We start from the raw sequence: 55,579 nt of genomic DNA, 5'->3' as shown, positions 1-55,579 counted from the left end.
ACAGGCGACCGGCCAGAGAAGCGGCGCCACCCCCAGAGAGGAGTCTTTCATGCGGAAGTTCCAACTGCTCACCGCAACCGCCATCACCCTGATGGCCACCACCCCAGCCTTCGCGCAGGATGCGGCACAGGCCGATCCAGCCGACGTCACCGAAGAAGTCGTCGTCACCGCCACGGGCCGAGCCCAGGCGGCACAGGACGTGCCGATCGCGGTCAGCGTCGTCGGTGCGGAACAGCTTGAGAATGCCGGCGTCAGCGATATTCGCGGCCTGCGCCAGGTGACGCCCAGCCTTCAGGTGACGACGGGCCAGTCGGCGGCAACCGGCGTCGTGCTGCGTATCCGCGGCATCGGCACCGCGGGCGACAACCCCGGCTTCGAGCCGGCGGTGGGCGTGTTCATTGACGGCGTGTTCCGCGCCCGCGCGGGCGTCGCCCTGTCCGACCTCCCGCCGATCGATCGCGTCGAAGTGCTACGCGGTCCGCAGGGCACGCTGTTCGGCCGCAATACCTCGGCCGGTGCGCTCAGCATCACGACCCAGGGGCCCTCGTTCGACCTGGGCGGCTATATCGAGGGTTCGTACGGCAATTATAACGAGGTCGAGGTCAAGGCCGGCATCACCGGCGGCGTGACCGAGCAGCTCGCGCTGCGTGTCGACGGCGGCTATCACAAGCGTGACGGTTATATCACCGATCCCAACACCGGCCGCGACTTCAACAATGTCGACCGCTGGTTCGTCCGCGGCCAGGCGAAGTTCGAGACGACGAACGTCACCTTCCGCCTGATCGGCGACTATGCGCAGACGGATGAGGCATGCTGCGGCGCGCTCAATTCCGGATCGGGCTTCGAACTGCTTCCGTCGGGTCGAGACACGACCACCAGCGGCGGCGTCCTGGGTTTCATCACCAGCAACCTGATCGAGGCGCTGGCGGGCACGCCCGCGCTGGGCGGCGCGGTCGGCCGTGACGGCATCGTCCGTCCCTTCAACCGCGAGGGGCGGCAGATGGCGACATCGCCCAACCGCGACCTGACCGAAAAGGTCAAGGAATGGGGCATTTCGGGCCAGCTCGACTGGAATCTGGGCGACGTCACCCTCACCTCGATCACCGCCTATCGCGACTGGCGCGCGGTGCGTAGCCAGGACATCGACTTCTCCGGCGCCGACCGCGCCTATCGCGACGGCTATCGCACGGGCATCAAGGACTTCACCCAGGAACTGCGCCTCAAGGGCAGCGCGTTCGACGGCAAGCTCGACTGGCTCGTGGGCGGCTTCTACCTCAACGAGAAGCTGAACCTGACCGATGTGGTCCGATACGGCACCCAAGCCGACCAGTTCGTCGACGGTATCTTCAGCCAGCTGACCCGGAACGCGCTGCTGCCGAACGGCGCACAGCTGTTCGGAACGCTGGGTGCGGGCGTGCCACTGTTCGGACAGGTCGCGCTGGCGACGAACCCGACGCTGGCCGCCGCCGCCGCCGCGGGTGGCCCGGCCGTGCTCGCGACGTTCCTCCAGCCGATCCCACGCACGCCGGATGGCGCTGGCCAGGTGGCCGATCGCTACAAGGTGGACACCCAGGCGTTCGCGCTGTTCACGCACAACATCATCAACTTCACCGACAATCTGTCGCTGACGCTGGGTCTGCGCTACAACCGCGAGACCAAGAAGATCGACGCCAACCTCAACGCGTCGGTGCCGTCGTGCAGCTTCTGGCTCAATCCGAACTCGGCTCTGTTCCGGCAAGCGCTGATGTCGCAGGGGGCGAGCCCGAGCAATCCGCTCGGCCTGTTCGGCCTCGCCCATCTCTACACCTGTAACCCGACCATCAATTCGGAGTTCAACGGCGCGTACAACGGCAAGCGGACCGAGGACGAGTTCACTGGCACCGCGAAGCTCGCATTCAAGCTCTCCGACAACTATTTGCTCTATGGCGGTTATGATCGCGGCTATAAGTCGGGCGGCTACAACCTCGATCGCGGTTCGTTCGACTCACGGCTACTCGGCGGCAACGGCGCGCAGATCAGCGATCTGGAATTCGGCAACGAACTGGTCGACGCCTTTGAAATCGGCCTGAAGAGCAACCCGATCCGCGGTCTCCAGATCAACCTCGCGGGCTTCTATCAGGAGTTCAAGGGCTACCAGAACAACTCCTTCGAGGGCACGCGCTTCGTTACCCGCAACTTCGCCAAGGTGGTTTCGAAGGGCATCGAGCTTGAATCGGTGATCCGTCCGAGCTCGAACCTGACCTTCGCGCTCAACTACACGCTGCTCGACACCGAGGTGAAGGACCCACTCGCCGGTTCGGACAATGGCAAGCCCCTGACCAACTCGCCGCGCAACGTCATCACCGGCGCGGTGACCTGGACCCCGCAGATCAGCGACAATGTCGGCGCGCTGTTCCATGTCGACTGGCGCACCAACAGTGATGCGAACACGATCAACAACCCGATCGCGCGGCCCTACACCACCAATGACGGCTACAGCATCGTCAACGCGCGCGTCGGACTGAACTTCGGTGAAGGTGGCCGGTTCGGGATCGAGGCCTATGTCGAGAACCTGTTCGACACCTATTACAACATCACCTCGTTCCCTGTCCCCGAACAGGGCGCTAGCTTCGCGGTCTATCCCGCGCCGCCGCGCTTCTACGGCGTGAAGGCGCGCGTGAAGTTCTAAGGGTTCAAACGGGACCAGCCGGGGCATTCCGGCGGCAGGAGGGCGTGTCCGGGAAACCGGGCGCGCCCTTCCCCGTTTTACCCCATGTGGAGAGAATCGGACCGACTTGCCCCCTCAGGGAACGCCCTGTGGCGGATAAACGGTCCTCAGGCGCGCTCAGAGGGCGAGTTCTCCACAAACAAACGCCCGTTATGGTCTTGAAAGGCCATCAAGTACGTGCATCGCGTAAAGAACCACAGTACATCGTCTTCCAGCGACAACGGTGGGAACGCAGCCCACAAGCCGTCGGCGCTGGAGCATATCTGAGCCCGGGGGCTTGTCACCGGCTCACAGAGGAGAAGAAAATATGGCGGAAAAGAAGGCATCCGGCGGGGCCCGTGGCGGCATCGCGAAGCCCGTCACCCCCTCGGCCGACCTCGCCGCGATCGTCGGCGCCGGTCCGCTGCCGCGCAGCGAGATCGTCAGCAAGATGTGGGATCACATCAAGAAGAACAATCTCCAGAACCCCGCCAACAAGCGCGAGATCCTGGCCGACGACAAGCTGAAGAAGGTCTTCGGCGGTGACAAGGCGACGATGTTCGAACTGAACAAGCACATCGCCAAGCACGTCAGCTAATCCACGGCCGGTATTCTTGCCGGCCAGGACAGCGAAGGCCCCCGAGGTTCACGCCTCGGGGGCCTTTTTTCATGTCCGCGTTGTTCGCGGTTCCGCTCCCAAGAGGAGGAAGCGGAACCGGCCTGGATCACCAGTTGAAGCGCAGCGATGCCGTCACGGTGCGCCCAGCCCCGAAATAACAGCTGTTGTTGAAGGGACAGGCGCTGATGTGACGCGTGTCGAACAGGTTCGCAGCGTTCACCGCCAGGCTGAAGCCGCTCAGCGCGTCGCTCGCCTTGCCGAGGTCATAGCCCAGCATCGCATCGACCAGCGTGAACGAGTCCGTCGTGAAGCGCTCAAAAATCGCGACGCCGCCCACCACCTTATACTGGGTGGTACCGTCCGAGCCGCCAACATAGCGCACGCCGGCACCAAGCTTCAGCCCACCGAGCGGGCCCGTCACACCCGTGTTGCGGCCGAAATCATAGGAAACGAAGCCCGAAGCGAGCCATTCGGGCGTACCGAGCTGGCGCGTGCCGGTGGTGGTCGGGACCGCGCCGACGGTGGCGGTCGCCGGGGTCGCCTTGGTCCCCTGGGTGATGATCGCATCGGTGTAGCTGCCTGCCACGATCACGTCGAGGCCGGGGGCGACCTCGCCCCGCCCTTCCAGTTCGACGCCGCGCACCCGCACCTCGCCGATCTGGATCTGCGAGTTGGACGGCAGGCCGTTGGCGGGCGCGCCGGGATCCGCGACCGGCACCTTGCGCCGCCGCAGATCATAGACCGATGCGGTGAAGATCGCGTTGGTGCCCCTTGGCTGGAACTTCAGGCCCGCCTCATATTGGCGGCCGGTCACCGGCTCGAACGGCTCGGTCCGCAAGGGGTTGGTACCCGGCACATAGCGGGTCCCGGTCTGCGGCTCGAACGATTCCGAGAAGCTGAAATAGGGCGAAAGGCCGAACTCGAATTCATAGAGCGCGCCCAGCCGCGCGGTGAAGGCATTCTGCGACAGGAAGGTCGCGGCGCCGTTCCCGCCAGGCGCGACCCGCTTGTTCTGCGTCGTTTGATCATACCAGTCGAAGCGGCCGCTTGCGATCAACTGGAGCCGTCCGATCGCGATCTGGTCCTGCAGATAGACGCCGACCTGGTTCCGCTTGCCATAGGTGTTGACGTAGCCTGACGAGAGCGAGGTCAGGTCGAGGCTGGGCATCGCGCCGCCATACACAGGGTTGAACAGGTTGAGGTTCGGGATGCTGGTCAGCGGGTTCGTCGAGACGCCGGTATTGAACTGCTGGAAATTCTCGCCGGTGATGTTCTGATAGTCGATGCCGACCAGAACATTGTGCTGGAGCGGCCCGGTCGCGAACTTCGCGGCGAAATGATTGTCGAGCGTCAGCGTGTCGAAATCCTCGTCCGCCCCACCGCCGCCGCGGATGATCGTCGAGAAGTCGCTGTTGCGGTTGGCGCCTGCTCCCGTCGTCGTGAAGCCCGCGACATAGAGCTGGCGGTAGCTCAGCTGATTGTTCTGGAAGCGGAAGTTCGAACGGAAGCTCAGGCCGTCGTTGAATTCGTGGCGGAAGAAGGCGGCGATCGCCTTCTGCTTGTGGTCGTAGCGCTCATAGGCGGGATCGCCGGTGTTGATGTCGCGCGGCAGCTCCCCGAACGGGTTGGCCAACACCGATCCATAGGCGGGCACGCCCGAATAGCCGCCGCCCGAAGGCGAACGCTGATAGGTGGCGATCAGGGTGAGACTGGTCCGGTCGGTCGGCGCGAAGGTGACCATCGGGCTGACATGATAGCGCTCGCTGAACGTGCCGCGCGTCAGCCCGTCGCCCTTTTGCCAGCCGCCGACGACTCGGAACAACAGCCGCCCCTCGCCGTCGAGCGGCTGGTTAATATCGGCCACCGCGCGCAGCGTGTCGTAATTGCCCGCCTGGAGCTCGACCCGGCCGAACGCAGTCGCCTCGGGCATCTTGCTGACGAGGTTGACCAGCCCGCCGGGCGTGGAATTGCCGTAGAGGACCGATGCCGGCCCCTTGACGATGTCGATCCGCTCGACGCGGTTGAAGTCGATCTGGGGTGTCGAATAGGGGCCGGCGATGAGCCGCATCCCGTCCTGATAGACGCCCGGCGAGAACCCGCGCAGGATCAGTTGGTCATAGCGGGTGACCATGCCGCCGCGCTGGTTCGGAGAAACGCCCGCGACATAGCCCAGCGCCTGGTTGATCGACTGGGCGTTGCGCAGCGTCAGCTCCTCACCGTCGATCACGGTGATGCTCTGCGGCGTCTCCATCAGCGGGGTATCGGTCTTGGTGCCCGATCCGGTGCCCTTGGTGTTGACCCCCGTGATGACGACCGTGTCGCTCTGGCCGGCGTCGGCTTCGTCGCCCTCATGGGCGGCGGCGAGCATGGGCACCGCCAGCGCGCAGGCGATCAACGCGGGCCGTGAGAGGCTATTGAGCCACTTTCCCGAACAACGAACGACCTGCATCTTGCACCCCTGCTAATGATAACGATTCGCATGAGCCGTTAGAAGCAAGACGCGCATGTTGCAAGTGCGAAGGGGCGGGGCGCCTCCGGCACGATGATGTGTACCGGAGGCGATGTCCGATCAGGCGGCGTTAGGCTGACCGACTCTCACGATCGTCAGGTTACGTTCGCGGCCCTCGCGGTCGGGCCACAGAATCTGCTGCCCCTCGCGCAACCCGATCAACCCCGCCCCGATCGGGGTGAGGATCGAGATGCGGCCCGCCGCGATATCCGCATCCTGCGGCCAGGCGAGCGTCACGGTGCGGGTGATGCCGCTCGCCTCATCGCGATACTCGACCTCGGCCCCCATCGTCACCACGTCCGCGGGCATTGCCGTCGCGCGGTGCGTCCTCGCGCGCGTGGTCTCGCGCAGCAGCAGTTCGCTGACCTGCGGCATCGCGGTTTCGATGTTCATCGCCAGCTCCGAGAGCCGCTCGGCCTCGGTATCGATCATGTGGATTTGCGGCCGGGTCTTGGCCGCGCGCGTCGCGCTCATTGTCATTTCTCCTGAAGGCAAAACACGCCCTTCCAGATGGAAAGGCGATGCGGATCATCGATCCTTGGCCCCGAGCTCCTCGGGACATGCCGGTGGAGAGCCCGGGGCTAGATGCCCGCCAGGAGTTGTCCCGCATGGGTGCGGTATCGCCGCCGATGTTCGGAACAAGACATGCCACAGAGATGTGCGTCCGCAGCCATGAAGTCAAACCGTTCGGAGAAGGAAAATGGTGACCCCGGCGCGATTCGAACGCGCGGCCCTCAGATTAGGAATCTGATGCTCTATCCTGCTGAGCTACGGAGTCACTCAACGCTCCAATAGCCAGCTTTCGTCAGCACGGCCAACCCCTGTTTAAAGGAGCAGAAAGGGTTAATTGCACTGCTCGGGCGGAACCACAGGCAGTGGGAGCGGCGCGACGGCCACGCCCTCCTCGATCAGCGCCTTAGCCTCTTCAGCGCTGGCCTGGCCGTGAATCGGGGCGTGCGCCTCCTCCCCCAGGTGCATCGCGCGTGCCTTGTCGGCAAAAGCGACGCCGACCCATTTGGAGCCGTCGAGCATCTTCGCCTGCACTTCCGCCAGCGCAGCCATCAACACCTTGGGGTCGGGCTTGCCCGCCGGTGTATCGGCGCGGCGATTGCCCTTGGCGGCGACATTGGGTGCCATCACCGCCTTGTCGATCGAGTCGTTGCCGCACATCGGGCAGGCGATCAGCGCCCGCTCCCGCTGGCTTTCATAGTCGGCGCTCGAGCCGAACCATGCTTCGAACACATGGCCGCCACCGCATTTCAGGTCGAAGACGATCATTCGATCACCGCGACCGGCGGGATCGCGCGGCGATGGGCGAGCGCGGGAACACGCGAACGCACATCCACTACCCGCGCGGGATCGATCTCCACGAAACCCAGTCCAGCGCCCTCGCCCATATCGAGCAGCACGTCGCCCCAGGGATCGATGGCGAGGCTGTGGCCATAGGTGGCGCGGCCATCCGCATGCTCGCCGGTCTGCGCGGCGGCGATGACATGCACCCCCGCCTCGATCGCGCGCGCGCGCAGCAGCACATGCCAATGCGCCTGCCCCGTCGGGCGGGTGAAGGCGGCAGGCACGGCGAGCAGGGTCGCGCCCGCATTGGTCAACGCACGGAACAGATCGGGGAAGCGCAGATCGTAGCAGATGGCGAGGCCGAGCTTGCCCAGCGGCGTCCCGACCACCGCCGCGCCAGCGCCCGGCGCATAGGCATCGGACTCGCGCCAGCGCTCGCCGGTCGGCAAATCGACGTCGAACAAATGCAGCTTATCGTAACGCGCGCAGATTTCGCCGGCGCCATCGATCACGAAGCCGCGATTGACGAAGCGGCCGTCGCCCTCGCCCTTGAGCGCGAGCGATCCCAGATGCACCCAGACGCCATGCCTCGCCGCCGCTTCGCGCACCGCGGCGAGAACCCGATCCTCGCCCTCGGCGACGATGTTCGCCGCCGCCCGCTCGCGTTGGCGATCGAGCAACCCCGACATCTCCGGGGTGAACAGCATCGCCGCGCCGCCCGCTGCGGCTTGCACGATGCCATCGGTCAGGGTGTGGGCATTGGCGAGCGGGTCGATCCCGCTCGTCATCTGAAGGATCGCGGCCTTCATCGGCCGAGCAGTGCGTCCAGCCTGCCCTCACGCTCCAGCGCCGCCAGATCGTCCGATCCACCGATATGCGCGCCGTCGATGAAGATCTGCGGCACCGTGGTACGGCCATTGGCGCGCTGAATCATCTCGGCACGCTTCGGCCCGCCCATCGTCAGGTCGAATTCCTCATAGTCGGCGCCCTTGCTGTCGAGCAACGACTTGGCCCGCGCGCAATAGCCGCAGAACGCCTTGGTATAGATTTCGATCTTTGCCATCACTTTCCGAGGTGAGAGCGCAAGCCAAACTTGTCAATCTTCGGCGTCGGGATCGATCACGCGCGCCCAGCACAGCACCGTCACCCGTGCCGCCCCAGCCCGCTTGAGTATGCGGACACAAGCATCGGTGGTGGCGCCGCTGGTATGGACATCATCGACCAGCACCACCGCCCTGTCGTTGAGGGCCTCCCGCGCCGCCGGCGCCGCGGCGAAGGCGCCCGCCACCGCCTTCGCGCGCCCGCGTGCTCCAAGCCCCCGCAGCACCGGCGTCGCCTTCACCCGACGGAGCAGATCGAGCTCCACCGGTACGCCCGAACGCCGGGAAAGGGCACGCGCGATCAGCGCCGCCTGGTTGAACCCCCGTCCCCAGATGCGCCAGCGATGGAGCGGCACGGGGACCAGCAAGTCGGTGTCGGCGGGCATCAGCCGTGCCATCAGCCCCGCCGCGGTGGCGGCATAGGCGGTGCGGCGGCCATATTTGAGCTTGAGCGCCAGCGCGCGCGCCGCCGGGCCATAGACGACCGCCGCACGCATCCCGTCATGCCGGGGCGGGACGGAGAGACACTGGCCGCATTGTGCCAGCGGCCCGCGATCATAGTCGAACGGCAGGTTGCAGGTCGCGCACCAAGGAGGCGCGATCAGCGTCAACTGCCCCCAGCAGACCGCGCAGAAACGATGATCGGCATCGACCACTTCGCCACAACCCGGGCAACGCGGCGGAAGCGCCAGCGCGACGAGTTTCAAGACCGGCTCGGCTACCCCCATTCTGCCCCCTCGCTCCCGCTTGTCGCGCGCCAGCGAAAGCGGCACAAGCCGCCGCGTGACGACTCCTCCCGAGATCTTCGACCGCGCGCGCCGCCGCGACCGCCGCGACCGCGCCGCCCCCCGCTTCGCCGATGCCGCCTTCATCCGGGACTGGATGGTCGAGGGGATCGTTGAGCGCCTCGACGCGGTACGCCGGGACTTCACCGATGTGCTCGACCTTGGTTGCTTCGACGGCGGCTTTACGGCCCCGCCCGGTGCCCGGGTCACCCGCGTCGATGCCGGTGCGCGCTTCGCCGCGATGGCAGGCGGCATTCAGGGCGAGGAGGACCAGCCGCATTTCCCGGACGGCAGTTTCGATCTGGTCATCGCGGCCGGCAGCCTGGATACGGTCAACGACCTCCCCGGCGCACTCAGCCTGATCCGGCGCGCACTCCGTCCGGACGGCCTGTTCCTGGGCGCCCTCCTGGGCGGCGCCACGCTATCGACGCTGCGGCCTGTAATGCTTGAGGCGGAGGCCGATCGAGCCGCTGCCCGCGTTCACCCGCAGGTGGATGTCCGCGCCGCCGGCGATCTTCTGATGCGCGCTGGGTTCGCATTGCCGGTTGCGGACGTCGAGACGCTCAACGTTCGCTATGCCAGCCTGTTCGATCTGGTGCGCGACCTGCGCGGCATGGCGAGCACCAGCCTGCTCCCCTCTTCGCCGCCGCTAAGCCGTGCAACCGTCGCGCGCGCCACCGCTGGCTTCGCCGCACGCGCCGATGGGGAAGGCCGTACGACCGAGCGATTCGATACGATTTTCCTGACCGGCTGGGCACCCGACCCCTCGCAACCCCAGCCCGCACGCCGCGGCTCGGCGACAGCATCGCTCGCGGCGGCGCTCAAGCCAGGACCCAAACCCTAGATCAGGGCTTCCAGCAGGCCGATCAGCGGCTTGTCCGCGGGCGGCATCTCAAGCCGGTGCAGTTCGAGCGGACGCACCCATTTGAGCGCGGTCGCGTGATGTGCCTGGGGGACGCCGTTCCATTTGCGCAGCGCGTAGAGCAGCAACAGCAGATGACGGTCGCCCAGCGATTCGCTGGCAAAGGTCGCGGGCGCAAGGCACGCACGCTCCACGCCGATGCCCAATTCCTCCTCCAGTTCGCGGCACAGGGCTGCCTCGGGCAACTCGCCGGGATCGACCTTGCCGCCCGGAAACTCCCATAGTCCCGCCATCGGTTTACCTGGGGGACGCTGCTGCACCAGCACGCGGCCATCGCCGTCTACCAGCGCGGCGGCGACGACCATCAGCAGCGCTCGCTGCGACATCTCCGAATCGGAGTTTCCGGGAATCAGCATCGACATTTCATTAATCTTGTTTCCGTAGTTTTCAGTAATTCCAATCGGACAAGGCTGTACCGATGCAAGTGCTGACGACGCTCACTAGCCAATTGCTTCGATGCCGTCGCGCAGCGACCGCAGTCGAATACGGCCTGATTCTGGCGCTGATCGTACTTGCCATGATGGCCGCGCTCCTCGGGCTGGCCGATACCACCACCGGCATGTGGAGCAACGTCAGCGACGCGGTGCAACGCGCCCGCTGATTTATCCAGCCACTCGTCGCGTCTAAGCCCTTTGTTAACTTCCACCCCCTAATTTCCGTCCTTGCTGGACACGGGCTTTACCCGCGGACAGCCGGGTAACTGAAGCTTGTGAACAGGATGGAGACCGGTATGAAGACGATCCGTAAGATTTTTGGCAACAAGAAGGGCGCCACCGCAATCGAGTACGGCCTGATCGCCGCTCTGATCGCCGTCGCCGCGATTGCCGCGATGCAGGGCCTGGGCAACCAGCTCAAGACCACCTTCACCAACGTTTCGTCGAACATGAAGGCGTCGTAAGACCCTTCGTTCAAACGAAAAAGAATTGGGCGGCGGACCATCGGTTCGCCGCCCTTTTCTTTTGCGGTGGGACGCGAGTCCAGCCGTCCCGCTGCCGAACCAGGATCAGGTGCGGCCCATCGCCAGGAACTTGGCGCGGCGGCCCTGACGCAGCGTATGCGCGTCCTGTCCGGCCAGTTCGCCCAGCGCTGATTCGATTGCATCGCCCAGCGAATCGATCGCGGCATCGCGGTCGCGATGCGCGCCACCCAGCGGTTCGGGCACGATCGTGTCGATCACGCCCAATTCCTTGAGGTGCTGCGCTGTGATCTTCATCGCCTCGGCGGCGTCGGCGGCCTTGTCGGCGGTCCGCCACAGGATCGAGGCGCAACCTTCAGGTGAGATCACCGAATAAACGGCATGTTCCATCATCAGCACGCGGTTGCCCGCGGCCAGCGCCACCGCGCCGCCCGAGCCGCCCTCGCCCAGGATCGACGCGACCAAGGGCACGCCGGCGTTGAGGCACGCCTCGGTCGAGCGGGCGATCGCCTCGGCTTGCCCGCGCTCCTCGGCCTCCATGCCGGGGAAGGCGCCAGAGGTATCGACCAGGGTGATGACCGGGATACCGAACTTGTCGGCCAGTTCGACCAGGCGGATCGCCTTGCGATAGCCCTCGGGCTTGCCCATGCCGAAATTATGCTTGAGGCGGCTGGCGGTATCGTCGCCTTTCTCGTGCCCGATCACCATCACCCGGCGCCCGCGGAAACGGCCAAGGCCGCCCTGGATCGCGGCGTCGTCGGCAAAAGCGCGATCGCCGCCCAGCGGCATGAAATCGGTAATCAGCCGCGCGACATAATGCTTGAAGTGCGGCCGCTCCGGATGGCGAGCGACCAACGTCTTCTGCCACGGGGTCAAGCGTGCATAGGCATCGCGCAGGAACTTGTCCGACTTTGCCTGAAGCTTCGCGACTTCGCTGTCGATATCGACTTCGCCGCCGGCCGCTGCGTCACGCAGTTCGTCGATGCGGGCCTGAAGCTCCGCAATCGGCTTCTCGAATTCGAGGAAAGTAGCCATCGCGGCGCCCTATGCCCCCTCTTTGCTCGCGTCAACGCGCGGTTTGTCCGCCAAGGGGTGCCGCTCGTTGACGAGCTGCACCAGCCGGCTGCTGTCGACATGGGTATAGATTTCGGTCGTGGCGATATCGGCATGGCCCAGCATCGCCTGCAGCGCACGCAGGTCCGCGCCCCCTTCCAGCAGATGTGTTGCGAAGGCATGGCGCAGCACGTGCGGGCTGATCCGGTCGGGCGGGATGCCCGCCTCCCCTGCAATCGCACGAATCATCTGGTAGAGGCGCACGCGGCTGAGATGCGCCTTGCCCGAGGGAAAGAGCCAGGGCCGCTTGGCATCGACATGATCGCGCCACGCGGCGACCGCCGCACGCGCGCGATCGGACAGCGGCACCAGCCGCTCGCGCCCGCCCTTGCCCTTGAGGATCAGATAGGGCTTGTCGGGCTGCACCGCGTTACGCGGCAGCGACACCAACTCGGTCGCGCGCAGACCCGATCCGTAGAGCAGTTCGACCAATGCCAGCAGCCGCAGGTCGCGCGGATCGGGCGGATCGCGCTCGATTCGCGCCTGGATCGCGGCGAAGATCCGATCGACATCGGCGGCGGACAGCGTCTTGGGGAGGCCGCGCCCGCTCCCCGGACGCGGCAGCGCCGCGCCGGGATCGTCGGCGCGCAACCCCTCATCGGCAAGAAAGGCGAAGAAGCGCCGCAGCGTCGCCGATTTGCGCGCGACCGTGGCGCGCGACAGGTCCCGCCATTCATGCGCCAGCCGTTCGATCGCCGCGCGGTCGGCGTCGCCGAGCCCGCCGGCCAGCGCCACCGAGGCGAGCCGCAGGTCGGTGCCATAGGCGGCGATGGTGTTGGCGGAGGCCCCCGCCTCCGCCGCCATCATCTCGAGGAAGCGCTCGATCAGCGCGCGGTCATGGCCGGCGCCGCTCAAGTCCGCGTGATCGCCTCGACGGCGATCATCCGTGCATAGCCGCCCAGCCCGACGCGGGTCAGCGCGCGGGTGATATGGTAGAGCGCCTCGGGCGACACGCCCGCCCAAGCACGCGTCTGCATCCCCGTCGCGGCGAGCAGTACGACCGTGCCCGGTTCGCCGCGCTGCGCGGCCTCGTCGATGGCCCGGGTCCAGGCGTTCGCGCCCTGGAAGTTCACCCCGGCGCCCTGCATCAGCTGCGCGCCATCGCCGTCCGCGACCCGGCCCGTACCCGCCATCGCGGCGGCATAAAGCGCAGCACTTTCACCCCGATAGGCGCCCGCGTCACCCGCCGAAACCGGACGGCCCGAGGGATCGGCGAGCAGCAGCAGCGCCGCGCCCTCGCTCCCGCGCTCGACCACGCCGCGCCAGCGCATTGCGGCACGATCGAGACCCGCGCTCAGCATCGATGCGATCAGCCGGTCGGCATCATCGCGCAATGCCGCATCGGGATGGAGCCGCGCCGCCGCGCGCGCGGTCAGGATCAGGCGGCTGTAGCGCGCGCCTGCCCCCTGCGGTTCGTCCCAAAGCGCGCGCATCCGCTCGACCCGTTCCGCCGGCGTCGCCGCGGTGAAGGTCGCACGCAGGTCGCGGGCGACGGCGACCTCGGTCGTGGTCGCGTCCTCTTGTTCCTCGATCTCGCCATAGAGGTCGGTCAACGCCTGGCTGGAGAAGACCCCCTGCCCGGCCGCAGCCTCGGCCGCCGCGATCCGGTCACGCCAGCCCAGCATCGGCGCGGTCGCGCGCCAATAATTCACCTGCGGACCAACCGTGCCATAAAGTTCGGCGGGAATATCGGTCGCCGACGCGACCGCCAGCCCCCAACGCCAGGCACTCAGCTGATCGACCGCATCCCATTCGATGGTCACCGCACGACGGCCCGACACGCCCATGCCGACCATTTTTTCGGCGAGCAGCAGGTCGATCGAGTTGCTCATCCTGCGCCGCACGGAATCGATCAGCGGCCCGGCCTTGCTGGGATCGCCCTCAAGCCCGGCGCACATCGCCTCGGCGAAACGCCAGTTGCGGTCGGGCGCGGTACGCAGCGCCGGCACGACCATCGGGCACATGCCGCCCGGATCGGCGGTGGCGAGCATCGCCTGCATTCCGATCTGGAACAGCTTGGGCGTGTAATTCTGGATATCGACCGACTGCACCATCGCGCGCGCGGCATCGGCTTCGCCCATGCGGATCAACAGCCAGGCACGCTCGGCGGCGAAATCCGCGCCGTTGAGGCCCGCGGGCGTATCGACGCGCGACAGCAACGCGCGGCGCAGCGCGATCGAGAGCCAGCGCGAGGCGACCGGCGCATCAAGCCGCCGCATCAGCACCTGCAGGAAACCGCCATCGGCATTGCCAAAGGCGTTGGCGGGCAACCCGTCGCTCGCGGGCGACGAGGGGCCAACCTGCGCCAGCGAGCGCTTGGCGAAATCGGGAAGTTCGTAGCGGGCGACGACCGCATAATCGATCTCGCCGGGCACCCCGGTGGGGGTTGCGCCCGGCGTCGGCAACGGCAGCGGCGCGCCGGGCAGCGGGCTGGCGACGCCAGTCGGCGTCGCCGCCGGACGCGGCGTCCCCGGCTGTACGCTGGCTGGCGCGGGGGCCGGAGCGGGCGCTGGCGCCGGATCGTTGAATCCCGGCGGCAACAGCGATTCGGGGCGATCCTGGCTCAGCGCCGGGATCACCGCCCCCGCCGCCAGCACCACCGCCAGCGCGGTCAGTCCGGCGTTAGTTGGCGAGATTTTCAAGCGGCACGACCTTCTCCACGGCCACCGGCTGCTTTTCGGTGTCGCGCCCGGCGAGCAGGAAAAGGCCGCCGATCAACAGGATGGCAACCACGACAAGAATAATGAGCGAACGGGACATCGACCCCCTCAAACCGGAAATGAATACAGGCGCACGGGCCTTTTGCCCGAGCGCGGCCCTCGCTGTATAGCCCCCGCGACCATGCTGCAAACCCACCCCGCCGATCCTTATGTGCCGACACGTCCGATCGTCCTGATCGGGCTGATGGGCGTGGGCAAGACCACGATCGGCCGTCGCCTTGCGCAGCGGCTGCATCTTCCCTTTGTCGATGCCGATGTGGAGATCGAATCGGCGGCGGGCATGACCATCGCCGAAATCTTCGAACGGTTCGGCGAAGCGCATTTCCGCGACGGCGAGCGGCGTGTGATCGCGCGCCTGGTGGACGGAACGCCCAAGGTGATCGCCACCGGCGGCGGCGCGTTCCTGAATGCCGAGACCCGCGCGCTGATCCTTGACCAGTCGACCGCGATCTGGCTGGACGCGCCCCCGCATGTCCTGGCCGAACGCGTCGCCAAACGCGATCACCGACCCCTGCTTCGTGGAAAGGATCCGTTGAAGGTGCTCACCGAACTCGCCGCCGTCCGCAACCCGGTCTATGCGCTCGCGCCATTCCATGTGGTGAGCAAGTCCGCGCCGCACGACGCGACGGTGACCGCGATCCTCGCGGCGCTGACACGATGAAAATCGTCCCCGTCGCGCTCGGCACGCGCAGCTATGAGGTGCGGATCGAGAGCGGGCTGCTCGGCCGCGCCGCCGAACAGCTGGAGCCCTTTGCCCGCAAGCGCCCGTTCGTGATTATCACCGACGCCAATGTCGCGCCGCATGGCGAACGGCTCGCCGCCGCGCTCCTGGCCGCCGGGCGGGCGAGCGAGACGATCATCCTTCCCCCTGGCGAGGGTACCAAGAGCTGGAGCCAGCTCGAAGCGCTGCTCGACCGTCTGCTCGACCTTGGTATCGAGCGCGGCGACCATGTCATCGCGCTTGGCGGAGGCGTGATCGGCGATCTGGTCGGGTTTGCCAGCGCGATCCTGAAGCGCGGCTGCAACTTCGTGCAGATTCCGACGACCTTGCTGGCGCAGGTCGACAGCTCGGTCGGCGGCAAGACCGCGATCAACAGCCGGGCGGGCAAGAATCTGGTCGGCGCCTTCCACCAGCCCTCGCTCGTGCTGATCGACCCCGATCTGCTCGACACCCTCCCGCTGCGCGAACAGCGCGCCGGCTATGCCGAAGTGGTGAAATACGGCCTGATCGACGATGCCGACTTCTTCACCTGGTGCGAGGCCAATGGCGGCGCGTTGCTGGCCGGCGATTCGGACGCCCGCGCCTACGCCATCGCGCATTCGGTGAGCGCGAAGGCGCGGATCGTCGCCGACGACGAGCGCGAGACCACCGGCCGCCGCGCGCTGCTCAATCTTGGCCATACCTTCGGCCATGCGCTGGAGGCCGAGACGGGCTTCTCGGACAAGCTGCTCCACGGCGAGGGTGTCGCGGCGGGCATGGCGCTCGCCTTCGCCTTCTCGGCACGACAGGGCCTGTGCCCACAGTCCGATTCCGAACGGGTCGCCGCGCACCTCAAGGCGAGCGGTCTGCCGCACGATCTCGCCAGCGCGGGCATCGCCGCCAGCGGCGCGCGGCTGGTCGAGCATATGCTGCACGACAAGAAGATGGACGCGGGAACGCTCCCCTTCCTGCTCGCGCGCGGGATCGGGGCGACCTATCTCGACAAGCAGGTCAACCTGGGCGAGGTCGCCGCGTTCCTCGACGAACTGCCCCGCTAGAAACAGCTGGGGGCGAAAGGTCCCTGACCTTCCGCCCCCGCCCCCATTCCGCTCTGCGGAGCGCCTATGCTTCCAGCTGGCGCATCAGGTTGCGCACGGCGGTATCGATCTCGCTGTCGGTGCCGCGCAGTTCCTCGATGCGACGGACGGCATGGATCACGGTCGAGTGATCGCGATTGCCGAACTTGCGGCCGATCTCGGGCAGCGAACGCGTGGTCAGGCGCTTGGCGAGGTACATCGCGATCTGGCGCGGACGCGCGATCGCGACGGCGCGACGCTGCGACACCAGGTCGAGTTGCTTGACGTCGAAGTGCGACGATACCGCCTTCTGGATCTCGTCGATCGTGATGCGGCGCTGGCTGCCGCGCAACGCCTCGCCCAGCACGCTCTCGGCGAACTCGATCGTCACCGTCTCCTCGTTGAGCTGCGCATAGGCGACGAGGCGGTTGAGCGCGCCTTCGAGCTCACGGACGCTGCTGCTGATCCGCGCGGCGAGCAGGTCGAGCACCTCCGAAGGCACCTGCGCTCCGGGCATATCCTCGAGCTTGCGACCCAGGATCGCGCGGCGAAGGCCGAGCTCGGCGGGCTTGATGTCGGCGGCGAGACCCGCGCCCAGGCGCGACGCCAGTCGCGCCTCGATGCCCTCTAGCGCCAGCGGACTGCGATCGGCGGCGATCACCAGCCTTTTGCCCTCGCGCATGAACTCGTCGACGGTGTGGAAGAATTCCTCCTGCGTCGATTCCTTGCCGGCGATGAACTGAAGATCGTCGATCATCAGCAGATCGACGCCGCGCAGCCGCGCCTTGAACGAGAACGTATCCTTCTCGCGCACCGCGCGGACGAATTCGAACATGAAGCGCTCGGCCGGCATGTAGATCGCGCTCGCGTCCGGGCATGCCTCAAGGAAGGCCTGGCCGATCGCGTGCATCAGGTGCGTCTTGCCCTGGCCGGTCGCGCTGTGAAGGTAGAGTGGGCTGAAACGCGGCTTGCCCGGCTCGGCCAACGCCTTGGCTGCGTTGAACGCGACCCGGTTCGACGTATCGACAACGAAACGCTCAAAGGTGAACCGCGAATCAAATCGCGGGCGCTCAGCCGACAGAGCGGGACGCGGAGCGATCGGCGCCGCGACGACAGGCGTGGCGGCAGCGGCAACCGGCGATTCGGCTTCGGGCGCAAGCTCCCGCGAATCGCGGGCGAGCGTCTCGATCGAAACCGTGCGGATGTCGGGCAGCTGCGAGCGGAACTCCATCAGCAGCCGTTCGGCGTAATGGCCCTTCACCCAGTTGGTCATGAACGGCGACGGCAGACCCAGGCGCACGGTTTCCGGGTCGCCCCCCTCGATCAGGACGATCGGCTTCAGCCACTGGTCGAACAACCGCTGTCCCGCAGAAAGTCGCAGATTTCCGCGCACGCGTGTCCAGGCCTTGGCTTGATCCATTCCTAACACGCCCCTTTGGTTACACGCCCGCGCACGGGCACAAGACTTCAAACGCGGAAAGCCCCCTTTCCGCACGTCGATTTCGTTCAGGCAAAAGCTACCCCCAGCCGGAATCGCATCCGCCCCGAGTTACGCCCTTCGCTGATTCCGCCTGCGAGAAACGCCGCGGCGGAGGGTCGTTTTAGGAGCCATTTTTCGAGTCGATCAAGAGGGCCGCATGTAAAGAATCTGAAATAAGTAGGCTTGACTCGTCCCACGCCCGGAAATCCGCGATTCAAGCTCTAAGCGCCTGGAATCACGCCCTGAATTCACAACGTTACAATGGCGTGACGACGCGACTCGCGCGTTTCCGCCGATTCGTCGGCGCGCGATTTCCAACCTGCTGAATACACACGAAAAACCCCGCCGGATCACTCCGGCAGGGCTTCTAAATCGCTGAAATCGCGTGAGTTCAGGCGAGCGCGGCGAGGCGCTTCGTCAGACGCGAAAACTTACGCGACGCGGTGTTCTTGTGCAGAACGCCCTTGGCCACGCCACGCGCCAGTTCCGGCTGCATCGCCTTCAGCGCGGTTTCCGCTGCCGACTTGTCGCCCGATTCGAGCGCGCTCTCTGCCTTCTTGACGAAGGTACGAATGCGGCTGACGCGTGCACCGTTGACTTCGGCGCGGGCGGCGTTGCGGCGGATGCGCTTCTTGGCTTGCGGCGTGTTCGCCATGAATGTTCGTTCCTGTTTTCGATGCGAAAAGAGGCGCGGAAATCACATCCCCACGCCGGGAAAGCGCGCCCCTTAGCCATTCGAGCGATTCGGGTCAACCTGGCTGACCAGATTCCGCACCGGTTCGCAAAGACGGAACGCGAATCAGCGCTGGCATTTCGGACACCAGAAAGTGGAACGCCCACCTTCGGTATAGCGCGCGACGGTGCCGCCGCATTCGCAGGGTTCACCCTCGCGCCCATAGACTTTGAACTGCTTCGAGAAATAGCCCAGTTCGCCATCGGGGCGCGCATAATCGCGCAGGGTCGATCCACCAGCCTCGATCGCCGATTCGAGTACGGCGCGGACTTCGGCGACCAGCCGCTCCAGCCTGGGCTTCGGGATCGAGCCGCCGCCGCTGCTGGGCGCGATGCGCGATTCGTACAGCGCCTCGCACACATAGATGTTGCCCAGCCCGGCGACGATTCGCTGATCGAGCAGCAACAGCTTGATCGACGCGATACGCCCCGCAAGGGCCTGGAATAGATGATTCGACGTGAAGTCCGGCCCCAGTGGCTCGGGACCGAGTGCCTTGAACGCGGGCCATGCATCGACCTCGGCCGTCGGCAACAGGTCGACCGAGCCGAAGCGTCGCGGATCGTTGAGCGCCAGTGTGCGCCCCTCCTCCGTCTCGAGAATCAGATGATCGTGCGCCAGTTCCTCGGTCGGGTCGATCCGCCAGCGCCCCGACATGCCCAGGTGGAAAATCATCGTGTCGCCGCGATCGGTGTCGATCAGGCCATATTTGGCGCGGCGTCCGAGCGAGGTGACGGTGGCGCCGGTGAGGCGCTGGCCCAGATCCTGTGGCATCGGACGCCTGAGGTCAGGCCGCCGCATCAGCACACGGCGGATACGCCGCCCCTCCAGTACGGGGGCAAGACCGCGCACGGTCGTCTCGACTTCGGGAAGCTCAGGCATTGGATTGAGCTATGTTGCGTTTGCTCCGTCCACAAGCCTTGGCTAGAGCGCACCGCATGACCGACACCGTCTCCTTCGGCTACGAAGATGTCGCCCCCGAGGACAAGACCCGCCGCGTCGGCGGGGTCTTCTCCAGCGTCGCCTCCAGCTACGACGTGATGAACGACGCCATGTCGGGCGGGCTTCACCGCATCTGGAAGGACGTGTTCGTCCGCCGGGTAAAGCCGCGCGAGGGCGAAGCGATTCTCGATATGGCCGGCGGCACCGGCGACATCGCCTTCCGCATGGCCGAATCGGGTGCGGCGGTGACCGTTGCCGACATCAACCCCGACATGCTCGCCGTCGGCATCGAACGCGCGGCGAAGCGCGGAATCGACGGTCTGGTGTGGAGCGAGGCGAACGCCGAAACGCTGCAATGGCCCGATCGCTTCTTCGACGCCTACACCATCGCCTTCGGCATCCGAAACGTCACCGACATCCCCAAGGCGCTGCGCGAGGCGCATCGTGTGCTGAAGCGCGGCGGTCGGTTCTTCGTGCTCGAATTCTCGACCACCGTCTGGCCGGGCTTTTCGGACGTCTATGATGCCTATTCGCACCATATCGTACCGAAGCTGGGCAAGTTGCTGGCGAATGACGAGGACAGCTATCGCTATCTGATCGAATCGATCCGTCGCTTCCCCGACATGCCGACCTTCGAGCGCATGATCAAAGAGGCCGGCTTCGTGCAGACCCGCGTCGAACCGATGCTGGGCGGCCTGGTGGCGATCCATAGCGGCTGGAAGATTTGACCGCTCCCGTCGTCCATCTGTGGCGCCTCCTGAAATGGGGCCGCACCCTGGCGCGCCATGGCGCGCTGCGGGGCATCGAGCGCGACCGCAACACGCCGCGTCCGGTGCGCCGCCTCGCCCGGCTCGCCCGCTTCGGCGCGCGCGTGCCCGAAACGCCGCGCTATGCCGACGCGCTGCAGGCCATCGGCCCCGCCGCGATCAAGCTGGGCCAGACGCTCGCCACGCGCGCCGACCTGATCGGTGAGGCCGCGACGCACGACCTGATTCGCCTGCAGGACGCGCTCCCGCCCGTCCCCTTCCCGGTGATCCGCGCCGCGATCGAGCGCAGCTTCGAACGCCCGATCGAGGACCTGTTCACCGCGATCGAGGAGGTGCCGATCGGCGCCGCTTCGATCGCGCAGGTCCATCGCGCAACCACCACCGACGGCCGCACGGTCGCGGTCAAGGTGCTGCGCCCGGGAATCGAAGCCGAGTTCGCCAAGGCGATCGAAACCTATGAATGGGCGGCCGCGCAGCTCGAGGCACAGGGCGGCGAGGTCGCGCGGCTGCGCCCGCGCCTCGTCATCGAGACGTTCAAGCGCTGGACCGCGCGCGAGCTCGACCTGCGCCGCGAGGCCGCCTCCGCCTCCGAACTTTCGGAGTCGATGGAGGCGGAGCCCGATTTCACCGTCCCCACGATCGACTGGCAGCGCACTACCGGCAAGGTGCTGACGCTGGAGTGGATCGACGGCATCAAACTGTCGAACCGCGACGCGATCGTCGCCGCGGGCTATGACACCGAGAAGCTCGCCAACACGCTGGTTCGCGCGTTCCTGCGCCAGGCGATCTCGGAAGGCTTCTTCCACGCCGACATGCACCAAGGGAATCTCTTCGCGCTCCCCGGCAACCATATCGCCGCGATCGATTTCGGTATCATGGGCCGAATCGACCGGCGCGCGCGCGTCTGGCTGGCCGAGATCCTCTATGGTCTGATCACCGGCAATTACCGCCGCGTGGCCGAGATCCATTTCGAGGCGGGCTATGTCCCCGCGCACCATAATGTCGCCGAGTTCGCCACCGCCCTTCGCGCCGTGGGCGAGCCGATGCGCGGCCTGCCCGTCAAGGACATGAGCGTCGGCATGATGCTCGACAGCCTGTTCAACATCACCCGCGACTTCGACATGCAGACCCAGCCGCATTTGCTGCTGCTGCAGAAGACGATGGTGATGGTGGAGGGGGTGGCGACACGGCTGCACCCCGACATCAATCTGTGGGATTCGGCCGCCCCGTTCGTGCGCGAATGGATCCGCACCGAACTGGGGCCGGAAGCCTTCATCGCCGACCGGCTGTCGGAGGATTTGAAGACCCTCGCCCGGCTGCCCAAGCTGATCCGCAACATCGAGCGGCATTTCCCCGATCCCGGCGGCGCCCCCCCGGCCCCGCCGCTCAAGGAGATCGAGGTGGTCCGGGTCGGCGGTGGCTGGCGTTACGTGGCGGTCGCGTTGCTCGCGGCGGGCGCCGGCATCGCCGCGACGCTGCTGATTACCTGACAGCATCGACCGGCTGCGATAGAAGCCAATTCGATGATCAGTCAAAAGCCGCTCTGGCTCATGCAGCCGTCTCGTTTCGCGCGCCTTTCGCAGACCCGCGCGCGCATTGCCGCGGCCTTGCTGGCGTTGCTACTGATCGGCTGCCTCGCGAGCCTTGCCGCCCCGGCGCCGCCGTCCGCCGGAGCGGACACCCAAAGCAGCGCCGACGACCAACGCGACATCATCCTGTACGAGGGCATCGTCGATGCCATTCGTCATGGCGGCACTTACTATCCGACGGCGGCCGAGGCGCTACGCCTTGGCGATTATCCGCTCCGCCCCTTCATTACGATGCGGATGCCGGCCCTGGCCGTGATCCAGGCGCATTTGCCGCATGCCGCCGTGCTGGCGCTGCTCTACGTGCTGGTCCTCGCTGTAGCGGCAGCCTGGTACATACGATTTCGCGATGCGCTGCCCGGCTGGCCCGCACGCGCGATCGCCATGGCATTGCTCGCGGGCGGGCTCATGGCCTTTGTGCAAGCCGACCTCTGGGCCTTCCATGAGCTTTGGGCCGGCCTGCTGATCGCCCTTTCGCTGGCATTGCGGCGCCCCGGAAGGTGGATCGAAGCAGCAGCCATCGGCCTGGTCGCAGTCCTGATCCGGGAAACCGCGGCATTGTATCTCGTTGTGATGGCCGCCACCGCCTGGTTCGAGCGGGAACGGCGCGAAGCGCTCGGCTGGGGCGTCGTGCTCGCCATTCTCGCGATCGCGCTGATGGCCCATGCCTTTGCCGTCGCGCGCGTGGTGAGTCCGCTGGATCCCGCTTCGCCCGGCTGGACGGGCATGTTGGGCATCGGCTTCTTCGTCAACGCGATCAGCGCCTCCACCGCGCTCTTGCTGGCGCCCGCTTGGCTTGCCGCGGTGCTTGCCGGCCTTTGCCTGTTCGGCTGGGCGGCTTGGCGCGACCCGCTGGCGCTGCGGGCGCTGCTCACCATCTGTCTCTATGCGGCAATGCTCGCCCTCTTTGCGCGGGCTGACACCTTTTATTGGGTGTTATTGATCGCGCCTGTCTTCCTTGTCGGGCTGGTGTTCGTGCCCGATGGGCTGCGCGACCTTGTGGCCCGCGCCCTCGACAGGCGAAGCGTGCGGGTGCACAGGATCACCCGATGAAGCGCATCCTATTGATCGTCGGCGGCGGGATCGCGGCCTACAAGGCATGCGAACTGGTTCGCCTCGCGCGCAAGGCCGGGATCCGGGTGACCTGCGTCCTCACCGCGGGCGGGCAGCATTTCGTGACGCCGATGACGCTGGCCGCACTGTCGGAGAACCAGGTGTTCACGACCCTGTGGGACCTCAAGGACGAGGCGGAGATGGGGCATATCCAGCTCAGCCGGAATGCCGATCTGGTCGTCGTCGCGCCCGCCACGGCGGACCTGATGGCGAAAATGGCGACGGGCATCGCCGACGACCTCGCCACCACGTTGTTGCTCGCCACCGACAAGCCGGTGCTGGCCGCGCCCGCGATGAACGTGCGGATGTGGCAACACGCCGCCACCCGGCGCAATGTCGCGCAGCTCCGCGCCGACGGTGTTACGGTGATGGAGCCCGATGAAGGCCCGATGGCGTGCGGCGAATTCGGTCCCGGTCGCCTGCCCGAACCGGCGGCGATCCTGAACGCGATTCTGGCGGCGCTGGCGCCTGCCTCCGGGCCGCTGGCGGGCAAGCATGTGCTGGTTACCGCCGGGCCGACGCACGAGCCAATCGATCCCGTCCGCTACATCGCTAATAGATCCTCTGGGAAGCAAGGCTTCGAAATCGCAGGGGCGCTCGCCGAGCTGGGCGCGCGCGTTACCCTGGTGGCGGGGCCGGTGACGCTTGCCACGCCGCGCGGGGTCGATCGTGTCGATGTCGAGACTGCGCGCGAGATGGCCGAAGCGGTCGATGCGGCTCTCCCCGCCGACGCGGCGGTGATGGTCGCCGCCGTCGCCGACTGGCGCAGCACCGATGCGGCCGACCAGAAGATCAAGAAGGGCCCGGACACGCCGACGCTCAGCCTGACCGAGAACCCGGACATCCTCGCGACGCTGGGCCATGGCGACCGCCGGCCGAGACTGGTGGTGGGGTTTGCCGCTGAAACGGAACGGGTGATCGAGCACGCCACCGGGAAACGAACTCGCAAGGGCGCAGACTGGATTGTCGCCAACGACGTTTCCGGCGATGTGATGGGCGGAGATGCGAACACCGTCCACCTCGTCACCGCCGAGCGCACCGAAAGCTGGGAACGACTGTCCAAGCAGGACGTCGCGCGCCGCCTCGCGCAGCGGATCGCCGATGCGCTCTAACCTAGCCCGCGCCGGACTGCTGCTTGTCCCGATCCTGCTCGCGGCATGCAGCGCGAGCAAGATGGGTGCCGCCCCCGATGCGCCACCCCCCGCACCACCGCTGTTCACCGAGCCGCTGGGTGACGCGAAGCGCGACGCCGAAACGCTGTTCGTCATCGTCCATGGCGACGGCAAGGGCGGCACCTCGGTCGATATCAGGCCCTTCGGCCAGGCGCTCGCGACAGCCGAACCCGGGAGTGCGGTCGTCCGGCTGTTGCGTCCGGGCTTTGCCGATGGCGCCGGCAATCAGTCGTCCGGCGTGCAGGGCGACGGCAATGGCGACAATTACACCAGCGATCGCATCACGACGGTCGCCGACACGATCGCAGCGCTCCGCCACCGCTATCGCCGCGCGCGCGTTGTCGCGATCGGCGAGGGTGGCGGAGCGGCGATCATCGCCAACTTGGCGGGCCTGCGCCCCGACCTGCTCGACGGCATGGTGCTCGTCTCCTGCCCCTGCGCGCTACCCGAATGGCGCCGCTACATGGCCGGACGCGAGAAGCCGCCCGAACCGTGGCGCACCAAGGTCGAGAGCCTCGACCCGCTTCAGACCGCGGGTGGCATCGCTCCCGATCTGCGCGCGGCACTGCTGAGTGGCGGCGACGACCAGAAGGTGCCGGCCCGATTCGCACGCGCCTACGCTGAAGCGCTGTCGCTGCGCGGCATCGCCACCGATTTCCGAATCCTGCCCGCGCGCGGGAGCAACATCCTCGACGATCCCCAGGTGATCGAGGCGGCGCGCCGCCTTGCCGCCGCCTTACCCCGGAAACCCGTATGACCGCCGCGCCGATCACCATCGAACTCGCCCGCCTGCCGCATGGCGCGGGCTTGGCTTTGCCCACCTATGCCACCGCGGGCGCCGCCGGCATGGACGTGGTCGCGGCGGAGGATCTGATCCTGGCGCCCGGTGCGCGTCATGCGGTCGCCACCGGCTTTGCGATCGCAATTCCGGAGGGTTACGAAGTGCAGGTGCGCCCGCGTTCGGGCCTCGCGCTCAAGCACGGCATCACCTGCCTCAACACCCCCGGCACGATCGACAGCGACTATCGCGGCGAGGTGAAGGTGATCCTTGCCAATCTGGGCGGCTATCCTTTCCCGATCGCGCGGGGCGATCGCATCGCGCAGTTGGTCGCTGCGCCCGTGCAGCGCGCGGTGTTCGCGGAGGTCGCCTCACTCGACGAGACGGCGCGCGGCATCGGCGGATTCGGGTCGACAGGACGCTGATGCCGGGAGGCTGGCTCCCCCTTCTGTTGCTTGCCGCCGTGGTGCAGGAAACCCCTGCGCACCCCCCCGCCGCGTCCGCGCCCGCTCCTGAACAGGGCGCCGGGATCGACTGGACCAAACTGCCCGATCTTCCCTATCGCCAGACGCCGCTGATGACCGCGCCGATGAATGCCTATGTCCAGGGGCAGGCGCGGGTGAACAAGTGCCGCCAGCGCCGGACGGTCGATGGCCGCCCGGCGATGCGGGTCGAGGTCGCGGTGCTGGTCCACCCCGAGGACGGGGTGCGCGCATCGATCCCCCGCACGATCGGCTGTCCTTCGGTCGAGCAATATGCCGCGGGCCTCGTTTCCAGCTTCGCGCGCAACAACCTGGCACCGCGCGCGGCGACCGCCGAGCAATGGTATCGGGCGACCGTCACCTTTATCTGGAATCCATGAACCTCTCCGACCAAGAGCTGGAACGCTACGCCCGCCATATCATCCTCAAGGAAATCGGCGGCGCGGGGCAGATGCGGCTCAAGGGCGCGCGGGTGGCGGTGATCGGCGCGGGCGGGATCGGATCGCCGGCGCTTCAGTATCTGGCGGCGGCGGGGATCGGGCGGCTTACAGTGATCGACGACGACCGGGTCGATCTGTCCAACCTTCAACGCCAGACGTTGTTCGCCACCGACGATGCGGGGACGCGCAAATGCGATGCCGCCGTCGCGGCACTGCGCCGCCTCAATCCGCATATCGAAGTGACCCCGCATCCGGTGCGGATCGATGCCGCCAATGCCGCCGATCTGCTTGCCGGACATGACGCGATCCTCGACGGCACCGACAATTTCGAAACCCGCCTGCTGGTCGCCGATGCGGCGTTGCGCCACCGCGTGCCGCTGATCAGCGCGGCGGTCGGCGAGTTCGAGGGCCAGCTGGCCGTGTTTCGCGGCTGGGAAGCGGACAAGCCTTGCTATCGCTGTTTCGTGGGCGCCGATCCCGAGCGCCCCGGCATCAACTGCGCCGAGCAGGGCGTGATCGGCGCGCTGACCGGGCTGATGGGCAGCCTCGCCGCGTTGGAAGTGATCCGCGCGATCACCCCGTTCGGAGAGGACAGCGCGGGCAAACTGCTGATCGCCGACACGTTGGCGTTGCGCTTCCGCACGCTGACCTTGCCCAAGGATCCTGGATGCCCGGCATGCGCGGCCTGACGATCATCGCCGCGACCGCCGATATCGAACGGTTCCGCGCGGCGCTGTCGCTCGCCTGCGCGCATGTGGCGGTGGGTGGAGACGCTCGCCTCTATTGCCATGAAGCAGCAGTGGCGTTGCTGCTCCCGGGAAGCGATCCCGATGATGCAGCCCTTGCCATCAAGGGGCTGGCGACGCGCGCGCAGCTTCTTGCCGAGGCACTGGACAGCGGCGTCACGCTGATCGCCTGCCAGACCGGGCTTGCTGCGGCGGGCATTGCCTTCGACACGCTCGCGCCCGGCATCGAACCCGGCGGCCTCGTCTCGTTGCTTGCCGAATTGGGTGAAGACCGGCTGGTTACACTCTAGGCGCAACCAGCCGCTCGGCCTTACTCCGGGAAGCTCTGCCGCTTGCCACCAGCCTTGTGGACGACGCCGTGGCGCATGACGAAGTCGACCTTCTCCATCCGCGCAACATCCTCGATCGGGCTGCCCGCGACCGCGATGATGTCGGCATCCTTGCCGGGTTCGATCGTCCCGATCGACGCGGAGCGGCCAAGCGCCTCGGCGGCATTGACGGTCGCGGCCTTGAGCGCCTGCGCCGGCGCCATCCCCGCCTTCACCATCATCGAGAATTCGCGGGCATTGTCGCCGTGCTTCGACACGCCGCTGTCGGTGCCGAACGCGACCTTGACCCCTGCCGCGAACGCCTTGGCATGGCTCGCCACGGCCGCAGCGGCGGCTTCCTCCGCCTTGGGGATCGTCGCGGGCGGGAGCATGCCCGCGCGCGCCTGCTGAAGCGCGGCGGCGGGCGCCATCATCGTCGGGACCAGCCAGGTGCCGTTGGCCTTCATCGCCGCGATCGCCGCGTCGTCGAGGAAGGTGCCATGATCGATCGTGTCCACGCCAGCGGCGATCGCCGCCTTGGTCCCCGCCACGGCATGGCTGTGCGTCGCCACCTTGCGGCCAAGGCCATGCGCGGTATCGACGATCGCCTTCATCTCCTCCTCGGTCATCGCGCGGCCGAGGCCACCCGAGACGTTGGAGAGCACGCCGCCGGTGGACATGTACTTGATCACCTGCGCACCCAGCGCGACCTGCTGACGCACCGCGCGGCGGCAATCGTCGGCCCCGTCGCAGGTGTTGATCGTGTGCTGATGGACGGCGTCGGCAAAGGTTCCGGCGAGGCCGTTGGTGGGATCGCCATGACCGCCCGAGACCGAGATCGGGTTGCCCGCGTTGACGATCGTCGGCCCGGCGACCGTACCGCGCTCAATCCCCTCACGCAGCGCGCGCATGCCACGCGCATCGCCACCCAGATCGCGCACCGTGGTGAAGCCAGCCTCCAACGTCACCCGTGCATTGTCGATCGCGTACATCATGTTGTCGCCATCGTCGCGGTTGAGCGCGGTCAGCCGGTTGCGCATCGGATCGCCGCCAATGCCCCAGAAATGGACGTGCATGTCGACCAGTCCCGGCATCACGAACCGATCCTTGAGGTCGATCAGCTCCGCCCCCGCCTCGGGCGCGGCATAGCCGTCGCGTACCTCGGCCACCTTGCCGTCGCGCACCACGATGGTGCTGGGGCCGCGCGGCGCCTCGCCCGGCTTGGCAAGCAACGCGCCGGCATGGATGAACCTGACCTTCGCCGCCGGGACGGTCTGGGCGGCAAGCGGTGTGGCCGCAAGCAAGGCGGCGGTGGCAACGACGATGCGACGCATTTCAGAACTCCCCTTTGTTGCGCAGGAAACTAGCGGCACCCCCAAGCGCCGCCATCACTTTTTCGCGTCAGTCCTGGTCAGCGGAACGACATGATCGAGCAGCGCGGCGAAGGTGCGGCCCGATTCCTCGATCATCGGAAGATGCGCCGAATGCTCGAACCAGACGACCCGCTTGCTCGGCGCGGAAAGGCGGCTGGCCCAGTCCGCCGCAAGCTGCGAATCAGTGGTGCTATCGTGCCGGCCGAGGAACAGGATCACCGGCGTGTTGACCTTGCGCAGCTTGGTGAAGCTGACGTTGGCAAGCCGTGGCCACAGGGTGGTCACCGTAAACAGACTGCCGTCGATCCACGCCTTGCGATCGGCGGGGGTATATTCGGGAGAGAGGCGCGTCGAACGGTGGTAGAAATTCGCGTCGGCACGATAGGCCGCGAGCGAGCCGTAGCGGATCGCGTATTTGCGCCATTCGTCGGCCTGCTGGATCGTGAAGCGATCACCGTCGGGATAGGGGGCCAGCGCCTCCACCCCCTTGATCGCTTCGGTGTCGCCGCGCTTCTTCGCCTGCTCGATCGTCCAGGCCATGCCGGCGCGCTCATTCTTCTTCCAGTCGATCACCTGACCCATGCCGATATAGGCGTGGAGCAGGTCCGGGCGGCGTTCCGCCACGGCAAGCCCGACCGCGGTGCCCCAGCTATGGCCCAGCACCACCACCTTGCGCTTGCCATAGCGTTTGCGCAGTTGGTCGATCAGCTCGATCGCGTCATCGACATAGCGATCGAAGGTCAACGTCGGGGCGAGTGCGGCGGGGTCGTTGAGCGGATAGGACCGCCCCGCACCGCGCTGGTCCCATTGCACCATGGTGAAGTAATCCTCCCATGGCCGCTGGAACGTCCAGGCGATCGGCATCTCGACCGCGCCGGGACCACCATGGATGAACAGCATGATCGGATTGTCGCGATCGGCACCACGGACATTCACCACCTGGCGCGCACCGCCGAGCGTCAGCTCGAACGTTTCCTGCACGCCCTTGGGCGTCACGATCCGGCCGATATCCGCGATGACTTCCCGCCCCGGCGCATAGGGATCGGTGGGCTGGGTCGAGGTTTGGGCGGCGGCCGGAGATATGGCAAGCAACGGCAAAGTCAGCGAAATCATCCGGCGCATTCATCTCTCCCTGTTGATGGAACAAAGCTAGGATCGGTCCTCGCGTCCCGCAATCCGAAACGCCCTGTTTGCTGAACGAAACATGCAGCGACCGTTCATCGATTGAAGCGCACAGTTCATCGTATCGATTTGGAGGGGTGTGATGGGCCGCATCGGACGACTGACCGGAATAGGGATGTGCAGCGCGCTGGCGCTAGCCGTGCCGGCATGGGCCCAACCCCTGACCGTGCAGCTCCGCGAACAATCGCGCGACAGCCTGTCGGACGATGCCGACTATCAGTGGATCGACGACGCCGATGCCCTGCTCGACGCGATCGGCGACGCGCCGCCTGATTTCAGCTTCGCCTATGACGGCAATGATATCTGGGGCTGGCGCACGGGCACCGGGCACGAAATCTACGCCGAACCCTTGGGCGGAACGATCCGCTATTATTATTTCGCGCCGGGCAGCCGCGAGCCGTTCCTGGTCCAGGATGAGGACTTCGCCTTTGGCTACCAGCCCGGCGGACGGCTGATCGTCGCCTATGACCGCGACGGGCGGTTGCTGTCGCGCAGCGAGGGGTATCGTGAGGCCGATCTGGCCGACCGCCTTTATCGCCGGGGCCGCGCGATCCATGCCTACGCACAGAATGATCGCGGCTGGGATTCGGTCGATGCCGGCTATTGGGCGGAACAGCTGCCGATCATCGTCGACCTGCGCCTGCGCTGGTCGTCGGGGCGCGACCGGCATCCGGGTTGGCGGCGCTGGCACGGTGGCTCGGGTGCATCCAAATGGCGGGGGCCGCTTGCCGGGGAACGTCAGCGCCGCTGGTGGGCGGGCGACCGCTTCCGCCGCTGGCAGCAGGACGGCTTCCGCGGACCGCCGCCGCGCTTCAACCATGGCGGGCAGACACCCGCCCCGGGCGTTCGCCCACCCCGCCCCGGCTGGCGGCCAGGCATGACCCGCCCGCAAAACCCCGACGGCACACCGGGCGCGCGTCCACCCTATCCGGGCGGGCGGCCCGGCTGGATCCGGCCAAGGCCACCGGTCGACGGCACCCCGCCCGTCAATCCGGTGCCCGGGGTCGAGCGCCCCCATCGGCCCGACCGGCCGGGCTGGACGCGCCCACGCCCATCGGGTCCCGGTGAATCGCCGATCATCGAAGCGCCGGCTATCGACACGCCGATCGATCGGGTACCGGACGTCGATCGCCCGCAGCGCCCCGGCCGTCCCGGCTGGGGCTGGCAACGGCCGCCGGGCGAGGCGCCGGGAAGCCAGCCACCGCGCTTCCCGCGTCCGCCGCGTGGCGAGCCGTCGCCGGAGGGCGTAAGGCCCCCACCGGACCGGCCAATTCGCTCACCCGACGATCGTCCGCGCTGGCGCCCGGATGGCGCTCCGCGCCCGAGCGTGACGCAGCCCGATGTCACCTCACCGGAGCCACCGCGCACGCGGCCCGACCGGCCGAACTTCACGCGCCCTCCCGGCTTTGCGCCTACCGAGCGGCCGCACTATAGCCCGCCGCCGCGTCCTGAACCCGTGGAGCGCCCGCAGTTCACGCCGCGCCCGGCGGCGCCGCCAACCTATGTGGCACCACCTCCACCTCCGCCACCGCCACCGCCCGCGGATCGGGTGATGGATAGGGTCTTGGAACAGCCGCAATAGGCTGCGCGATCAGGCGATCCGGTCGGGTATTCCGGTGAAGGGAAGAATGCCGCGATACTGTTCAAGCGGCGGCGCGCCGGGAACGAGTGCACCGCGGCGGAGCAGGAAGATATGGCGGACGATCTCCGCCTGCTGCTCAAGCCCGTAGCGCTCGAGCCGCCAGCCGGGCTTCAGGCTGTAGCCGTAGCGGCAAAAGGGATGGCGGCGCAGGGGCAGGAAGATGCCCTTCTGGTGCTGCCAGACATGCGTCATCTCGTGGATGAACAGCCCCTGCAGGCTCAGCGGGGCGTGCGCGAAATCGTCGCGATAATGGTCGCCGCCGGGGTGGAAATGGATGCAGCCGGTCGGCGCCATGGTGACGGTACGCGGCTGGAAGAAGATCCATTTGCGATTGGCGATCCCGGCACGATCATAGTCGATCGCATCGCCAAAGACGCTGCTGGCGAGCGCGACCTCCCCCGCAGTGAGCGGGCGCCGTTCCCCGCGTCGTGAAATCCGTGCCACCTCAGATATCTTCGTGCACCATATCGATCTCGCGCACGCCGCGCTCGCGCCGGGCGGCATTGACCAGCTCGCGCAGTTTCTCGCGTCGCGCGCGCGCCTGATCGACGTCGCGGATCACCAGCGGTCCTGCCTTGGTGGTCTCGTCGGACGAGGTGATCGTGATGGTGCCGATATCGGCCCATTGGTTGATCAGGCTGAAGTCGATGCGGACATCCTTGATGCGGTAGAGTTCGATCTCGTCGATCGATTTCACGAAGATGCCCTTGTGCAGGATCAGCCGGTCGCCGGTCACCTCATAGGTGGTGGCGAGATTGGCGATCCATTTGACGAGGATGATGATCAGCCCGACGCCGACCAGGCACAGCAGCAGCGTGCCCCATCCCGCCAGCGTCCCGCGCAGCCAGCCCCAGGTCGAAGAACGAAAGCGGTCGATCGTCATGCGGGTTCCTTGTCACTGCGCTACACGATCATAACGCAAACACGACGCACCGACAGCCCATGTGCGCGTCAGTCGCTACGGCTTCGCACCCGTGGTAACGTCGCCGCAACGAACGATCGGAGGATGGCATGCGGATCATGCATGGGGTGTTGGCCGCGATCCTGCTGGGCACCGCGATCGGCGCCACCACGGCGACCACTACGCAACAGCAGCCGCCCGCGCAGACCGCGCGCCCGCTGTTCGCGATCGTCTATCGCGCCGGTCCCGCCTGGAAGCCCGGCGTGCCGATGAAGGATCAGGGGCTGCGCGAGCATTTCTACTATGTGAAGGCGCTGCATGAACGCGGCGACATCGTCTATGCTGGCGCGATGGGGCCGGACGGCGGGCTGATGATTTTCCACGCCGCCGATCAGTCCGCCGCCGATACGGTCATGGCGAACGATCCGGCGGTGAAGGCGGGCATCTTCCTCGCCGATGTGCGGCGATATACACCGCGTTTCGTGGGAGCGGGCGCGGCGGGCGCGGCCAATCCCTGAGCGGATCAGTGCTGCGCGTTGCCGACCTTCGCCGTCGCGGCCTTGACCTCGATCGTCTTGCCGTCGGCAAAGGACAGGCGCAGGGGAACCATCTCGCCCGAACGAACCGAGGGAGAGACGTCGAACAGCATCACGTGCTTTCCGCCAGACTTGAATTGGACGGTACCGCGCGCGGGAATTGCGACGTCCTTGAGCGGTGCCATCGTCATCATTCCGCCTTCGTGCTTCATCTCATGCATTTCGGCGCGGATCGCGACCGGACTCGAGACGGCGACCAGGCTGGTCGCCTGTGAGCCGCCCCTTATTGTGAAATAGGCCGCGCCGGGACGCCCGCTCACCACGGGTAGCTGAACCGAAGCGTCTTCGACGGACAGGTCCGCCTGCTGGCAACCCGTCAGTACCGCGCCCACCAATATGATCGCGAAAATCGCCCGCATCACACCCTCTTCTCCCGATTCGGGAACCTTGGCAGCGTTCCTATGGCCCGCCCCGCCTTGCGACAAGGCGCGGCTCACCTATATCGCGGCTTGTAACAATCGGATTGCCGCCACAGGGATTCGATAAAGCGTTGAAACTTTTAGATTAGGACACGGGGGCCAGTAAGGACTCATGGCAAAGGTTATCGGAATCGATCTCGGCACCACCAACAGCTGCGTTGCGGTGATGGAAGCGGGCAAGCCCAAGGTGATCGAGAATGCGGAAGGCGCGCGTACCACGCCTTCGATCGTCGCGTTCGCCAAGGATGGCGAGCGTCTGGTCGGCCAGCCGGCAAAGCGTCAGGCGGTGACCAATGGCGACAACACGATCTTCGCAGTCAAGCGCCTGATCGGCCGCCGCTTCGACGATCCGATCACCAAGAAGGACACCGAACTGGTGCCCTACACCATCTCCAAGGGTCCGAACGGCGACGCATGGGTCAAGGCCGGCGGCGAGGATTACTCGCCCAGCCAGATCAGCGCCTTCATCCTTCAGAAGATGAAGGAAACCGCCGAATCGTATCTCGGCGAGACCGTGACCCAGGCGGTCATCACCGTCCCTGCCTACTTTAACGACGCGCAACGCCAGGCGACCAAGGACGCCGGCAAGATCGCGGGCCTCGAAGTGCTGCGCATCATCAACGAGCCGACTGCCGCGGCGCTCGCCTATGGGCTTGAGAAGACCGACGGCAAGACGATCGCGGTCTATGACCTTGGCGGCGGCACCTTCGACATCTCGATCCTCGAGATCGGCGATGGCGTGTTCGAGGTGAAGGCCACCAATGGCGATACCTTCCTGGGCGGCGAGGACTTCGATTCGAAGATCGTCCAGTTCCTGGCGGACGGCTTCAAGAAGGATGAGGGCATCGACCTCACCAAGGACAAGCTAGCACTGCAGCGTCTGAAGGAAGCCGCCGAGAAGGCCAAGATCGAGCTGTCGTCGGCCGCGACGACCGAGGTCAACCTGCCCTTCATCACCGCCGACGCCAACGGGCCGAAGCATCTGGTCAAGACGATCACCCGCGCTGACCTGGAAAAGCTGGTCGACGACCTGATCCAGCGCACGCTCGAGCCGTGCAAGAAGGCGATGGCCGATGCCGGCGTCAAGGCCGCCGCGATCGACGAGGTCGTGCTGGTCGGCGGCATGACGCGCATGCCCAAGGTGCGCGAAGTCGTGAAGTCGTTCTTCGGCAAGGAGCCGCACACTGGCGTCAACCCGGACGAGGTCGTCGCGATCGGCGCCGCGATCCAGGCCGGCGTGCTGCAGGGCGACGTCAAGGACGTCCTACTGCTCGACGTGACCCCGCTGAGCCTCGGCATCGAGACGCTGGGCGGCGTGTTCACCCGCATGATCGACCGCAACACCACCATCCCGACCAAGAAGTCGCAGACCTACTCGACCGCTGACGACAATCAGCAGGCGGTGACGATCCGCGTCTTCCAGGGCGAGCGCGAGATGGCGGCGGACAACAAGATGCTGGGCCAGTTCGACCTAGTCGGCATCCCACCCGCGCCGCGCGGTGTGCCGCAGATCGAGGTGACGTTCGACATCGACGCCAACGGCATCGTGAACGTCAGCGCCAAGGACAAGGGCACCGGCAAGGAGCAGCAGATCCGCATCCAGGCCTCGGGCGGTCTTAGCGACGCAGACATCGACCAGATGGTCCGCGACGCCGAAACCTTTGCCGAAGAGGACAAGAAGCGCCGTGCGGGCGCAGAGGCGAAGAACAACGCCGAAAGCCTCGTCCACACCACCGAGCGGCAGCTCGCGGAGAATGGCGACAAGGTCGATGACGCGCTGAAGGGCGAGATCCAGGCCGCGATCGACGAGGCCAAGGCCGCGATCGAAGGCGGTGACGCCGACGCGATGAACGAAAAGAGTCAGGCCCTCGCGCAGGTCGCGATGAAGCTGGGTCAGGCGATCTATGAGAAGCAGCAGCAGTCCGAAGCTTCGCCTTCGGCGGATGCTGGTGCGGCGGAGAAGGCCGACGGCGACGATGTCGTCGACGCCGAATTCTCCGAGGTGGACGACAACAAGGCGTAAGCTATGCTCACCCCCGCCATTTTCGAATTTCGGGAATGGCGGGGGTACGGGCGGGGGCCGAGTAAATGACCACCCAGATTGACTATTATGAGTTGCTCGAAATCGAGCGCACCGCGGACGACGCCACGATCAAGGCCGCTTTCCGCAAACTCGCGATCAAACTCCACCCCGACAAGAATGGCGGATGCAAGGATCACGAGGCGAAGTTCAAGGCCGTCAACGAAGCCTATGACTGCTTGAAGGACCCGCAGAAACGCGCCGCGTACGACCGGTTCGGCCATGCTGGCCCTGCTGGTATGGGTGGCCGCGGTCAGGGACCGGGCTTCGATGCCTTTTCCGACATCTTCGAAAGCGTGTTCGGCGAGTTCATGGGCGGCGGCCGTGGCGGCCAGCAGGCCCAGCGCCGCGGCGCGGACCTGCGCTACGACATGGAAATCAGCCTGGAAGACGCCTTCCACGGCAAGCAGACCGACATCACCATCGATGTGTCGGGCATCTGCGATCCGTGCGGCGGCACCGGCGCTTCGCCCGGCACGATGGCCAAGACCTGCGGCACCTGTCGCGGGCATGGCAAGGTGCGTGCGCAGCAGGGCTTCTTCATGGTCGAGCGGACCTGTCCCTCGTGCCATGGCGCGGGCAAGACGATCACCGATCCGTGCCGCAATTGCCGTGGCGAAGGCCGCGTCGACCATACGGTGACGCTCGCGGTCAATGTACCGCCGGGCGTGGACGAAGGCACGCGCATCCGCCTGTCTGGCCAGGGCGAAGCGGGCGCGCGCGGCGCCCCTCCGGGCGACCTCTATATCTTCCTCCACATCGCGCGGCATTCGATCTTCGAGCGTGAGGGCACTACCCTTTACGCCCGCGCGCCGATCAGCTTCACGACGGCGGCATTGGGTGGAGAGATCGAGATCCCCGGGCCCGATGGTGAAGTGCACCAGATACGTATCAATCCCGGCACACAGTCGGGGCGCGAGGTGCGCCAGCGCGGCGCGGGGATGCCGGTGCTGCAGGGCCGCGGCCGCGGCGATCTGGTCGTCAAGCTCGAGGTCGAGATCCCGACCAAGCTGACCACCGAGCAGCGCGAGTTGCTGGAGCAGTTCCGCACGCTGGAAACCGGCGAGGAATGCCCGGCATCGACCGGCTTCTTCGACAAGCTCAAAAAGGCGGTGGGCGGCTGCTGAGGCCGCCCACCCCCTTCTCCTTACCCTAGAGCCGCACGGATCGCCGTTTCGACCGGCGAGGCATGCGTGCGCCACGGATCGAGCGGCACCGCCGGAAGCAAGGGCGGCTGGGCGAGGATACGCGGGCGCATGCCGCAATGCCGCTGCCCGGCATGAACCAGGAACGGATGGCACAGATAGACCGTGCCCGCCGCGCCAGTCGCCGGCACCTCGCGCCGGTGCGCCGATCCCGCGAAGTCGTCGGCGGCGAGCGCCCGCAATGTCAGCCCCGCCTCTCCCGCCGGAGCGAGCTGGCGGGCGATGTCGACATGCGATCCCGCGCGGATGCGGGTCGGCGCGTCGTCCTCCCCGACATCGCTGAACAGGAACAGCATCAGCAGAGCGCGGCCCCGGCTCGCCACATTGGCGCGCCAGTCGAGAAAGTCGGGCGTCTCGGTGCCGAAGCTCACATCGATGTGCCAGCCATCGTCGCCCGGCGGCTGTGGCGCGGGAAAGCGCAGCACGAAGGTGCCGAGCGCGCGTGGCACAACCCAGCGACCGGCGCCGACGAGCTGATCAAAGGCAGCATGGAGCGTCGGCGTGTTGGCGGCATCGCGGAACGGCGGCTGGCCATATTGGCCGAGTCGGATCACCGGCAGGTGCCAGCCGGCCGGATCGCCGGGGTCGACCCCGGCATCCCGCCACAGCATGGCCGCCGCTTCTTCGGCGAGCGCACGTGGAAAGGCATTGTCGATACGGACGAAGCCGTCGGTGATGAATGCGTCGATCTGGGCCGGGGTCAGGCCCGGCGCATCGGTGTTGGAACTCATGACAAGATATCCTCAGGCTGAAGCGCGCGTCGGACCCGAGGTCCGGCGACGTCGTACAGGTGAAGGACCGGCCGTGGCCGGCCCGCTCAGCCGAGGAGCGGGAAACCGTGAATGTTGCGTGCGAACATCGTCATGCGTGCGAAGATAGGTCCGGGTCCGGCGATGACAAGGCTCTGAACGTCCCGCGCAGGCCGGTCGCCGCGTTCATGCGCTTCGCCATCGACTTCGATCGCAAGCCTCGCAGGCGCGCAGTAGAAGTCGAGGACATAATTGCCGGAAGCATATTGCTTACGGAAGCGCATCCCTTCGGCATTGCTGCGAAGCGCCAACCATAGAGCGATTTCAGGCGGCGTCATTTCGCGGCGGAGGTGTTTGGCGTTACGGCCACCGTCTTCGGAGCCCTCGAGGCGCATCGCCGTCCTCCCCCTCCGTCGCGTTCGGCGACACCTCCCCCTGGCGGGGAGGATCGGGAAATATCATCCCCAAACGGAAAAGGGGGCCAGCGTTTCCGCCAGCCCCCCGTGTCGCCGGACTTTCGGCCTCGCGCCGGCCACAGGGGGCTGCGCGCGCCTTCATGTCGGCGGCATGCTCGGCCCGCGCCGGCAAGGGAAGCGGGCTTTGCGTCCTGGTCAACGCTCGGCGAATGCCTCCCGTTGGCCATCTCCGAACGGCAAGCCGCCCAGAGGATACCCGCCAGCGGCAAGCCGCGTGGTGGGTTGCCCGTCCGGCGGCAAACCGCCCTGGGGCCGGTCACCGGGGCGGGGGCGATCCCGAAGGATCAGCTTCCCACCTCGATGTCCTTTGCTCCGCCTCTGCCATGCAGCATCGGCTTCGCGATTTCGGTCATCCAGAGTTGACGGCCCCGAAGGATCATCGTGTCTCGATGGCCTCGCCCGGTTCATCCCACCCGAAAGTGTTCAGCTCCGCACGTTCGGCTATCCGGCCTGACTTGTGCCGAAGCACGCCCCTGCCCTGACAACCCGCTCCACTCTTGCCCAAGGGCATCGGCTTCGCGTTTTGGTCACCTGGCTTGTCCATGCTCCGGGGGAGCATTTCCCGCCCTGGCGGCCCGCCCTTCCCATGCCGAAGCATGTGAGAGACGTTTTGGACGCCTGATCCGTTTCGTTTCCATCCCACCCGCTCTCGCGAGCGGGACAGGCCGTTTCCCGGGGTGGTGTCCCCGCACCGATCCATGCCTTTCCCGAAGGAAGATGCGCGTCTCGATCCGTTGTAAACTTCTGATTTCGCTTTGATTTCTCGCCGCGTCATCGTCTGCTTACAAGAATGATGCTGTCATCGTTTCCGAGTCGCGCAAACCCGCAATCGACGCGATACGACCTGTTGATAACGTGGATAACGGGGAGCGATCCGGGGTTTCAGAAGCTTGGTGGCGACCAATCGGGCGGTGCCATCTCGAATCCGGCGAAGTCGAAGCCGGGGACCACCACGCAGCTGACCAGCGCCCATCCGCCCTGCGCTTCAGCCGATTGCCAGCGAGTCGCGGGGACCAATGCCTGGGGCGTGTAGCCACGGGTCACGTCCCCGCCAAGCCTGATTCTGGCCGGATTAGCGTCGCTGGCGTCCGCGATCAGCAGGTCGAGCGGGGCACCCGCGTGCCACAGCCACATCTCATCCGCATCCACCCGGTGCCAGTGCGAGCGACACCCCGCTTCGAGCAAATAGAGGATCGCGGTACCCGGCGACCGCGCATCCCCCTCCCCAGCCGCGCGCCAAGTCTCACGATACCAGCCCCCTTCCGGGTGTGGGACGAGTTGAAGGGTTTCAACGATGGATTGGGCGGCGGTTTCGGCTTCCTGCATCGCGGCTAAATGACACGAAATGTTACGTTCATGAAACCGGCCCGATAATCGAGGCGTTGGGGGGACAGGGTTTCAGGTAGAGATGGAGTTTTACAATGCGTAACATGATGATGGCGCTTGGCGCCGCTTCGCTGGCCATTCCGGCCACATTCACGCTCCCGACGACCAAGGCCGAGGCCAGTGCGCCGCAGCGCGATCGTTCGTACCGCGAGTGGCGCGGTCGCGACGGCCGCCGCTATTGCCGAAAGCCCAATGGTACCACCGGCCTTGTCGTCGGCGGCGTCGCCGGCGCGCTGGTTGGCCGTACGATCGACTCGCGTGGCGACCGCACCGTCGGCACGCTGCTGGGCGCCGCCGCGGGCGCGGTGGCTGGTCGCGAGATCGAACGCGCCGGCAGCAAGAAGCGCTGCCGCTAAGCTGCGTTCGCATGAGAAAGACGGGGCGCCGAGGGAAACTTCGGCGCCCCGTTTCGTTTGAGGAACGAGTCGGGGGGCATCCCGATAGGGGAGATGCCCGATGAAGAGATGGATGATCGCAGTGAGCGCCGCGGCAATGGCCGCGACCGGCGCCTGCACCGACTATGGCTATGACCGGCCCGGTTATGCCGGCGACTACGACAACTGGGACGCCCCCCGCTATTATCGCGACGGGCGTTATGAAGAGCGCGATCTGGGCCGCGACGAGCGCGTCTATCGCGGGCGCGATGGCCGCTATTATTGCCGGCGCAGCGACGGATCGGCCGGACTGATCGTCGGCGGGCTTGCCGGCGGCGTGCTGGGCAGCATCCTCGCCCCCGGTGGATCGAAGACGCTGGGCGTGATCCTGGGCGCGGCGGGCGGCGCGGCGATCGGCAGCACCGCCGACCCGGCCGGCAAGGTCCGCTGCCGCTGATCTAATGCGGTTTTAACGCAAGTCGGTGTATCACGCGGAGCAATGCTTCGCGTGCTCACCCTCTCCTCGCTGTTCCCCGACGCCTCGCGCCCCAATTTCGGGGTGTTTGTCGAGCGGCAGACGCTCGGCCTCGCCGCGCATCCCGATGTCGAACTCAAGCTCGTCGCTCCGCTGGGTCTGCCGCCCTGGCCGTTCAGCCGCCGTGGCCGCTACGCCCCGCTCGCCGCCCTGCCCAGGCATGAGAATTGGAAGGGCGTCGACACATGGCGCCCGCGCTTCCTCAATATTCCCGGCACCGGCGGACGGTTTCATGTCGCGATGCTGACGCGCGCGCTGACGCCGTTGCTCACCCGCATCCGAAACGATTTTCCGTTCGACGTGATCGATGCGAGCTTCTTCTTCCCCGACGGTCCCGCCGCCGTGGCACTCGGACGACGCTTCGGCGTGCCGGTATCGATCAAGGCGCGCGGGGCGGACATCCATCATTGGGGCCGAGCCCCCGCCACCGCAGCGCAAGTCATTGGCGCCGGTCAGGCAGCCGACGGCATCCTTGCCGTCTCGCGGGCAATGAAGGGCGATATCGCCGCATTGGGCATTCCGGCGGAACGTATTCGTGTCCATCACACCGGCGTCGACCTCACCCGCTTCGCCCCACGCGATCAGAGTGCGGAGAAGGCAGCACTGGGCATCGACGGACCGCTGATCGCCTCGGTCGGCGCGCTGATCCCGCGCAAGGGGCATGATATCGTGATCGACGCCGTCGCCACACTTCCCGGCGTCCAGCTGCGCATCGCAGGCGAAGGGCCGGAACGCCCGCGCCTGGCCGCGCAAATCGCGCGACTGGGGCTTGGCGACCGTGTGAAGCTGCTGGGCAACGTCGCGCATGGCGAGCTTCCACCATTGCTCGCCGCCGCCGATGTGATGGCGCTTGCCTCATCGTCGGAAGGTCTCGCCAATGCCTGGGTCGAGGCGCTGGCGAGCGGCACGCCGATCGTCATTCCCGATGCGGGTGGCGCGGCGGAGGTGGTGAAGGCCCCCGAAGCAGGGCGGATCGCCGCACGAAATGCGCCCGCGTTCGCAGCAGCCATCCGTGATCTGGTCGCCGCCCCGCCCTCACGCGATGCGGTACGGACGGCTGCGGCCGGATTTACCTGGGAGGCGAATACCGCCGCGCTCTACGACCATCTGTCGGGACTGGTGGCGGCGCGGACTCAGTCCAGCGGATAGAGCGCCGCCGCGATCCAGCGCAGCTCGGTGCGCAAAATACCCCAGGCCCGCGCCGCAGCGCGGCTGTCCATCACCTCGATGCCAAAGGGCAATGCGGCCTCAAGCGCCGGCGGCGGACGGCGCAACCGGCTTCCGGTGCCGAGCAGCAGGAATTCCGGCTGTGGGTCCATCGCCAGCAGCGGCGCGAAGGCGTCGGCGGTCAGCGCTTCCAGCGGCGGCGGCGTCCAGCCCTCGGCCCGGTTCGGGTTGAGCAGCAGTCCGAGATAGACATTGTCGTCGACTCGGAAACCGCCGCCCGAAAACCCCGACACCACCGGACCCTCGATCCGGGTCCGGTCGATCTTCATCAGGGCATGTCCTTGAAGCTGATTCGCTCGGCCCCCTCGACGCCCTTGGACGCCGCGCTTTCCTTGGGCAGGAAGCTGTCCGGCCGCAGCTTGAGCCACAGCAGGATCGCCGCCGACACATAGACCGACGAGAAGGTGCCGATCACGATGCCCAGCAGCATCGCCGCGGTGAAGCCGAAGATGACGTCCGGACCCATCACCAGCAGGATCGTCAGAACGATACCGATCGACAGCGAGGTGACCACCGTGCGCGACAGCGTCTCGTTGATGGAGAGGTTGAGCAGTTCCTCCATCTCCATCTTGCGATACTTGCGCATATTCTCACGGATACGGTCGTAGACGACGATCGTGTCGTTCAACGAATAGCCGATGATCGTCAGCACCGCCGCGACGATGTTGAGGTCGAACTCGAGCTGGGTCAGCGCAAAGAAGCCCAGCGTCAGCGCGACGTCGTGGAACAACGCGAACAGCGCGCCGACGCCGAACTGCCATTCGAAGCGAACCCAGATGTAGAGCGCGATCGCCAGCATCGCGAGGCTGAGGCTGATCGCGCCGTTGCGGAACAGCTCCTCCGACACCTTGCCCGACACGCTCTGCGCGCCGGCAACCTGTGCGCCCGGATAATCCTTGATCAGCGCGGCGCGAATGGCGCTGGCGGCGCGGTTCGCGGCATCCTCGCCGCCTTCAGGCAACGGGGTGCGGATCGAATATTCGGTCGTGTCGGCGACCTGCTGGACCGTCGCTTCGCCGACGCCCAGCGCCTGGATGCGCTCACCCAGCGTCGGGATATCGACATGCTGGGTGAAGGTGACGCGGGTCTGCTGCCCACCGACAAAGTCGATGCCAAGGTTGAACCCCTTGACGAAGCAGAGCGCGATCGAACCGATGATCAGCAGCAACGACAGCGCCATCGCCACGTTCCGATATTTCAGGAACGCGATGTTGGTGTTGTCGGGAACGAGCTTGAGGGGACGCATGACCGGCCGCCTTTAAATGTTGATCGTCTTCGGGCGGTTGCGCTTCAGCCAGTCCGCGACGAGCAGACGGGTGAAGGTAACGCCGGTGAAGACCGAAGTGACGATGCCGATGGCGAGCACGACCGCGAAGCCGCGGATCGGGCCGGAGCCGAACATGAACATGATCGCCGCCGAGATGACGTTGGTGATGTTCGCGTCGAAGATCGCTCGGCTGGCTTCCTTATATCCGAACTCGACCGCGGAGACCGCGGCGCGGTTGCGGATTCGCTGCTCCTCGCGGATGCGCTCGTTGATCAGCACGTTGGCGTCGACCGCAGCACCGATCGTCAACACGAAGCCGGCGATACCGGGCAAGGTCAGCGTGGCGCCGAAGAACGCCATGATGCCGAACACCATCACCGCATTCACCAGCAGGGCGAGCGAGGTGTAGACCCCGAAGCGCAGATAGGTGAACAGCATGAACAGGATCAGCGCCACGGTGCCGATCACGCCGGCGAGAATGCCCTTCTCGATCGATTCCTGACCGAGTTCGGCCGAAACCGTCCGCTCCTCGACCACCTTGAGCGCAACGGGCAACTTGCCCGAACGCAGCGCGATGGCGAGTTCGTTGGCGCTCTCGACGGTGAAACCGCCGGAAATCTGTCCACGACCACCCAGGATCGGCTCGTTGATGTTGGGGGCAGAGATCACGTTGCCGTCGACGATGATCGCGAACGGCTTGCCGGTGTTCTCCCGCGTGGTCTGACCGAATCGGAATCCGCCCTGGCTGTCGAACGTGAAGCCGACCACGACCTGCTGATTCTGGTCGAACTCCTGCTTGGCGTCGATCAGCTGATCGCCGCTGACGATGGTCTGACGCTTAAGCGCGATCATCGGCTGCTGCCCCTGGCGTGTCGGATAAGCGACATAGGGCAAGCCCTGAGGGGCGTTGGGATAGGGCAGAAGCTCGGCACCGATCGGCGCACGGCCCGCGGCGATCTCCGCCGGGTTCGCGGCAATATCGACCAGCTTGAATTCAAGCCGCGCGGTCTTGCCGAGCAACTGCTTGAGCGCCTCGGGATCCTTGAGCCCTGGCACTTCGACCAGGATGCGGCTGCGGCCTTCGAGCACGATAGTCGGCTCGAGCGTACCCAGCGCGTTGATGCGGCGGTCCACGACTTCGCGCGCGTCAGCCATGGCCTGCTTGACCGCCTGGTCGAGGCCCGCCTGAGTCTGGGTGACAATGAAGCGCGTCCCATCGCGCACCTCGATCGTCCATTCGCGCTGACCGGTCATGCCGGCGCCGCTGCCCGTCAGCTGAAGCAGGCGTTCGCGCGCCGCGTCCACCTGCGCGACGTCGCGCACCATGAAGCTGATCGCCCCGTCGCGCATCGAGATATCGCCGATATCGATGCGCGGATCCTGACGGCGGAATTCGGTCTCGATCTCGTCGCGCTTGGCCGAAAGCCGAGTCTTGGCGAGATCAGCGGTGTCCGCCTCAAGCAGGATCGAGCTGCCGCCCGCAAGGTCAAGGCCGAGGTTGATCGACGGCTGCGGCACCCAGGAGGGCCAGCGTTCGCGAACATTCTCGGGCACGAAGCTCGGGATGGCGAGCAGGAAGCAGACGGCAATCGACAGCCAGACCGCCCACACCTTCCACTTCGGGAAATCCAACATGCTCAGTCGTTCGCCGGCTTGCCGCTGCCGAGCGGCTGAACTTCAACGATGGTCGCCTTGACCACCTTGACCTTAACGCCGGTCGCAATCTCGACATTGGCATAGACATCGTCAACCGACACGACCTTGCCGACCAGGCCGCCCGCGGTGACCACGGTATCGCCCTTCTTCATCTCGCCGATCGACGCCTGGAGCGTCTTCATCCGCTTTTGCTGCGGGCGAATCATCAGGAAGTAGAAAGCGACGAAGATCAGAATCAGCGGCGCGATCGACAGAAACGATCCGGCGGCGCTGCCCTGGCCTGCCGCGCTTCCCGCGGCCTGTGCATATGCTGGTGAGATGATCATGGTTCCCCGGGGCCTATCTGCTGGCCGAAATGGTGGGGGCTGAAGGCCCCGTGTTCAAGCGGCGCGCGCTACCATGCGCATTGCGCAGGCGCAACCATTGCCGGGAGCGTGGCCCTTGAGCAACAGCACATCGCACAGGCAGGCATTGGCCCCTTGCATCCCCCGTCCGGTGCGCCTAGAGGGCCGTGCCTCGGTCGGGGCGTAGCGCAGCCTGGTAGCGCATCACACTGGGGGTGTGGGGGTCGCAGGTTCGAATCCTGTCGCCCCGACCAATTATCTCTATTCGAGGCACTCAACCGGTGCCCTCCTATCAAGACGATACGGCGGAATGATCGGCTGCTTCACCCTTAGGGCGGCAAGCCGCGTCGCCTCGATGCGATCGCATGTTGCGCATCACGTGGCCGCCAGTTACTTACATTTGTGTAAGTTCGCTTCGGCTGGAGGTCAGATGCCCAGATTCGCACCCGTAACCGCCCTGGGGTTTGCGGCATGATCCGCGTATTGGCGATCGTTGCCAGCCTGACGTCGCTGGCGTTACCCGCCGCGGCACGGGATCTCACCGGGGTCTGGGCAACAGGCACGGAGGGTGGCCGGGTCCAGATCTATCGCTGCGGTGGTGCGCTGTGCGGCAAAGTCGTCGATGCGGCCCGGCTGCGCACCAATCCCGACCTCACCGACCAGCGCAATTCGGACGCGGCACTGCGCGGGCGCAAACTCAAGGGACTGGTTGTATTGCAGGGCTTCACCGGTGGCCCGGCCGAGTGGCAGGGTGGCCCGGTCTATGACCCGGAAACAGGCAGCGGCGCGCGCAAAGGCTATCTCAAGCTGCTTCCCGACGGAAAACTTGAACTCAAGGGCTGCGTCGCGTTCTTCTGCCGGACCAAGATCTGGACGCGGGTGCAGTGACCGGCGTCGAAACGGGTGACAAGGACTAGAAGCGCTTGCGGACCGTCATTCGCACGACACGGCCGAGCGGATCGACTTCATCGCGACTGAAGCCCGGCGGAGTCCGGCCATCCTCCAGGGTTACCCGGCGATATCCATTGAAAAGATTCTGAACGTCGAGCGAGATTTTCAGATTGCTCAGCACGCCGCCCTTCTTGGCGGAGCGGGACAGGCGCTCGGGCTCGACGAACATCGACAGATTGAACACCGCGGATGGTTTGGTGTTGAGGATTCGGGCACCATTGGTGACGCGCGAGGCGCTGCTCCAATTTGCGCCCAGGGTCCCTCCCCACCCCCGCCTTCCGGTTGTTGCCTGCATCGACAAGCCATGCCGGGACTGTCCGCTCTGGGCCAGTTGATCGATCGCAGGAACACCGGGATGAGTCAGCAATTCGCTCTGAAGCCGCCATCGGTGCCTTAGCGCGAAACTGAACATCGTGCTGTTCGCGGTCGGCTTGATCGGAAATCGCAACGCGATGCCGGAAGACAATTCCGACTCGCTCGAATGGGCAATGTTGATCGCCCGCGCATCGACGGAGATCAGCCGACCGCCGGCGTCGCGCGTCACGCGCTCGGGAAAGGCCGCTTCGATCACCGGCGTCAGTTCGGGGAAACCCATGACCCCGCCCTCGGCAACATCCTTGCGATACGCGACATTCAACGAAACGGTCTGGTTGCCCAGCGGTCGAACCGTCGCCTCCAACGCCAGATTTCGCAGTGTGCCGCGCCTTAGCGCCGGATTGCCGCCGATGATCCAGACCGCATCGGCCACCTCGCCCCGCGAGTAATCGAAGATCCGGTTGACGGTCGTAACGATCGGGTCGTCGAGTTGGTTGAAGGACGGCGCGATCTCGGCGCGACTGATCGATCCCCTGATCTGCAAATTTCGAATGGGTGACCAGTTAAGGTCACCGCCATACCGTTTTTGCAGCCGGCTTTTCGTCATCGCCTGCGCGCTCATATTGAGATCAAGACCGAGGCTTCCGAGCGAAAGAAGCTCACCTTCGCCCTCGCTCGAAATCGGCACGCTCAACCCAAACGCCCCTTCCAGGCGTTCAAGCGTCGAATCCGTTCGCATTGTCGGACCGCCGAGATTGTCGCTCTGCCAATTCTCGGACCGATTGCGGCCCGCATTCACCGAAAGATTGGCCGCCACCGGCCCGGCCGGCAGCGTGACAATGTTCCTTTTGACGTTGAGCCGCGTGGCCACACCCTCCCCTTGTGAACGGTTGCGGCGAGCGGCCAGCAATCGTTCGTCCCAAGGACCATAGGGATTGAACCCCGGATCCTCGCCGCCGACCAGTTGTTGAACGCGGCGGGCATCGATCCCGCTTTCAAGCAGGCTGCGCGACCAGCTTCGCGTGTAGCTGATCGAAAGGTTGGTCTGCCAGCCTCCGATCGCCCCCCCGAGCGACAGTGACAAACCCAATGATTCGCTGTCATTGTCGCTACGGAGCGCGCGCGCGCCGTCGAAGGGCCGGGTCAACAACACGTCGTTGGAAAATGGCGACCATGGACTGTCGATGGGAAGCAGGATCGACGCCATTGGCAAACCGCGGGTCGCGCGGCTGGTATTGCGGTTGGCATCGATGCTTAGCGAAGCCGAGAAAGCCCCCAAAGGGCGAGTCACGGCAAGGCCCGCAGCCATACTGTGCCGTGATGGCATCAGCGTTTCGTACGCATTCGGGTCAAGTGCGTCGCCCTCACTCGAAGTGGCGGCAAAGTCAGCCAGTATCGGTGCCCGCGACATCGCATTGGCGGGGATGGCCGCCCTTGTAACGGCCCTTCCCGCGATCAGGCTGAGCACGGGATCGATCTCGCCACCGTCAGGCGCCGAGATATAGCCGGCCCCGTCAAACGCGCCCGGGCGTCGGGGAACGCGCCTGTCACTCCTGCGTAGGGCGCTGTCATAACCAACACGCGCATTCGCACTCCAACGCGTAGGCCCGTTGATCGTCGAGCGGCTGACGGACAGACTACCGCCATATTGCCCGCCGCCCGTCGCCGCGCTGGCGCCAGCATCGGCGCTCAGACTTGAGAAATGTTTCTTGAGAACCAGATTGACGACCCGCCGCCCCGAGCGTTCGCCGTAGCGTGCGGCAGCCTCCGGCTTGAGTATGGCGAGCCGATCCAGCGCCTCCGCCGGAAAGGCGAGAATCGAACGGTCAAAGCCCGCCGGTTTGCCGTTGATGAGAAGAACGGGTTCCTCCCCGCCATCACCAACGAACGGCTGAAGGCGCGACAGCAACTCCTGGATGCTGTTGGCGCCGTGGCTGGCGATCTCTTCTTCGCTGAACTCAGTCTCCGGCCCCACCCTGGCGTCGCCATAGCGCTGGCCAACGATGAGAATCTCGTCAGGTGCAAGATCGCCCGGCGGGGCAGGTTCTTCCGAACCCACCACCGCACGGACGCCCCCTTTATCATTCGTCTGCGCTGCGGCGCTGGAGCAGCAGAGCCCCGGAGGAAGCAAGGCACCCCCCAGAAGACCTAGCCAAGCTGCCCGCATCACCAAATGAAGCCGGTTTGATTTAGTGGAACCCTTGCTGGTTCACGCCGGCCTTCATGGGCAATACACATTGCAACTCTTCCGCCTCTACGCGCGCATTGAGTAACAACCATAAGAAGCGTTCAATAGAAGCATAGGGAATACGAACGAGCGCACGATGATCGTGCGCTCGTTGTATTACCCCATCCGGCAGCGACGTTGCCTGTGCCGAACCGTCGATACCGGATGAAGCGTCATTACCGGCTGAGAATGCCGTTGATTTTGCAGTCACCGGTGCCCAGGTCGACCTCAGGAAGGGTCGACGTCGTCGTGAAGCCGGTGTTCACGCTCAGCGTTTCCGGCGGACCAGCGGCAAAGGTCGCCCGCAGATAGCCGCTGCAATCGCCAGCGGTCACGGTCGTGTCGACATAGATGCCACCGAGATCCCAGAGATTGGTACCGGCGTTGGTCACGCTCCAGGGCGTGTTCTGAAACACCACGGTGTTGCACAGGTTGAAGAGCCCGCCCGTCATGACCGGATTGGTGGCGGTAACGTTTCCAGCCGAATCGCGGACGATATCAATGCTCATATAGCAAGAAAGCTGAAAACCAGTTCCCTTCTGAACATCAACATTCGACGAACTGTAAGTGTACGTCGCCGCAGGTCCAGAAGTCCAGCTTTGCGCAGAAACCGACGGCGCAGAGATAAGAGCGATAGAAGCAATAGCAACGCTAAGAAGCTTTTTCATTTCTCTCTCCTACATACATAATAATGCTTATGATGCACGACCTCTTCCGATTTCAACAAGAAACCGACTCGGGCCGTTTTACTATTGTACACGCTACAAACTTACCTTCAACCTGAATCCATCATGAATCATTGAGTAGTAATTCAATATTCTCCAATATTTATTGAACAAATATTTCAAAATTTCTTCGACATGCTGAAACCAATGATACGCGGATCAAGCGTGAATACATTCGTACTCAGCCCCGTATCATCAGCGTTGGTGAAGAAGTCGGTGATCGGCGCGTCATCGAACACATTCTTCACATAGAGCTGGAAAGTAAGGCCCGAAGTCGGCCGCGCGAGCGTCACCGCCAGGTTGAGATTATCCCAGGCCTTCAGCCGATCATATTCGGTGTTATAGATGCGCGCGAAGCTCTTCGACTGGCGGTAATAGTCGCCACGAAACGTGAGCTCCCAATTTCCACCATCGATGAAGAAGGTATATTGGCTGCCGACATTGAAGGTCAGCCGCGGCGAGTTCGGTAGTTCATTGCCCGACAGGTCAGCCGCGAAACCACGCCCGCCATTGGGAGCGCCGCTGCCACCCTGATTGATGTTCAAGCCGACGGTGGCGGGATTGTAGGGCGCGAACGGATTATAGGTAAATCCGTACAGCGCATGAAACGGAACTCCGCCCGGAAAGGCCGGATTGAATCCGCCGATGCGGTTCGATCCGGGGCAGAATGCCGAAAGCGCCAGATCACGGAAAGCCGGGTTCCCGCGCATCACCCGTTCGACGAGCACTTTCGGCGCGACGCAATTCGATGGCGCCTGAAGCCAGGGACGGAGCACCATCCAGTCGGAATTGCCCTGGGTGCGGTCCATCACGTCAATCGACTCCGAACCGTCCTTGAGCCGCGTCTTCAGATAACCGAGGTTCGCGTCGAGCCGAAAGGCGCGCGAAGGCCGCCAAGCCGCTTCGAACTCAAGGCCCCAGATCGTCGCATCGAAATTCTCGTTGAACGCGATCCGGTCCACGATCTGCGAGATCTGATAGTCCTTGTAGTCATAGTAGAATGCGGTGCCGTTCAGCGTGATCCGCCCGCCATCGAAGCTGTTCTTGATCCCGAACTCGAACGCATTGAGGAATTCGGGCCGAAACGTCTGGGCCAGCGGCTGATACTGCACGATCGCCGGATTGATATCGACACGCGGAGGGTTAGCCCCGCCCCCCTTGTAGCCGCGGGATGCCGACGCATAGATCAGCGTATCGTCGGTGAACGACAAATTGGGCTTCCAGTCGAGAACCAGGCGCCCCGTGAACTCGCTCCACTCCTGGTTGATGTCCGGAAGCGCGGGATAGCCGCTGTTGACGCGACCGCCCGTATTGTTGCCGGGAGCAGCCGTCAGCTTTCCGCCACCAAGCAGCAACTGGCTGGGAATCTGTGTCGAGACTTTCTCGTCCCGCGTATAACGCAGGCCCGCGGTCAGTTTCAGATTGCTCGTCAGGTTCCAGTACAACTCACCAAAAGCCGCATATGATTTGATGCGAATACCGTTCTGGCTGAGAAAGTAATTGTGTCCCTGGTTGTTCAGACCGCCGATCGGATTCGGGTCGAGATAGATGCACTCCTTCGATTCGTCACCGAGTGCGCAATTACCCTTGACCTTAACTCCTGATACGTTGCCTGTGTTATAGAACCACTCGGACAACAGTGAGAACATGTTGTTGAAGACGTAATAGTCATCCTGAGATTTGAAATCGAGATAATTGGCACCGATGTTGAAATTCACCGGACCGTCAAAGCTCGACTGAAGCCGCAGTTCCTGCGACCATTGCCGGTTCGCTGAGCGGCTGAGATCCGCTGAAATCAGCCGATCGGAACACCCTAGTTGCGGGTCGCAATAGATACCGCCGGGAGTCGGTCCCGGAAAGGCCACCGGATCGATCGGCCGGTTCTGCGAGTTCAGCAACGGGACCGTGGTGCTGTTGAAGATTGGACCGCTGACAAAACGGTTATAGTCTTGGCTCGAATAGTAACGGTCGCGCGAATATGCGGTCTGCGACACCAGCTTCAGGCCGTCCGATGGTTCGAACTCCAGATTGAGCTGGACCACATCGTTCTTGGCCCGGAATACCGGATCGTAGCTCGTCGCGATTTCGCGCAGATCACGCGATTGCACCACGCCCGCGAACGGGTTGCCCGGCTTCATGATGTTCACCGGTCGCCGAGTAACGGGATCGGAACCGTAGGTGATCCCGTTCGCGGCAATGATATAGGAAAGCGCGGCCCCGTTGGGTGCGCCGAACGCCGCGTCATTGTAGAGCGAACCCGGCAGGCACCCTTGGCTCATCCGGCCGCGTGTGAGTGGATCGGTGATCGTAACGCCCCCGACCACGGCCGGCCCCGGGTCAGGCGTGCATAGGCTCTTCCCGGTGCGCGAGCGATTGTCGTCCTCCTCGAAATGCTGCCAGATCAAATTGGCGCGAAACTGGTCGCTCGGCTCCCACGCCAGAGTGGCGCGTGTCGACCACAGGTCCCGCCCGTTGACGCGCTGTTGCGTGTAGCTGTTGTAGTCGAAGCCCTCGCGGCTGGTGAATGCACCCGCAAGGCGGAGACCCAGCGTATCACCGATCGGGACATTGAGCATGCCGCTCGCCCGCATCGTATCGAAACTGCCAACCTCAAGCTTGGCTTCCAGCGCGAAATCCCGTCCCGGAAGCGCGGGGATCATGTTGACCACGCCCGCGGTCGCGTTGCGGCCATAGAGCGTACCCTGCGGTCCGCGCAGCACCTCGACGCGCTGGAGGTCGAAGAATTCCGATTCGAACAGCCGGTTCCTGACAAGCGGCGTATTGTTGAAGCTCACCGCCACCGCCGGATCGCTCGACGCCGACACAGCCTTGGTCCCGATCCCGCGGATCGAGAAGTTATACATGCTGAAATTGCCCTTCGAGAAGGTGACGTTCGGCACTGCGCGCAGCAGTTCCGATCCCCCCTCGATCTTGCGGTCGTCCAGAGCGCTCCCCGATAGCGCGGTGATCGCGATCGGAACGTCGGTGATCCGCTCCGCGCGCTTCTGCGCCGTTACGATGATCTCCGCATTGTCGTCCTCGGCGACAGCTTCCTGCGGCGCAGCTGGAAGCGTGGCAGCGGGCGGAGAGGATGGCGCCGTGCTGACTGTCGGCTGAGCCGCAGTGCCGGCCGGAACGATGACATAGATGCCGCCATCGCGGCGGAAACGCATCCCCGTCCCGCGCAGCAACGTCTGCAGCGCCGCTTCAGGTGCGGCGCGCTGGCGGTAGCGCGCACTGCGCTTGCCCCGCATCGCACTGCCGTCAAAGATCACCTGCACGCCCGATGTCCGGGCAAAGGCGCGCAGCGCACCACCCAGTTCCTGCGCCGGAATATCGAAATCATATACTTGCTGAGCGTAGGCCGGCGACGCAGTCGCACTGGCAATCAACGCCACACTCGCCAGTCCACAAAGCAGGTACGGCCTATGCGACATCCTCATCCCCCCAATGTTTGAGGGGTCGATCGTGCCGCCCCTCTATTCCTAGAGACGCGGGTATGCCGGATTCGCGCCCATCTATTTTGCTGCGAGAGGTTCTTTGCCGCTCACAAGCGTAACGCCCTGAGCGTCATATTTGGCCGAAAGCGGGAACAACGCCGTCATTCCGCGCACGAAGCTCTGCGTATCGCCTGCGTCGAAGACGCCGTTCACCAGCAGACGCCCCGCCGCGACGTCGCCCACGACAATCGGCGTATCGGTATAACGATTGATCCGCTCAACTGCCCGCGCCAGCGGCTCATCGACAAAGTCGAGCCGCCCGTCTTCCCAAGACAGCGATCGATCCATCTTCGCGGGAACGACTCTGACGGCGCCCGTGGCGAGGCTTGAGATCAACTCCTGCCCTGGAACAAGCTGTTCAGTGGCGGGATGCTCGGAGTGCTTGGGCACCTTGGCGGTGACCACTCTGCTGGCCGCCGACTGAGCGACTACTGCGACTTGCCCCTCATAGAGGAGCACACGCATCTGACCACGCAACAACTCGACACTAAACGCGGTGCCGGTCGCCACGACCGCCTGATTTCCTGCCGTCACGGTAAAAGGACGCAACACCTCTTTTGCCACATCGAACTTCGCACGGCCGCGCTCAAGCGTCAGTGCGCGCCGGTCATCCGAATAGGCAACGGCGACCCGGCTCGACGCGTCGAGCGAGATACGTGATCCGTCCTCAAGGCGGACGACGCGCCGCTCGCCAACTCCGGTTTCATAGATATCCGCGCCACTGGAGAAGAACCAGAAGCTTCCACAGACCATCAGGATCAACGCCGCAGCGGCGGCAAGGCCGCGATACCATCGGCCACGCCCATAGGATGAAACCTCGTCGCGATCCCGGGCGCTTTCCATCGTCGTCAGCGCCTTCGCGCGCAGCGAGAGGAAACCAGGCATTTCGGCGATCGTGTCGGTTCCCTTCCAGACCGCCACCATTTCATCGAAGACGTGCTGGTGACGCGGGTCGGCGCGGATCCAGGCATCAAACTGCGCCTGCTCATGCTCGGTGAGCGCGCGGTCGGCGATGCGCCAGCACCACTCCGCGGCCTGCTCCTCATGGTCCATGGGCATGTCGTCTTGGATCACTGCGGTCATGCCCGGCCTCCCATTCGGCGGGCCAGAAAGACCAAGGCGCGGGAAATATGCTTTTCAACGGTACGTACATTGTATCCGAAATTGTCCGCGATGGTCTGTTTCTGGATGTTTTCGACGCGGTACAGGATGAAGATCTGCTGGGTCGGTTCGGGTAGCGCCTGAATCGCCGCCCACAGAATTCCGATGGTTTCGCGCGACGCCGCGATGCGATGCGGGTCAAGTATGTCGATACCGATACCGTCTTCCTGCTCGAAGGAAGCACGATAGGCCGCACGCACGCGATCCCGGCGAGATCCGTCGCGCAACAGGTTGGTCGCGACACGGAAAATGAACGCCTCCGTCGATTCAACTGCGTCGATGTTGGATTGTGCGAGCCGGACAAACACTTCCTGAGTCAGATCCTCTGCTTCCGCCGGGCTGGAGACCCGCCGTGAGAAAAAGGCGACCAGCGCCGGCCGGAATTGCCGGACTAGTCGTTCCAGATCAGACACCGCTTCGGCTGCCACCCCGTCGTCCTCTCCCACCGCTCCTGCACTAATGACGCACGTATAGCCGGTTCGCGCCCAGGAATCTTCATACGCCTCACAATGAATTGACGCTGCGGAATCCTACCGTTGCGGCGAATCGGCGATGCGGACGCGGGCAAAGCCGCGACCTTAAGGCGTAAAGCCTCGTCGCTGGGCGTCACTTGAATGATCGCGGCCGCATGGACGGGTTGAATGCTGTCAAATTCGGGAAGCGCTACAGCAATCGCAGCTTGCGTGGTCCTGTTCCCCTTAGCCATGTTTTGTTTTTACTATAGGGTGGTGAAGTCATGCCGCCGGATCCATCTTCCAGCAAACAGATCGACCATGAGCGTCGGATCGTTACGATCCTGGCAGCCGACATTGCCAATTCGACTCAGCATATCGTGGATTGCGATCCCGAGGACGCCCTGCAACTTTTCGATCAATGGTTCGAGCATTTCCGCGAGACCGTGGAAAGGGGTGGCGGCAAGCTGATCAGCTACGAAGGCGACGGCGGTATCGCGGTTTTCGGATGGCCGACCGCCCTGGAGGATCATGCCGACCGCGCCTGTGCCGCCGCATGGGATCTTCAGATCGTTCCCGAGCGCCGCTTGGGGCCGGGCGGCCAGCCGGTCCGCTTTCGTGTCGGCGTGCATTCCGGCATCGCGGCGGTGCGCCACGTAGACCGCGACGGCAACCTGTATCCGAACACCGTCGGCGCGACCGTGAACATCGCGGCCAAGCTGCAACAGGCGGCGCAGGCGGGCGGCATCCTGGTTAGCGCGCAAACGACCAAGCTGTGCCGGATGCGGCTGGCCCTGACGCCCGAGGAACCGACCGAGGCGCTGCGCGCGGTGGGCTCGTTGCCCTACAAGCTCGAGGCGCGGCCGGAGAATGTGCAGGCCGACGACATCGCCGGGCGCTATCGGTTCCCAATCGTCGGTCGCCATGCCGAGGTCGCGCTGCTCGCCGCCGCGTTACCGCGCGCCGGGCAACCGAACCGCTCGATCGCGCTGATCGGCGAGCCGGGAATCGGCAAGAGCCGCCTTGCCTTTGCCGCGACCGCCGATGCGATCGCGCTCGGCATCCGGCACCTGATTTTCTTCGGCGATGCGCAGCGCCGCACCACGCCCTTCGCCGCCGCGCGGAGCTTGATCGACGAGTTACTCGAGGCGCGGGCAACGGGAGGCTCCTTGAGCGACAGGCTTGCCGTCTTGGCACTCCACGAGGAGGATATTGCGGCGCTCGAGGCAACGCTCACGCCAGCGGGGGCCGGCAAACCGGCGACGGTGCTCACGCAGAACCAACTCGCCCGGGCGTTCGTCAACGGCTTCCGCGCACTGGCGCTCGACCGGCCGACGATCCTGCTGGTCGAGGATCTGCAGCATGTCGATCCGGAAAGCCGGCTGTTCCTGCGCCTCCTCGCGGCCGAGCAGACCGATCGGCCATTATTCATGCTGTTGACCGGCCGGCCCGAAGCGCACGCCGATGCGGACGGCATTGCGGACACGGTCGTTGCCGTCGAGCCGCTGCCGGCAGCGGATATGGTGAGCCTGGGGCGGCGACTATGGGCGGGACGCCGCGACGCGGAGGCCACGCTTGCGCATTTCGTCGCCCGCTCGGAGGGCATCCCCTTTGTCCTCGAAGAGCTGGTACGGTCGGTTGAGAATGGACCAGCCACGCCGCCTCTGGCACTTCCGCCCAGCGTGGAATCGGTGATCCATGCTCGGCTCGAACGTCTTTCGTCAGGTGGCAAGGCGCTGGCGCAGACGCTGAGCCTGCTTGGCGAAAATGTCGACATTGGCTTCGCCGCTGCGGTGATGGGGGTCGAGGAAGACGCGCTGCAGAACGACCTCGCCACGCTCGAGCGGTTCGCG

56 protein-coding genes and 2 tRNA genes (1 of these 58 cut by a window edge) are annotated in these 55,579 nt (G+C 65.4%); 26 read left to right on the top strand and 32 right to left on the bottom strand.

All coding sequences use genetic code 11. The annotated features are described in order from the left end of the window. The first annotated feature begins 49 nt into the window (after window positions 1-49). Both AC07M1_RS06305 and AC07M1_RS06300 read left to right on the top strand, forming a co-directional pair. Window positions 50-2,668 carry a TonB-dependent receptor gene (locus tag AC07M1_RS06305; protein ID WP_495161708.1) on the top strand — a complete coding sequence of 873 codons (2,619 nt, stop codon included), beginning with the start codon at window positions 50-52 and terminating at the stop codon, window positions 2,666-2,668. Between the two features lie 346 nt (window positions 2,669-3,014). Beyond that, entirely contained in the window at window positions 3,015-3,284 is a 270-nt protein-coding gene (locus AC07M1_RS06300) for an SWIB/MDM2 domain-containing protein (protein WP_066574787.1), read from the top strand. Between the two features lie 127 nt (window positions 3,285-3,411). On the opposite strand, the gene AC07M1_RS06295 is transcribed toward AC07M1_RS06300, so the two are convergent. The 7 genes from AC07M1_RS06295 to AC07M1_RS06265 form a co-directional block, all read right to left on the bottom strand. Next, window positions 3,412-5,754: a TonB-dependent siderophore receptor gene (locus AC07M1_RS06295; RefSeq protein ID WP_495161707.1), complete on the bottom strand. Its 2,343-nt coding sequence runs from the start codon at window positions 5,752-5,754 to the stop codon at window positions 3,412-3,414. 120 nt (window positions 5,755-5,874) lie between these two features. After that, complete coding sequence (gene rnk, locus AC07M1_RS06290; protein WP_495161706.1) at window positions 5,875-6,288, bottom strand: nucleoside diphosphate kinase regulator; 414 nt, start codon at window positions 6,286-6,288, stop codon at window positions 5,875-5,877. A gap of 227 nt (window positions 6,289-6,515) precedes the next feature. Beyond that, window positions 6,516-6,592 (bottom strand) — tRNA-Arg (locus AC07M1_RS06285). 65 nt (window positions 6,593-6,657) lie between these two features. Next, the gene (locus tag AC07M1_RS06280; protein ID WP_495161705.1) at window positions 6,658-7,092 is read right to left on the bottom strand and encodes a DUF1178 family protein; all 435 of its coding nucleotides are present in this window, start codon (window positions 7,090-7,092) and stop codon (window positions 6,658-6,660) included. After that, window positions 7,089-7,916, bottom strand: coding sequence for a carbon-nitrogen hydrolase family protein (locus AC07M1_RS06275; RefSeq protein WP_495161704.1), 828 nt, complete (start codon window positions 7,914-7,916; stop codon window positions 7,089-7,091). The genes AC07M1_RS06280 and AC07M1_RS06275 overlap by 4 nt, the downstream gene beginning before the upstream one ends. Then, entirely contained in the window at window positions 7,913-8,170 is a 258-nt protein-coding gene (gene grxC / locus AC07M1_RS06270; RefSeq protein ID WP_495161703.1) for a glutaredoxin 3, read from the bottom strand. Before grxC ends, AC07M1_RS06275 begins: the two co-directional genes overlap by 4 nt. Window positions 8,171-8,203: 33 nt before the next feature. Further along, window positions 8,204-8,935 (bottom strand): ComF family protein, encoded by a 732-nt coding sequence (locus tag AC07M1_RS06265; RefSeq protein ID WP_495161702.1) that lies wholly within the window; start codon window positions 8,933-8,935, stop codon window positions 8,204-8,206. A gap of 19 nt (window positions 8,936-8,954) precedes the next feature. On the opposite strand from AC07M1_RS06265, the gene AC07M1_RS06260 reads away from it, so the two are divergent. Beyond that, window positions 8,955-9,836, top strand: coding sequence for a methyltransferase domain-containing protein (locus tag AC07M1_RS06260; RefSeq protein WP_495161701.1), 882 nt, complete (start codon window positions 8,955-8,957; stop codon window positions 9,834-9,836). On the opposite strand, the gene AC07M1_RS06255 is transcribed toward AC07M1_RS06260, so the two are convergent. Beyond that, window positions 9,833-10,276, bottom strand: a complete 444-nt coding sequence (locus tag AC07M1_RS06255) for a (deoxy)nucleoside triphosphate pyrophosphohydrolase (protein WP_495161700.1) — start codon at window positions 10,274-10,276, stop codon at window positions 9,833-9,835. The genes AC07M1_RS06260 and AC07M1_RS06255 overlap by 4 nt on opposite strands. Window positions 10,277-10,332: 56 nt before the next feature. Between AC07M1_RS06255 and AC07M1_RS06250 the strand changes: the two genes are divergently transcribed. Both AC07M1_RS06250 and AC07M1_RS06245 read left to right on the top strand, forming a co-directional pair. Beyond that, the gene (locus tag AC07M1_RS06250; protein ID WP_495161699.1) at window positions 10,333-10,515 is read left to right on the top strand and encodes a Flp family type IVb pilin; all 183 of its coding nucleotides are present in this window, start codon (window positions 10,333-10,335) and stop codon (window positions 10,513-10,515) included. 129 nt (window positions 10,516-10,644) lie between these two features. After that, window positions 10,645-10,812, top strand: coding sequence for a Flp family type IVb pilin (locus AC07M1_RS06245; protein WP_447723764.1), 168 nt, complete (start codon window positions 10,645-10,647; stop codon window positions 10,810-10,812). 105 nt (window positions 10,813-10,917) lie between these two features. Here AC07M1_RS06245 and AC07M1_RS06240 read toward each other — a convergent pair whose 3' ends face one another. The 4 genes from AC07M1_RS06240 to AC07M1_RS06225 are packed head-to-tail and all read right to left on the bottom strand — an operon-like array spanning window position 10,918 to window position 14,703. Then, the gene (locus AC07M1_RS06240) at window positions 10,918-11,865 is read right to left on the bottom strand and encodes an acetyl-CoA carboxylase carboxyltransferase subunit alpha (protein WP_495161698.1); all 948 of its coding nucleotides are present in this window, start codon (window positions 11,863-11,865) and stop codon (window positions 10,918-10,920) included. Between the two features lie 9 nt (window positions 11,866-11,874). Continuing rightward, the gene (locus tag AC07M1_RS06235; protein ID WP_495161697.1) at window positions 11,875-12,798 is read right to left on the bottom strand and encodes a tyrosine-type recombinase/integrase; all 924 of its coding nucleotides are present in this window, start codon (window positions 12,796-12,798) and stop codon (window positions 11,875-11,877) included. Next, entirely contained in the window at window positions 12,795-14,585 is a 1,791-nt protein-coding gene (locus tag AC07M1_RS06230; protein ID WP_495161696.1) for a hypothetical protein, read from the bottom strand. Before AC07M1_RS06230 ends, AC07M1_RS06235 begins: the two co-directional genes overlap by 4 nt. Further along, window positions 14,566-14,703 (bottom strand): hypothetical protein, encoded by a 138-nt coding sequence (locus tag AC07M1_RS06225; protein WP_495161695.1) that lies wholly within the window; start codon window positions 14,701-14,703, stop codon window positions 14,566-14,568. The genes AC07M1_RS06230 and AC07M1_RS06225 overlap by 20 nt, the downstream gene beginning before the upstream one ends. A gap of 81 nt (window positions 14,704-14,784) precedes the next feature. Between AC07M1_RS06225 and AC07M1_RS06220 the strand changes: the two genes are divergently transcribed. Both AC07M1_RS06220 and aroB read left to right on the top strand, forming a co-directional pair. Beyond that, window positions 14,785-15,324, top strand: a complete 540-nt coding sequence (locus tag AC07M1_RS06220) for a shikimate kinase (RefSeq protein ID WP_495161694.1) — start codon at window positions 14,785-14,787, stop codon at window positions 15,322-15,324. Then, on the top strand, window positions 15,321-16,421 hold the full coding sequence (aroB, locus tag AC07M1_RS06215; RefSeq protein WP_495161693.1) for a 3-dehydroquinate synthase: 1,101 nt from the start codon (window positions 15,321-15,323) through the stop codon (window positions 16,419-16,421). Before AC07M1_RS06220 ends, aroB begins: the two co-directional genes overlap by 4 nt. A gap of 64 nt (window positions 16,422-16,485) precedes the next feature. On the opposite strand, the gene dnaA is transcribed toward aroB, so the two are convergent. From dnaA to mutM, 3 genes are all read right to left on the bottom strand, one after another. After that, complete coding sequence (dnaA, locus tag AC07M1_RS06210; RefSeq protein WP_495161692.1) at window positions 16,486-17,859, bottom strand: chromosomal replication initiator protein DnaA; 1,374 nt, start codon at window positions 17,857-17,859, stop codon at window positions 16,486-16,488. A gap of 451 nt (window positions 17,860-18,310) precedes the next feature. Beyond that, a complete protein-coding gene (gene rpsT / locus AC07M1_RS06205; protein WP_447728902.1) occupies window positions 18,311-18,574 on the bottom strand; it encodes a 30S ribosomal protein S20 in 264 nt (87 codons plus the stop codon). A gap of 144 nt (window positions 18,575-18,718) precedes the next feature. Continuing rightward, window positions 18,719-19,531: a bifunctional DNA-formamidopyrimidine glycosylase/DNA-(apurinic or apyrimidinic site) lyase gene (mutM, locus tag AC07M1_RS06200; protein WP_495161691.1), complete on the bottom strand. Its 813-nt coding sequence runs from the start codon at window positions 19,529-19,531 to the stop codon at window positions 18,719-18,721. Window positions 19,532-19,587: 56 nt separating this feature from the next. Here mutM and AC07M1_RS06195 point away from each other — a divergent pair, with 56 nt between their 5' ends. Genes AC07M1_RS06195 through AC07M1_RS06155 form a run of 9 tightly spaced genes read left to right on the top strand, consistent with a single transcriptional unit; the run spans window position 19,588 to window position 26,965 of the window. Further along, window positions 19,588-20,319 (top strand): class I SAM-dependent methyltransferase, encoded by a 732-nt coding sequence (locus AC07M1_RS06195; protein WP_495161690.1) that lies wholly within the window; start codon window positions 19,588-19,590, stop codon window positions 20,317-20,319. Next, window positions 20,316-21,848: a 2-polyprenylphenol 6-hydroxylase gene (ubiB, locus tag AC07M1_RS06190; protein WP_495161689.1), complete on the top strand. Its 1,533-nt coding sequence runs from the start codon at window positions 20,316-20,318 to the stop codon at window positions 21,846-21,848. The genes AC07M1_RS06195 and ubiB overlap by 4 nt, the downstream gene beginning before the upstream one ends. 33 nt (window positions 21,849-21,881) lie before the next feature. Next, window positions 21,882-22,997, top strand: a complete 1,116-nt coding sequence (locus AC07M1_RS06185; RefSeq protein ID WP_495161688.1) for a hypothetical protein — start codon at window positions 21,882-21,884, stop codon at window positions 22,995-22,997. Continuing rightward, complete coding sequence (coaBC, locus tag AC07M1_RS06180) at window positions 22,994-24,169, top strand: bifunctional phosphopantothenoylcysteine decarboxylase/phosphopantothenate--cysteine ligase CoaBC (protein ID WP_495161687.1); 1,176 nt, start codon at window positions 22,994-22,996, stop codon at window positions 24,167-24,169. The genes AC07M1_RS06185 and coaBC overlap by 4 nt, the downstream gene beginning before the upstream one ends. Then, window positions 24,159-24,986 carry an alpha/beta hydrolase family protein gene (locus AC07M1_RS06175; RefSeq protein WP_495161686.1) on the top strand — a complete coding sequence of 276 codons (828 nt, stop codon included), beginning with the start codon at window positions 24,159-24,161 and terminating at the stop codon, window positions 24,984-24,986. The genes coaBC and AC07M1_RS06175 overlap by 11 nt, the downstream gene beginning before the upstream one ends. Further along, window positions 24,983-25,432 (top strand): dUTP diphosphatase, encoded by a 450-nt coding sequence (dut, locus tag AC07M1_RS06170; protein WP_495161685.1) that lies wholly within the window; start codon window positions 24,983-24,985, stop codon window positions 25,430-25,432. The genes AC07M1_RS06175 and dut overlap by 4 nt, the downstream gene beginning before the upstream one ends. After that, window positions 25,432-25,869 carry a hypothetical protein gene (locus AC07M1_RS06165; protein WP_495161684.1) on the top strand — a complete coding sequence of 146 codons (438 nt, stop codon included), beginning with the start codon at window positions 25,432-25,434 and terminating at the stop codon, window positions 25,867-25,869. The genes dut and AC07M1_RS06165 overlap by 1 nt, the downstream gene beginning before the upstream one ends. Further along, complete coding sequence (locus AC07M1_RS06160) at window positions 25,866-26,618, top strand: HesA/MoeB/ThiF family protein (protein ID WP_495161683.1); 753 nt, start codon at window positions 25,866-25,868, stop codon at window positions 26,616-26,618. Before AC07M1_RS06165 ends, AC07M1_RS06160 begins: the two co-directional genes overlap by 4 nt. After that, on the top strand, window positions 26,597-26,965 hold the full coding sequence (locus AC07M1_RS06155; RefSeq protein ID WP_495161682.1) for a peroxiredoxin: 369 nt from the start codon (window positions 26,597-26,599) through the stop codon (window positions 26,963-26,965). The genes AC07M1_RS06160 and AC07M1_RS06155 overlap by 22 nt, the downstream gene beginning before the upstream one ends. Before the next feature lie 20 nt (window positions 26,966-26,985). Here the strand turns inward: AC07M1_RS06155 and AC07M1_RS06150 are convergent, their stop codons facing one another. Next, window positions 26,986-28,317, bottom strand: coding sequence for a metal-dependent hydrolase family protein (locus AC07M1_RS06150; protein WP_495161681.1), 1,332 nt, complete (start codon window positions 28,315-28,317; stop codon window positions 26,986-26,988). Window positions 28,318-28,371: 54 nt separating this feature from the next. Continuing rightward, window positions 28,372-29,478: an alpha/beta fold hydrolase gene (locus AC07M1_RS06145; protein WP_495161680.1), complete on the bottom strand. Its 1,107-nt coding sequence runs from the start codon at window positions 29,476-29,478 to the stop codon at window positions 28,372-28,374. Between the two features lie 142 nt (window positions 29,479-29,620). On the opposite strand from AC07M1_RS06145, the gene AC07M1_RS06140 reads away from it, so the two are divergent. Further along, window positions 29,621-31,120, top strand: coding sequence for a hypothetical protein (locus AC07M1_RS06140; protein ID WP_495161679.1), 1,500 nt, complete (start codon window positions 29,621-29,623; stop codon window positions 31,118-31,120). 9 nt (window positions 31,121-31,129) lie between these two features. On the opposite strand, the gene AC07M1_RS06135 is transcribed toward AC07M1_RS06140, so the two are convergent. Together AC07M1_RS06135 and AC07M1_RS06130 are read right to left on the bottom strand one after the other, a co-directional pair. After that, complete coding sequence (locus AC07M1_RS06135) at window positions 31,130-31,624, bottom strand: vgr related protein (protein WP_495161678.1); 495 nt, start codon at window positions 31,622-31,624, stop codon at window positions 31,130-31,132. Window position 31,625: 1 nt separating this feature from the next. Then, window positions 31,626-32,063, bottom strand: coding sequence for a PH domain-containing protein (locus AC07M1_RS06130; RefSeq protein ID WP_495161677.1), 438 nt, complete (start codon window positions 32,061-32,063; stop codon window positions 31,626-31,628). A gap of 128 nt (window positions 32,064-32,191) precedes the next feature. Here AC07M1_RS06130 and AC07M1_RS06125 point away from each other — a divergent pair, with 128 nt between their 5' ends. Further along, window positions 32,192-32,599 carry a YciI family protein gene (locus tag AC07M1_RS06125; protein ID WP_495161676.1) on the top strand — a complete coding sequence of 136 codons (408 nt, stop codon included), beginning with the start codon at window positions 32,192-32,194 and terminating at the stop codon, window positions 32,597-32,599. Between the two features lie 5 nt (window positions 32,600-32,604). Here the strand turns inward: AC07M1_RS06125 and AC07M1_RS06120 are convergent, their stop codons facing one another. Then, window positions 32,605-33,036, bottom strand: a complete 432-nt coding sequence (locus AC07M1_RS06120) for a copper chaperone PCu(A)C (RefSeq protein ID WP_495161675.1) — start codon at window positions 33,034-33,036, stop codon at window positions 32,605-32,607. Between the two features lie 172 nt (window positions 33,037-33,208). Here AC07M1_RS06120 and dnaK point away from each other — a divergent pair, with 172 nt between their 5' ends. Both dnaK and dnaJ read left to right on the top strand, forming a co-directional pair. Then, window positions 33,209-35,119, top strand: coding sequence for a molecular chaperone DnaK (gene dnaK / locus AC07M1_RS06115; RefSeq protein ID WP_495161674.1), 1,911 nt, complete (start codon window positions 33,209-33,211; stop codon window positions 35,117-35,119). Window positions 35,120-35,184: 65 nt separating this feature from the next. Next, the gene (gene dnaJ, locus AC07M1_RS06110) at window positions 35,185-36,303 is read left to right on the top strand and encodes a molecular chaperone DnaJ (RefSeq protein ID WP_495161673.1); all 1,119 of its coding nucleotides are present in this window, start codon (window positions 35,185-35,187) and stop codon (window positions 36,301-36,303) included. Between the two features lie 20 nt (window positions 36,304-36,323). On the opposite strand, the gene AC07M1_RS06105 is transcribed toward dnaJ, so the two are convergent. The 3 genes from AC07M1_RS06105 to AC07M1_RS06095 form a co-directional block, all read right to left on the bottom strand. Beyond that, entirely contained in the window at window positions 36,324-37,112 is a 789-nt protein-coding gene (locus tag AC07M1_RS06105) for a phytanoyl-CoA dioxygenase family protein (RefSeq protein WP_495161672.1), read from the bottom strand. An 86-nt stretch (window positions 37,113-37,198) separates the two neighbouring features. Beyond that, window positions 37,199-37,525, bottom strand: coding sequence for an endonuclease domain-containing protein (locus AC07M1_RS06100; RefSeq protein ID WP_495161671.1), 327 nt, complete (start codon window positions 37,523-37,525; stop codon window positions 37,199-37,201). A gap of 963 nt (window positions 37,526-38,488) precedes the next feature. After that, the gene (locus AC07M1_RS06095; RefSeq protein WP_495161670.1) at window positions 38,489-38,932 is read right to left on the bottom strand and encodes a cupin domain-containing protein; all 444 of its coding nucleotides are present in this window, start codon (window positions 38,930-38,932) and stop codon (window positions 38,489-38,491) included. A 95-nt stretch (window positions 38,933-39,027) separates the two neighbouring features. Here AC07M1_RS06095 and AC07M1_RS06090 point away from each other — a divergent pair, with 95 nt between their 5' ends. The 3 genes from AC07M1_RS06090 to AC07M1_RS06080 all read left to right on the top strand — a co-directional run bounded on the left by AC07M1_RS06090 (window position 39,028) and on the right by AC07M1_RS06080 (window position 41,050). Beyond that, a complete protein-coding gene (locus AC07M1_RS06090; protein WP_495161669.1) occupies window positions 39,028-39,348 on the top strand; it encodes a glycine zipper 2TM domain-containing protein in 321 nt (106 codons plus the stop codon). 100 nt (window positions 39,349-39,448) lie between these two features. After that, window positions 39,449-39,823 (top strand): hypothetical protein, encoded by a 375-nt coding sequence (locus AC07M1_RS06085; RefSeq protein WP_495161668.1) that lies wholly within the window; start codon window positions 39,449-39,451, stop codon window positions 39,821-39,823. A 42-nt stretch (window positions 39,824-39,865) separates the two neighbouring features. Then, window positions 39,866-41,050: a glycosyltransferase gene (locus tag AC07M1_RS06080; RefSeq protein WP_495161667.1), complete on the top strand. Its 1,185-nt coding sequence runs from the start codon at window positions 39,866-39,868 to the stop codon at window positions 41,048-41,050. Here the strand turns inward: AC07M1_RS06080 and AC07M1_RS06075 are convergent. From AC07M1_RS06075 to yajC, 4 genes are read right to left on the bottom strand one after another with little or no spacing between them, the layout of a single operon-like run. After that, a complete protein-coding gene (locus AC07M1_RS06075) occupies window positions 41,035-41,397 on the bottom strand; it encodes an Mth938-like domain-containing protein (protein ID WP_495161666.1) in 363 nt (120 codons plus the stop codon). The genes AC07M1_RS06080 and AC07M1_RS06075 overlap by 16 nt on opposite strands. Next, window positions 41,397-42,374, bottom strand: a complete 978-nt coding sequence (gene secF, locus AC07M1_RS06070) for a protein translocase subunit SecF (protein WP_495161665.1) — start codon at window positions 42,372-42,374, stop codon at window positions 41,397-41,399. The genes AC07M1_RS06075 and secF overlap by 1 nt, the downstream gene beginning before the upstream one ends. 12 nt (window positions 42,375-42,386) lie before the next feature. Then, the gene (gene secD, locus AC07M1_RS06065) at window positions 42,387-44,030 is read right to left on the bottom strand and encodes a protein translocase subunit SecD (RefSeq protein WP_495161664.1); all 1,644 of its coding nucleotides are present in this window, start codon (window positions 44,028-44,030) and stop codon (window positions 42,387-42,389) included. A gap of 2 nt (window positions 44,031-44,032) precedes the next feature. Further along, the gene (gene yajC, locus AC07M1_RS06060) at window positions 44,033-44,377 is read right to left on the bottom strand and encodes a preprotein translocase subunit YajC (RefSeq protein WP_495161663.1); all 345 of its coding nucleotides are present in this window, start codon (window positions 44,375-44,377) and stop codon (window positions 44,033-44,035) included. Window positions 44,378-44,572: 195 nt separating this feature from the next. Here yajC and AC07M1_RS06055 point away from each other — a divergent pair. Together AC07M1_RS06055 and AC07M1_RS06050 are read left to right on the top strand one after the other, a co-directional pair. Continuing rightward, a tRNA-Pro gene (locus AC07M1_RS06055) sits at window positions 44,573-44,649 on the top strand. Between the two features lie 217 nt (window positions 44,650-44,866). Further along, window positions 44,867-45,283, top strand: coding sequence for a DUF2147 domain-containing protein (locus AC07M1_RS06050; protein WP_495161662.1), 417 nt, complete (start codon window positions 44,867-44,869; stop codon window positions 45,281-45,283). 25 nt (window positions 45,284-45,308) lie between these two features. Here the strand turns inward: AC07M1_RS06050 and AC07M1_RS06045 are convergent, their stop codons facing one another. The 5 genes from AC07M1_RS06045 to AC07M1_RS06025 all read right to left on the bottom strand — a co-directional run bounded on the left by AC07M1_RS06045 (window position 45,309) and on the right by AC07M1_RS06025 (window position 53,702). Next, the gene (locus AC07M1_RS06045) at window positions 45,309-47,720 is read right to left on the bottom strand and encodes a porin family protein (RefSeq protein WP_495161661.1); all 2,412 of its coding nucleotides are present in this window, start codon (window positions 47,718-47,720) and stop codon (window positions 45,309-45,311) included. Window positions 47,721-48,064: 344 nt separating this feature from the next. Then, window positions 48,065-48,556, bottom strand: coding sequence for a PraA/PraB family alkane oxidation protein activator (locus AC07M1_RS06040; RefSeq protein WP_495161660.1), 492 nt, complete (start codon window positions 48,554-48,556; stop codon window positions 48,065-48,067). A 176-nt stretch (window positions 48,557-48,732) separates the two neighbouring features. Then, entirely contained in the window at window positions 48,733-52,011 is a 3,279-nt protein-coding gene (locus AC07M1_RS06035) for a TonB-dependent receptor (RefSeq protein WP_495161659.1), read from the bottom strand. Between the two features lie 120 nt (window positions 52,012-52,131). After that, complete coding sequence (locus AC07M1_RS06030; protein ID WP_495161658.1) at window positions 52,132-53,196, bottom strand: FecR family protein; 1,065 nt, start codon at window positions 53,194-53,196, stop codon at window positions 52,132-52,134. After that, window positions 53,193-53,702: an RNA polymerase sigma factor gene (locus tag AC07M1_RS06025; RefSeq protein ID WP_495161657.1), complete on the bottom strand. Its 510-nt coding sequence runs from the start codon at window positions 53,700-53,702 to the stop codon at window positions 53,193-53,195. Before AC07M1_RS06025 ends, AC07M1_RS06030 begins: the two co-directional genes overlap by 4 nt. Before the next feature lie 308 nt (window positions 53,703-54,010). On the opposite strand from AC07M1_RS06025, the gene AC07M1_RS06020 reads away from it, so the two are divergent. After that, window positions 54,011-55,579, top strand: partial view of an ATP-binding protein gene (locus tag AC07M1_RS06020; protein ID WP_495161656.1) — the 5' portion only. The gene runs 1,359 nt beyond the window's last position; only the first 1,569 of its 2,928 coding nucleotides appear in the window; the start codon lies at window positions 54,011-54,013; the stop codon falls past the right edge of the window.

The sequence above is a fragment of the Sphingomonas sp. GW821-FHT10C01 genome, from assembly GCF_059415525.1.
Note: the sequence above shows the minus strand (reverse complement) of the source record. Positions and strands in the feature narration are given on the sequence as shown.

Coding starts and splice junctions, on each gene's coding strand:
- AC07M1_RS06090 (WP_495161669.1), top strand. CDS start 39,028: ATGCGTAACATGATGATGGCGCTTGGCGCCGCTTCGCTGGCCATTCCG.
- AC07M1_RS06150 (WP_495161681.1), bottom strand. CDS start 28,317: ATGCGTCGCATCGTCGTTGCCACCGCCGCCTTGCTTGCGGCCACACCG.
- AC07M1_RS06160 (WP_495161683.1), top strand. CDS start 25,866: ATGAACCTCTCCGACCAAGAGCTGGAACGCTACGCCCGCCATATCATC.
- AC07M1_RS06275 (WP_495161704.1), bottom strand. CDS start 7,916: ATGAAGGCCGCGATCCTTCAGATGACGAGCGGGATCGACCCGCTCGCC.
- dnaJ (WP_495161673.1), top strand. CDS start 35,185: ATGACCACCCAGATTGACTATTATGAGTTGCTCGAAATCGAGCGCACC.
- AC07M1_RS06195 (WP_495161690.1), top strand. CDS start 19,588: ATGACCGACACCGTCTCCTTCGGCTACGAAGATGTCGCCCCCGAGGAC.
- grxC (WP_495161703.1), bottom strand. CDS start 8,170: ATGGCAAAGATCGAAATCTATACCAAGGCGTTCTGCGGCTATTGCGCG.
- AC07M1_RS06105 (WP_495161672.1), bottom strand. CDS start 37,112: ATGAGTTCCAACACCGATGCGCCGGGCCTGACCCCGGCCCAGATCGAC.
- secF (WP_495161665.1), bottom strand. CDS start 42,374: ATGCGTCCCCTCAAGCTCGTTCCCGACAACACCAACATCGCGTTCCTG.
- AC07M1_RS06305 (WP_495161708.1), top strand. CDS start 50: ATGCGGAAGTTCCAACTGCTCACCGCAACCGCCATCACCCTGATGGCC.
- aroB (WP_495161693.1), top strand. CDS start 15,321: ATGAAAATCGTCCCCGTCGCGCTCGGCACGCGCAGCTATGAGGTGCGG.
- AC07M1_RS06050 (WP_495161662.1), top strand. CDS start 44,867: ATGATCCGCGTATTGGCGATCGTTGCCAGCCTGACGTCGCTGGCGTTA.
- AC07M1_RS06080 (WP_495161667.1), top strand. CDS start 39,866: ATGCTTCGCGTGCTCACCCTCTCCTCGCTGTTCCCCGACGCCTCGCGC.
- AC07M1_RS06140 (WP_495161679.1), top strand. CDS start 29,621: ATGGGCCGCATCGGACGACTGACCGGAATAGGGATGTGCAGCGCGCTG.
- dnaA (WP_495161692.1), bottom strand. CDS start 17,859: ATGGATCAAGCCAAGGCCTGGACACGCGTGCGCGGAAATCTGCGACTT.
- rnk (WP_495161706.1), bottom strand. CDS start 6,288: ATGAGCGCGACGCGCGCGGCCAAGACCCGGCCGCAAATCCACATGATC.
- AC07M1_RS06125 (WP_495161676.1), top strand. CDS start 32,192: ATGCGGATCATGCATGGGGTGTTGGCCGCGATCCTGCTGGGCACCGCG.
- yajC (WP_495161663.1), bottom strand. CDS start 44,377: ATGATCATCTCACCAGCATATGCACAGGCCGCGGGAAGCGCGGCAGGC.
- AC07M1_RS06165 (WP_495161684.1), top strand. CDS start 25,432: ATGCCGGGAGGCTGGCTCCCCCTTCTGTTGCTTGCCGCCGTGGTGCAG.
- AC07M1_RS06100 (WP_495161671.1), bottom strand. CDS start 37,525: ATGCGCCTCGAGGGCTCCGAAGACGGTGGCCGTAACGCCAAACACCTC.
- AC07M1_RS06155 (WP_495161682.1), top strand. CDS start 26,597: ATGCCCGGCATGCGCGGCCTGACGATCATCGCCGCGACCGCCGATATC.
- rpsT (WP_447728902.1), bottom strand. CDS start 18,574: ATGGCGAACACGCCGCAAGCCAAGAAGCGCATCCGCCGCAACGCCGCC.
- AC07M1_RS06175 (WP_495161686.1), top strand. CDS start 24,159: ATGCGCTCTAACCTAGCCCGCGCCGGACTGCTGCTTGTCCCGATCCTG.
- coaBC (WP_495161687.1), top strand. CDS start 22,994: ATGAAGCGCATCCTATTGATCGTCGGCGGCGGGATCGCGGCCTACAAG.
- AC07M1_RS06220 (WP_495161694.1), top strand. CDS start 14,785: ATGCTGCAAACCCACCCCGCCGATCCTTATGTGCCGACACGTCCGATC.
- AC07M1_RS06245 (WP_447723764.1), top strand. CDS start 10,645: ATGAAGACGATCCGTAAGATTTTTGGCAACAAGAAGGGCGCCACCGCA.
- AC07M1_RS06295 (WP_495161707.1), bottom strand. CDS start 5,754: ATGCAGGTCGTTCGTTGTTCGGGAAAGTGGCTCAATAGCCTCTCACGG.
- AC07M1_RS06030 (WP_495161658.1), bottom strand. CDS start 53,196: ATGACCGCAGTGATCCAAGACGACATGCCCATGGACCATGAGGAGCAG.
- AC07M1_RS06280 (WP_495161705.1), bottom strand. CDS start 7,092: ATGATCGTCTTCGACCTGAAATGCGGTGGCGGCCATGTGTTCGAAGCA.
- secD (WP_495161664.1), bottom strand. CDS start 44,030: ATGTTGGATTTCCCGAAGTGGAAGGTGTGGGCGGTCTGGCTGTCGATT.
- AC07M1_RS06040 (WP_495161660.1), bottom strand. CDS start 48,556: ATGAAAAAGCTTCTTAGCGTTGCTATTGCTTCTATCGCTCTTATCTCT.
- AC07M1_RS06130 (WP_495161677.1), bottom strand. CDS start 32,063: ATGACGATCGACCGCTTTCGTTCTTCGACCTGGGGCTGGCTGCGCGGG.
- AC07M1_RS06120 (WP_495161675.1), bottom strand. CDS start 33,036: ATGCGGGCGATTTTCGCGATCATATTGGTGGGCGCGGTACTGACGGGT.
- mutM (WP_495161691.1), bottom strand. CDS start 19,531: ATGCCTGAGCTTCCCGAAGTCGAGACGACCGTGCGCGGTCTTGCCCCC.
- AC07M1_RS06265 (WP_495161702.1), bottom strand. CDS start 8,935: ATGGGGGTAGCCGAGCCGGTCTTGAAACTCGTCGCGCTGGCGCTTCCG.
- AC07M1_RS06075 (WP_495161666.1), bottom strand. CDS start 41,397: ATGAAGATCGACCGGACCCGGATCGAGGGTCCGGTGGTGTCGGGGTTT.
- dut (WP_495161685.1), top strand. CDS start 24,983: ATGACCGCCGCGCCGATCACCATCGAACTCGCCCGCCTGCCGCATGGC.
- AC07M1_RS06300 (WP_066574787.1), top strand. CDS start 3,015: ATGGCGGAAAAGAAGGCATCCGGCGGGGCCCGTGGCGGCATCGCGAAG.
- AC07M1_RS06250 (WP_495161699.1), top strand. CDS start 10,333: ATGCAAGTGCTGACGACGCTCACTAGCCAATTGCTTCGATGCCGTCGC.
- AC07M1_RS06095 (WP_495161670.1), bottom strand. CDS start 38,932: ATGCAGGAAGCCGAAACCGCCGCCCAATCCATCGTTGAAACCCTTCAA.
- AC07M1_RS06255 (WP_495161700.1), bottom strand. CDS start 10,276: ATGTCGATGCTGATTCCCGGAAACTCCGATTCGGAGATGTCGCAGCGA.
- AC07M1_RS06185 (WP_495161688.1), top strand. CDS start 21,882: ATGATCAGTCAAAAGCCGCTCTGGCTCATGCAGCCGTCTCGTTTCGCG.
- AC07M1_RS06145 (WP_495161680.1), bottom strand. CDS start 29,478: ATGCGCCGGATGATTTCGCTGACTTTGCCGTTGCTTGCCATATCTCCG.
- AC07M1_RS06240 (WP_495161698.1), bottom strand. CDS start 11,865: ATGGCTACTTTCCTCGAATTCGAGAAGCCGATTGCGGAGCTTCAGGCC.
- AC07M1_RS06225 (WP_495161695.1), bottom strand. CDS start 14,703: ATGTCCCGTTCGCTCATTATTCTTGTCGTGGTTGCCATCCTGTTGATC.
- AC07M1_RS06085 (WP_495161668.1), top strand. CDS start 39,449: ATGAAGAGATGGATGATCGCAGTGAGCGCCGCGGCAATGGCCGCGACC.
- dnaK (WP_495161674.1), top strand. CDS start 33,209: ATGGCAAAGGTTATCGGAATCGATCTCGGCACCACCAACAGCTGCGTT.